Annotated in this window: 55 protein-coding genes and 1 tRNA gene (2 of these 56 running past the window's edge); 28 read left to right on the top strand and 28 right to left on the bottom strand. The window is 52.5% G+C overall.

Features of this window, described 5'->3' with window-relative positions:
* Positions 1 to 359, top strand: the 3' end of a protein-coding gene (locus PJE062_RS06740; RefSeq protein ID WP_008547974.1) for a LysR family transcriptional regulator. The gene continues 544 nt to the left of window position 1, outside the view; the window shows 359 of its 903 coding nt (coding positions 545–903); its start codon lies off the left edge, out of view; it ends in the stop codon at positions 357 to 359.
* A gap of 75 nt (positions 360 to 434) precedes the next feature.
* Here PJE062_RS06740 and PJE062_RS06745 read toward each other — a convergent pair whose 3' ends face one another.
* Positions 435 to 2213, bottom strand: coding sequence for an OFA family MFS transporter (locus PJE062_RS06745; RefSeq protein ID WP_008547834.1), 1779 nt, complete (start codon positions 2211 to 2213; stop codon positions 435 to 437).
* A 491-nt stretch (positions 2214 to 2704) separates the two neighbouring features.
* Positions 2705 to 4222 carry a DUF3360 family protein gene (locus tag PJE062_RS06750; protein ID WP_208982197.1) on the bottom strand — a complete coding sequence of 506 codons (1518 nt, stop codon included), beginning with the start codon at positions 4220 to 4222 and terminating at the stop codon, positions 2705 to 2707.
* A 1019-nt stretch (positions 4223 to 5241) separates the two neighbouring features.
* Here PJE062_RS06750 and PJE062_RS06755 point away from each other — a divergent pair.
* The 3 genes from PJE062_RS06755 (at position 5242) to sfsA (ending at position 9071) form a co-directional block, all read left to right on the top strand.
* A complete protein-coding gene (locus tag PJE062_RS06755) occupies positions 5242 to 6657 on the top strand; it encodes a TrkH family potassium uptake protein (protein ID WP_008547872.1) in 1416 nt (471 codons plus the stop codon).
* 234 nt (positions 6658 to 6891) lie between these two features.
* Positions 6892 to 8343, top strand: a complete 1452-nt coding sequence (locus PJE062_RS06760; RefSeq protein WP_008547878.1) for a TrkH family potassium uptake protein — start codon at positions 6892 to 6894, stop codon at positions 8341 to 8343.
* 23 nt (positions 8344 to 8366) lie between these two features.
* The gene (gene sfsA / locus PJE062_RS06765) at positions 8367 to 9071 is read left to right on the top strand and encodes a DNA/RNA nuclease SfsA (protein WP_008547958.1); all 705 of its coding nucleotides are present in this window, start codon (positions 8367 to 8369) and stop codon (positions 9069 to 9071) included.
* Between the two features lie 666 nt (positions 9072 to 9737).
* On the opposite strand, the gene gpt is transcribed toward sfsA, so the two are convergent.
* The 4 genes from gpt to PJE062_RS06785 all read right to left on the bottom strand — a co-directional run bounded on the left by gpt (position 9738) and on the right by PJE062_RS06785 (position 12666).
* Complete coding sequence (gene gpt / locus PJE062_RS06770; RefSeq protein WP_008547611.1) at positions 9738 to 10241, bottom strand: xanthine phosphoribosyltransferase; 504 nt, start codon at positions 10239 to 10241, stop codon at positions 9738 to 9740.
* 10 nt (positions 10242 to 10251) lie between these two features.
* Complete coding sequence (locus tag PJE062_RS06775) at positions 10252 to 10992, bottom strand: competence/damage-inducible protein A (protein WP_008547959.1); 741 nt, start codon at positions 10990 to 10992, stop codon at positions 10252 to 10254.
* Between the two features lie 133 nt (positions 10993 to 11125).
* On the bottom strand, positions 11126 to 12325 hold the full coding sequence (locus tag PJE062_RS06780; RefSeq protein WP_008547384.1) for an FAD-dependent oxidoreductase: 1200 nt from the start codon (positions 12323 to 12325) through the stop codon (positions 11126 to 11128).
* Between the two features lie 95 nt (positions 12326 to 12420).
* Complete coding sequence (locus PJE062_RS06785; protein ID WP_174519171.1) at positions 12421 to 12666, bottom strand: zinc-finger domain-containing protein; 246 nt, start codon at positions 12664 to 12666, stop codon at positions 12421 to 12423.
* 291 nt (positions 12667 to 12957) lie between these two features.
* On the opposite strand from PJE062_RS06785, the gene PJE062_RS06790 reads away from it, so the two are divergent.
* The 6 genes from PJE062_RS06790 (at position 12958) to PJE062_RS06815 (ending at position 17085) form a co-directional block, all read left to right on the top strand.
* On the top strand, positions 12958 to 13710 hold the full coding sequence (locus tag PJE062_RS06790; RefSeq protein ID WP_008547659.1) for an alpha/beta fold hydrolase: 753 nt from the start codon (positions 12958 to 12960) through the stop codon (positions 13708 to 13710).
* On the top strand, positions 13707 to 14579 hold the full coding sequence (locus PJE062_RS06795; RefSeq protein WP_008547349.1) for an alpha/beta fold hydrolase: 873 nt from the start codon (positions 13707 to 13709) through the stop codon (positions 14577 to 14579). Before PJE062_RS06790 ends, PJE062_RS06795 begins: the two co-directional genes overlap by 4 nt.
* A 205-nt stretch (positions 14580 to 14784) precedes the next feature.
* The gene (gene cysE, locus PJE062_RS06800; protein WP_008547507.1) at positions 14785 to 15633 is read left to right on the top strand and encodes a serine O-acetyltransferase; all 849 of its coding nucleotides are present in this window, start codon (positions 14785 to 14787) and stop codon (positions 15631 to 15633) included.
* Between the two features lie 82 nt (positions 15634 to 15715).
* Entirely contained in the window at positions 15716 to 15931 is a 216-nt protein-coding gene (locus PJE062_RS06805) for a DUF3126 family protein (protein WP_008547690.1), read from the top strand.
* Between the two features lie 256 nt (positions 15932 to 16187).
* Positions 16188 to 16502, top strand: coding sequence for a hypothetical protein (locus PJE062_RS06810; protein ID WP_008547397.1), 315 nt, complete (start codon positions 16188 to 16190; stop codon positions 16500 to 16502).
* Between the two features lie 55 nt (positions 16503 to 16557).
* Positions 16558 to 17085, top strand: coding sequence for a gamma carbonic anhydrase family protein (locus tag PJE062_RS06815; RefSeq protein WP_008547401.1), 528 nt, complete (start codon positions 16558 to 16560; stop codon positions 17083 to 17085).
* 77 nt (positions 17086 to 17162) lie between these two features.
* Here PJE062_RS06815 and PJE062_RS06820 read toward each other — a convergent pair whose 3' ends face one another.
* The 3 genes from PJE062_RS06820 to PJE062_RS06830 form a co-directional block, all read right to left on the bottom strand.
* Positions 17163 to 17783 (bottom strand): transglutaminase-like cysteine peptidase, encoded by a 621-nt coding sequence (locus tag PJE062_RS06820; protein WP_008548152.1) that lies wholly within the window; start codon positions 17781 to 17783, stop codon positions 17163 to 17165.
* Between the two features lie 369 nt (positions 17784 to 18152).
* Complete coding sequence (locus tag PJE062_RS06825) at positions 18153 to 18788, bottom strand: PilZ domain-containing protein (protein ID WP_008547755.1); 636 nt, start codon at positions 18786 to 18788, stop codon at positions 18153 to 18155.
* Positions 18789 to 18893: 105 nt separating this feature from the next.
* A complete protein-coding gene (locus tag PJE062_RS06830; RefSeq protein WP_008547925.1) occupies positions 18894 to 19583 on the bottom strand; it encodes a PAS domain-containing protein in 690 nt (229 codons plus the stop codon).
* A 468-nt stretch (positions 19584 to 20051) separates the two neighbouring features.
* Between PJE062_RS06830 and PJE062_RS06835 the strand changes: the two genes are divergently transcribed.
* Positions 20052 to 20828, top strand: coding sequence for a rhomboid family intramembrane serine protease (locus tag PJE062_RS06835; protein WP_037036208.1), 777 nt, complete (start codon positions 20052 to 20054; stop codon positions 20826 to 20828).
* Positions 20829 to 20986: 158 nt separating this feature from the next.
* Positions 20987 to 21418 carry a CBS domain-containing protein gene (locus PJE062_RS06840; RefSeq protein WP_008547558.1) on the top strand — a complete coding sequence of 144 codons (432 nt, stop codon included), beginning with the start codon at positions 20987 to 20989 and terminating at the stop codon, positions 21416 to 21418.
* A 97-nt stretch (positions 21419 to 21515) separates the two neighbouring features.
* Here the strand turns inward: PJE062_RS06840 and PJE062_RS06845 are convergent, their stop codons facing one another.
* The 3 genes from PJE062_RS06845 to folE form a co-directional block, all read right to left on the bottom strand.
* Positions 21516 to 22529: a patatin-like phospholipase family protein gene (locus PJE062_RS06845; protein ID WP_008547784.1), complete on the bottom strand. Its 1014-nt coding sequence runs from the start codon at positions 22527 to 22529 to the stop codon at positions 21516 to 21518.
* Between the two features lie 99 nt (positions 22530 to 22628).
* A complete protein-coding gene (gene hisI, locus PJE062_RS06850) occupies positions 22629 to 23099 on the bottom strand; it encodes a phosphoribosyl-AMP cyclohydrolase (RefSeq protein ID WP_008547829.1) in 471 nt (156 codons plus the stop codon).
* A 34-nt stretch (positions 23100 to 23133) separates the two neighbouring features.
* On the bottom strand, positions 23134 to 23766 hold the full coding sequence (gene folE / locus PJE062_RS06855) for a GTP cyclohydrolase I FolE (protein WP_008547794.1): 633 nt from the start codon (positions 23764 to 23766) through the stop codon (positions 23134 to 23136).
* A gap of 416 nt (positions 23767 to 24182) precedes the next feature.
* Here folE and PJE062_RS06860 point away from each other — a divergent pair, with 416 nt between their 5' ends.
* Entirely contained in the window at positions 24183 to 24617 is a 435-nt protein-coding gene (locus PJE062_RS06860) for an iron-sulfur cluster assembly scaffold protein (protein WP_008547566.1), read from the top strand.
* 11 nt (positions 24618 to 24628) lie between these two features.
* The gene (gene yidD, locus PJE062_RS06865; RefSeq protein WP_008547431.1) at positions 24629 to 24982 is read left to right on the top strand and encodes a membrane protein insertion efficiency factor YidD; all 354 of its coding nucleotides are present in this window, start codon (positions 24629 to 24631) and stop codon (positions 24980 to 24982) included.
* 13 nt (positions 24983 to 24995) lie between these two features.
* Here the strand turns inward: yidD and PJE062_RS06870 are convergent, their stop codons facing one another.
* Both PJE062_RS06870 and PJE062_RS06875 read right to left on the bottom strand, forming a co-directional pair.
* Complete coding sequence (locus tag PJE062_RS06870; protein WP_008548026.1) at positions 24996 to 25547, bottom strand: hypothetical protein; 552 nt, start codon at positions 25545 to 25547, stop codon at positions 24996 to 24998.
* Between the two features lie 45 nt (positions 25548 to 25592).
* Positions 25593 to 25874, bottom strand: a complete 282-nt coding sequence (locus tag PJE062_RS06875) for a hypothetical protein (protein ID WP_208982198.1) — start codon at positions 25872 to 25874, stop codon at positions 25593 to 25595.
* A gap of 350 nt (positions 25875 to 26224) precedes the next feature.
* Between PJE062_RS06875 and PJE062_RS06880 the strand changes: the two genes are divergently transcribed.
* A tRNA-Tyr gene (locus tag PJE062_RS06880) sits at positions 26225 to 26309 on the top strand.
* A 44-nt stretch (positions 26310 to 26353) separates the two neighbouring features.
* A complete protein-coding gene (locus tag PJE062_RS06885) occupies positions 26354 to 26782 on the top strand; it encodes an ASCH domain-containing protein (protein ID WP_008547781.1) in 429 nt (142 codons plus the stop codon).
* On the opposite strand, the gene PJE062_RS06890 is transcribed toward PJE062_RS06885, so the two are convergent.
* Positions 26779 to 28119 carry a glycosyltransferase family 1 protein gene (locus tag PJE062_RS06890; RefSeq protein WP_008547899.1) on the bottom strand — a complete coding sequence of 447 codons (1341 nt, stop codon included), beginning with the start codon at positions 28117 to 28119 and terminating at the stop codon, positions 26779 to 26781. The two genes, PJE062_RS06885 and PJE062_RS06890, sit on opposite strands and share 4 nt — an antisense overlap.
* A gap of 299 nt (positions 28120 to 28418) precedes the next feature.
* Between PJE062_RS06890 and thrS the strand changes: the two genes are divergently transcribed.
* Positions 28419 to 30365 carry a threonine--tRNA ligase gene (thrS, locus tag PJE062_RS06895; RefSeq protein ID WP_008547381.1) on the top strand — a complete coding sequence of 649 codons (1947 nt, stop codon included), beginning with the start codon at positions 28419 to 28421 and terminating at the stop codon, positions 30363 to 30365.
* 154 nt (positions 30366 to 30519) lie between these two features.
* On the top strand, positions 30520 to 31371 hold the full coding sequence (locus tag PJE062_RS06900) for a 1-acyl-sn-glycerol-3-phosphate acyltransferase (RefSeq protein WP_008548024.1): 852 nt from the start codon (positions 30520 to 30522) through the stop codon (positions 31369 to 31371).
* A 67-nt stretch (positions 31372 to 31438) separates the two neighbouring features.
* Here PJE062_RS06900 and PJE062_RS06905 read toward each other — a convergent pair whose 3' ends face one another.
* Entirely contained in the window at positions 31439 to 32524 is a 1086-nt protein-coding gene (locus tag PJE062_RS06905) for a hypothetical protein (protein ID WP_008548002.1), read from the bottom strand.
* Positions 32525 to 32783: 259 nt separating this feature from the next.
* Between PJE062_RS06905 and PJE062_RS06910 the strand changes: the two genes are divergently transcribed.
* Both PJE062_RS06910 and PJE062_RS06915 read left to right on the top strand, forming a co-directional pair.
* Positions 32784 to 33389 carry a nitroreductase gene (locus PJE062_RS06910; protein ID WP_014286370.1) on the top strand — a complete coding sequence of 202 codons (606 nt, stop codon included), beginning with the start codon at positions 32784 to 32786 and terminating at the stop codon, positions 33387 to 33389.
* 16 nt (positions 33390 to 33405) lie between these two features.
* Positions 33406 to 34017 carry a flavin reductase family protein gene (locus tag PJE062_RS06915; protein ID WP_008548043.1) on the top strand — a complete coding sequence of 204 codons (612 nt, stop codon included), beginning with the start codon at positions 33406 to 33408 and terminating at the stop codon, positions 34015 to 34017.
* A 25-nt stretch (positions 34018 to 34042) separates the two neighbouring features.
* On the opposite strand, the gene PJE062_RS06920 is transcribed toward PJE062_RS06915, so the two are convergent.
* Entirely contained in the window at positions 34043 to 34750 is a 708-nt protein-coding gene (locus PJE062_RS06920; protein WP_008547695.1) for a citrate lyase subunit beta, read from the bottom strand.
* Positions 34751 to 34934: 184 nt separating this feature from the next.
* Between PJE062_RS06920 and PJE062_RS06925 the strand changes: the two genes are divergently transcribed.
* Both PJE062_RS06925 and PJE062_RS06930 read left to right on the top strand, forming a co-directional pair.
* The gene (locus PJE062_RS06925) at positions 34935 to 35897 is read left to right on the top strand and encodes a transglycosylase SLT domain-containing protein (RefSeq protein ID WP_008547779.1); all 963 of its coding nucleotides are present in this window, start codon (positions 34935 to 34937) and stop codon (positions 35895 to 35897) included.
* Between the two features lie 146 nt (positions 35898 to 36043).
* The gene (locus PJE062_RS06930; protein WP_008547875.1) at positions 36044 to 37183 is read left to right on the top strand and encodes a DUF2336 domain-containing protein; all 1140 of its coding nucleotides are present in this window, start codon (positions 36044 to 36046) and stop codon (positions 37181 to 37183) included.
* 20 nt (positions 37184 to 37203) lie between these two features.
* Here PJE062_RS06930 and PJE062_RS06935 read toward each other — a convergent pair whose 3' ends face one another.
* The 3 genes from PJE062_RS06935 to PJE062_RS06945 form a co-directional block, all read right to left on the bottom strand.
* On the bottom strand, positions 37204 to 37719 hold the full coding sequence (locus tag PJE062_RS06935) for an Hpt domain-containing protein (RefSeq protein WP_008547517.1): 516 nt from the start codon (positions 37717 to 37719) through the stop codon (positions 37204 to 37206).
* A 147-nt stretch (positions 37720 to 37866) separates the two neighbouring features.
* The gene (locus tag PJE062_RS06940) at positions 37867 to 38643 is read right to left on the bottom strand and encodes an NAD kinase (protein ID WP_008547778.1); all 777 of its coding nucleotides are present in this window, start codon (positions 38641 to 38643) and stop codon (positions 37867 to 37869) included.
* 445 nt (positions 38644 to 39088) lie between these two features.
* Positions 39089 to 40231: an anhydro-N-acetylmuramic acid kinase gene (locus PJE062_RS06945; protein ID WP_008548011.1), complete on the bottom strand. Its 1143-nt coding sequence runs from the start codon at positions 40229 to 40231 to the stop codon at positions 39089 to 39091.
* Positions 40232 to 40698: 467 nt separating this feature from the next.
* Here PJE062_RS06945 and PJE062_RS06950 point away from each other — a divergent pair, with 467 nt between their 5' ends.
* Positions 40699 to 41391 carry an OmpW family protein gene (locus tag PJE062_RS06950; RefSeq protein WP_008547960.1) on the top strand — a complete coding sequence of 231 codons (693 nt, stop codon included), beginning with the start codon at positions 40699 to 40701 and terminating at the stop codon, positions 41389 to 41391.
* An 81-nt stretch (positions 41392 to 41472) separates the two neighbouring features.
* Here PJE062_RS06950 and PJE062_RS06955 read toward each other — a convergent pair whose 3' ends face one another.
* From PJE062_RS06955 to PJE062_RS06980, 6 genes are all read right to left on the bottom strand, one after another.
* On the bottom strand, positions 41473 to 42561 hold the full coding sequence (locus PJE062_RS06955) for an ABC transporter ATP-binding protein (protein ID WP_008547446.1): 1089 nt from the start codon (positions 42559 to 42561) through the stop codon (positions 41473 to 41475).
* 14 nt (positions 42562 to 42575) lie between these two features.
* On the bottom strand, positions 42576 to 43862 hold the full coding sequence (locus PJE062_RS06960) for a trehalase family glycosidase (protein ID WP_008548054.1): 1287 nt from the start codon (positions 43860 to 43862) through the stop codon (positions 42576 to 42578).
* Positions 43863 to 43901: 39 nt separating this feature from the next.
* A complete protein-coding gene (locus PJE062_RS06965; protein WP_008548134.1) occupies positions 43902 to 45131 on the bottom strand; it encodes a carbohydrate ABC transporter permease in 1230 nt (409 codons plus the stop codon).
* On the bottom strand, positions 45128 to 46459 hold the full coding sequence (locus PJE062_RS06970) for a carbohydrate ABC transporter permease (protein ID WP_008547584.1): 1332 nt from the start codon (positions 46457 to 46459) through the stop codon (positions 45128 to 45130). The genes PJE062_RS06965 and PJE062_RS06970 overlap by 4 nt, the downstream gene beginning before the upstream one ends.
* 91 nt (positions 46460 to 46550) lie before the next feature.
* A complete protein-coding gene (locus tag PJE062_RS06975) occupies positions 46551 to 47900 on the bottom strand; it encodes an ABC transporter substrate-binding protein (RefSeq protein WP_008547546.1) in 1350 nt (449 codons plus the stop codon).
* 11 nt (positions 47901 to 47911) lie between these two features.
* Positions 47912 to 49039 carry a substrate-binding domain-containing protein gene (locus tag PJE062_RS06980; protein WP_008547602.1) on the bottom strand — a complete coding sequence of 376 codons (1128 nt, stop codon included), beginning with the start codon at positions 49037 to 49039 and terminating at the stop codon, positions 47912 to 47914.
* Between the two features lie 372 nt (positions 49040 to 49411).
* Here PJE062_RS06980 and PJE062_RS06985 point away from each other — a divergent pair, with 372 nt between their 5' ends.
* The 5 genes from PJE062_RS06985 (at position 49412) to PJE062_RS07005 (ending at position 55149) form a co-directional block, all read left to right on the top strand.
* Positions 49412 to 49924 carry a helix-turn-helix domain-containing protein gene (locus PJE062_RS06985; protein WP_008548135.1) on the top strand — a complete coding sequence of 171 codons (513 nt, stop codon included), beginning with the start codon at positions 49412 to 49414 and terminating at the stop codon, positions 49922 to 49924.
* A 50-nt stretch (positions 49925 to 49974) separates the two neighbouring features.
* Positions 49975 to 50961: a nitronate monooxygenase family protein gene (locus tag PJE062_RS06990; RefSeq protein ID WP_037036302.1), complete on the top strand. Its 987-nt coding sequence runs from the start codon at positions 49975 to 49977 to the stop codon at positions 50959 to 50961.
* Positions 50962 to 51108: 147 nt separating this feature from the next.
* Positions 51109 to 51486, top strand: coding sequence for a hypothetical protein (locus tag PJE062_RS06995; RefSeq protein ID WP_008547972.1), 378 nt, complete (start codon positions 51109 to 51111; stop codon positions 51484 to 51486).
* Between the two features lie 266 nt (positions 51487 to 51752).
* A complete protein-coding gene (locus tag PJE062_RS07000) occupies positions 51753 to 53087 on the top strand; it encodes a sodium-dependent transporter (protein ID WP_008548067.1) in 1335 nt (444 codons plus the stop codon).
* A 727-nt stretch (positions 53088 to 53814) separates the two neighbouring features.
* A complete protein-coding gene (locus PJE062_RS07005; RefSeq protein ID WP_008548085.1) occupies positions 53815 to 55149 on the top strand; it encodes a sodium-dependent transporter in 1335 nt (444 codons plus the stop codon).
* A 101-nt stretch (positions 55150 to 55250) separates the two neighbouring features.
* Here the strand turns inward: PJE062_RS07005 and PJE062_RS07010 are convergent, their stop codons facing one another.
* Both PJE062_RS07010 and torA read right to left on the bottom strand, forming a co-directional pair.
* A complete protein-coding gene (locus tag PJE062_RS07010; protein WP_008547867.1) occupies positions 55251 to 55529 on the bottom strand; it encodes a hypothetical protein in 279 nt (92 codons plus the stop codon).
* A gap of 195 nt (positions 55530 to 55724) precedes the next feature.
* Positions 55725 to 56988, bottom strand: partial view of a trimethylamine-N-oxide reductase TorA gene (gene torA / locus PJE062_RS07015; RefSeq protein ID WP_008548116.1) — the 3' portion only. Its footprint extends 1172 nt past the window's final position; only the last 1264 of its 2436 coding nucleotides appear in the window; its start codon lies beyond the right edge, outside the window; its stop codon occupies positions 55725 to 55727.

The following is a 56988-nucleotide window of genomic DNA, read 5'->3' on the forward strand; positions in this document are numbered from 1 at the left end:
AGTGGGAAACGGCTGTGAATGCTGGTGGCATGGTTGCGCTTTCGCCTAACCTGCAGAACCGTATGATGGTGGACAGCACGCTCAGATTCCTCGGTGTCGAGCTTGATCCTGAGATTGAGGCAGAGACAATTCCGTCGCTAGGCGGTTTTATCCGCGCAGGTTACTGTGCGATCTTGCCAGAGTTTTCAGCTCTGTCGCTGGGAGCAGGGATTGTGTCTGTTCCTCTGATCAAGCCAGTTGTTTCTCACAGTATCGGCATGGTGATGACAAAGCGCGAGCTTGAGCCTGCGATTATCACCTCTCTGGCAGAGTGTGCGGCTCAGTATAAGAAGCCGGTTCTTCCTGTGTCTGCTGAGTAGAGCTTTCATTTTCTGATAATAAGATAAAAAAAAGCCCGCGAAGATCGCGGGCTTAGTTTGTTTGGGTTTGCTTTGTTATTCGGCAGGCATTGGCGCTGAGGTCCGTTTGCCAGTTTCTGCCGGTTTTGTTGTTGGTGCTTCTCCTTCACCCAGTGCGTCTTCTGCCATGTGGTACTTCGGATCGACTGGTTTCATGAGAAGGTTGGAGATAAGTGCTGCGACGAGCAAACCAGCCATCACATACATTGTTGTGTTGTAGAGGCTTGGGGTTGGATCAATCGTTCCTTCCGGAGCCACTTCCATCAATCTGGAAACAGAGATGGATTTTGCTGCGATGAGTTCAGCCAACTTCTCTTTGCCTTCGCCGAAGGTTTGGAGAAAGACAGTTGGATCAACTTTTTCTGCCAACTCATAGATCTTGGCGTTTACAGATCGTTCGCGCAGGAATGTGATAAGGAACGGACCGGCCACACCAGCTGCAGACCATGCGGTGAGTAGACGTCCATGGATACCACCGACGAACTTGGTGCCGAAGATATCTGCCAGATACGCAGGGATTGTTGCAAAGCCGCCGCCGTACATGGTGAAGATGGTCATGGTTGCTGCGTAGAACATCACCAGCCACATTACGGATGGGCTTGCGCCTGCTTCTGCTGCGATGAGCGGAATGGACAGGTATAGGAAAGAGCCCAATACGAAGAAGACGGTGTAGGTGTTCTTGCGGCCAATATAGTCAGAGAGAGTAGACCAGCCGAGGCGGCCCATGGCGTTGAAGACAGAGATCATCAAGACGTAGGTTGCGGTGAATGCGCCATCCACGATGGTTGGCATGCCGTTGCCGAAGATCTCGTAGATCATGGTTTTGGAGACAGAGATCACACCGATACCAGCTGTCACGTTGAAGCAGAGCACGATCCAGAGCTGATAGAACTGAGGAGTGCGCAGAGCTGTATCAATATGCACGTGGTTGCGGGTGATGAGGCCTTGTTTGGCAGGATCTTCCTGCGGAGGCTCCCAACCTTCAGGTTTCCAGCCAGGTGCCGGAATGCGATAGGCGAAGGATGCCAGGATCATCACGACGAAGTAGACAATACCCAGTGTGAGGAAGGTGGATGCTGCGCCGGTGTTCCCTGTGCCAGCAACATAGACGCCCGCTTTTGCACCTTCGAAAGCTGCTTCTGCCTGTGATGCGCTGACGACGATTGCTTCTACTTTTGCGCCAGCGACCTGTACGTAGCGGATGCCGTTTTCTACGGTTGTCTGCACGTCGGCAAGTGAACCGAGATAATCTGGTGCTTTGGCATAGAGGCCCAGAAGCCAGCTTTTCAGCGGAACAGCGATGATCGCGCCACCGCCAAAGCCCATGATGGCCATGCCAGTTGCAAGACCACGGCGGTCAGGGTACCAGCGGATCAGGGTGGAAACTGGAGAGACATATCCGAGGCCCAGACCACAGCCACCGATAACGCCATAGCCCAAGTACAGCAGCCATAACTGGTGTGTCATGATGCCGATTGAGCCAATGATATAGCCACCACCCCAGCAGAAGGCAGCTGTTGTGCCGACACAGCGTGGGCCGACTTTTTCAAGCCATTTACCAGCAACTGCTGCTGAAAGGCCAAGGAACAGGATCGCTACAGAGAAGATCCACACGACAGAGCTGAGTGACCAATCCTCAGCTGCTGGTGCGATGCCGCCAATTTCTCTGATGAGCGCCGGGTTGTAGATACTCCATGCATAGGCTGAGCCGATGCACAGGTGAATTGCAATGGAAGCCGGTGGAACGAGCCAACGATTGAAGCCCGGCTTGGCGACAATCGCGTCTTTCAGCATAAAGCTTGGTATTTTAAACATCAGCAAACCCCTAGAGCAATCAAAGCGGTTTGCATTCGCCTCGCTCGGCAAACCGCTTCAATCTTGTGTTGCGGCTACATCCTGTTTCCGAAAACCGAGCCCCATTCCGGGGATGTGCCTAGGAGGCAGGCGAGAGGGAGGAGGCCTGCATCCATACGTTGAGTTTGCATCTAACACATGGCTGGTTGAAATCGCCAGAGTCTATCACGTTATAGATGTAATCTATTACAGAGCTGGTTCGTGATGGGCAGAAGTGGGGAGTTGAGCAAGGATAGTGCGGTGAAAAATTTTACACGCTCTGATTTATTTTGAAATATCAGAGAAGTAGCTGCGCTTGCTGTCTTTGCTTATGCCAGAACGGAGGATGGTTGTCATCCGTACTGTGCGTTACTGACGTCAGGTTTTACTCAGGTGCGTATTGTCGCAGTGGTTGCGAATACAAAAAAGCGCACCGCTGGCGATGCGCTTTTTCTGATTTTGATTGCTCAGGATTACAGCAGTGCTGGAATACCTGGGAGCATGCCAACTGCGGCCATTGCCAGGGTACAGATGATCACTGCACCTGCTGGGATGACGATGCGGTCTGCAAAGCTCAGACGTTCTGCACGCTCTTTGTCACCAATCAGACCGTTGTTGTCGAGGAACATGGTGATTGCCCATGCCAGAACAGGGTTGGTGACGATTGCTGCGAAGATGCAGATACCAGCAGAGTTGGTGTCGTTGCTGGATTTCACCATCTGCAGGCCAGCTTCCAGAAGTGGAAGGAACACGCCGACGAGAAGAGCACAGGACATCACTGGCTGCCATACTGCTACGTCCATTGGGTAGCCGATGGTTGCGATGACGATGCAGAGGGTGCCGAGCAGGATTGCGCCAGCTGGGATTGGACGCTTTGCGATCGCAGCTGGGATCATGTAGGTGCCCCAGGAAGAGGTGATGTTACCACCGCCAAAGAATGTACCGGTGAACTGGCGCAGGGAGCAGCAGGTCATGGTGTCATCAACGTCCATCAGAACTTTATCGGTGTTTTTAGGGTAGTTGAGTTCCTGGAAGATACGGTGGCCAAGGAAGTCCGGGGACCACATTGCCACTGCCAGAATTGCCCAAGGCAGGGAAGCAACGAAATGGTTAAAGCCAGGAATGCCGAGCTGCCAGCCGGTTTCAGTGGAACCCCACCAGTACCATGGGTTCATGTTTGGCAGGCCAGGAGCGGTGGTGAACTGGAGGTCAACACCAGCGCCAAGAGCAAGAGCCAGAACAACTGCTACGACAGAGCAAGCCGGGATTGCGAGCCAGCGTTTGCCGACCTTTGCGAGGAAGGCATAAAGAACGATGTTGACTGCAAAGATTGCCAGAGCAACGTATGACAGGCTGTAAGCAAGATCATGCTTCGCCTGCAGGCCGCCGGCCCAGGTGAAGAGGGATGTGATCTGCCCCTTTGCCCCCATGAAGCCGAGGAACACGAGCAAGCCACCTGCAACGCCCTGACTGGTCAGGTTCACCAGACGGGAACCCCCTTTGAAGTAGCTGAGGAGCAAGCCGAAGAGACAGACGAGGGCTGCCAGTGCCAGTGGGTGTGCACCTGCAAGAGCGATGGAACCAATGAGAGGGATCATTGGACCGTGGTTACCTGCAAGGTTTGCACGTGGGTTCAGGAAGCCAGAACCGATGATGCAGAAGATCAGAGCAGGGATGAGCATCTCAACGCGAACCACCTCGATGATCCACTCAGCGCCCAGATTAACGTGAGGCCATTTTGCGGTGAGGCCGGTTGCCCATGCAGTCATAACCGCAGAGTACATCACGGAGATGCCGATGGTGCCTGCAATTGCCGGAACAAAGTCTTCCATTTCGAAGCGGAAGTCGCGGCCTGGGAGGTTGAGGCCCCAACGGCGTGGTTTCATGATCTGGAGTTCGTGGTCCAGATAATCGGACCGTTGCTCGAACTCGCTGGCAGGCTTGTGTGCCTCGCTATAGGATTCTTCGTGCTTGTCTGTCTGCTGAAGCATAACAGCCATTCTCCATAAAACTGACGGGGGAAAGGAGAGGCTGGCTTCATGACGCTTGCTTGCTGAGCGAAGCTGATGAAGGCATCTCGTTTCGTGGTCTTGATTTCTGGTTTGCGGGAGGAGCTGGAACCGTCAGGATTTCGGGTTTGAGCTACAGCTTTATGGGAGGTTTTAAAGTGCAGCTGCGTCAGCGGTTACAAACTCGCTTTGACTTTCCTTCCGGGTTCCCGGGTCGTTGAAACGGACCCTGCAAACCACAAATTCAGACCATGAGTACCCTTCCCCTGTTCTTCAGTACCGCAAGGCCCTACCTGAAATGACTTAGGGAAGCTTACGGTGTTCAGCGAGAACTTGCAGAAGGTTGCAGCTTAAATAAAATCGTATGAGTCTATCGTGTCATTGATGAAATCTATAAGGCAAAAAACTGCGACAATATGAGCTATCTAGTTGATTTTGTTGAATTGCCTTGTTTTTGAGTGTAGTGAAATTTCAGTCTTCAATATCTCATTTAAAACAATAGTATAATGAAATTAATTCAGTTGAAGCGCATGTTAAGGCTGATGGAAATTGTGATCTGAGGGTCACATCCTGTCGCGGTAGAATGACTTATAGGTAGTATTGTCGCAGTGCTGTGGGAATGTGCGGTGCACGTGTTTTTCCGAGTTTAAATCGTGCTCTGGTGACACTAAGTCGGCGTCACACACGGCAGAATTGCAGTTCTATTATGCTGCACACCTATGCCAAGGGGATATCCTGATCAGAAAAAACTTGGCGGCGTTCTACTTTTGGCGTAGATAAACGCTCCATGCTGCCGGACTGTTCTGGTCCGATTTGATCCTTCAGATTTTCACGGTCCAGTAACCTCAAACATCATCAGAGTGATTTACTGCGCCCTTCTGCTGAGAAGCTTAACCGGGATTCTGTAGGATTTGAGATTAAAGCTTGTTGGTGCAATTGCCTGAGGCTGCGCCCATCTTGAGATGAGAGATATAATGGCGACGGTGGGTCCCGTATTACGGGTGCTTGGATACTTTCTGGTTGGGCTGGCCATTTTGATGCTGGCGCCTGCATTGCTGGATATCTACTTCAGCAATCCCGACTGGATTGCGTTTGCACTTTCCTCTCTGTTTGTGGGCCTTCTGGGTCTTCTGCTTGCGGTTTCAACCGCCAACTACAAGCTTGAACATCTTACCATTCGTCAGGCGTTTTTGCTGACCACGACGTCGTGGTTCGTGATGCCGGTTTGTGGTGCGCTGCCGTTTCTTAGTCTTGGCATCGGGTTTGAGAATGCTTTTTTTGAGAGCGTTTCGGGGTTCACAACAACAGGGTCTACTGTTCTGATCGGGTTGGATGGGATGCCTCCGGGGTTGCTGTTCTGGCGATCTCTGACGCAGTGGATTGGTGGTGTTGGTATTATCGTGATGGCGATCCTGCTTATGCCGCTGCTGCGTATCGGTGGTATGCAGCTGTTCCGGACTGAAAGCTCTGATCGCGGTGAGAAGATCGTGGCGCGTGCTACTGATCTGACGCGTCTGATTGGCGGTGTCTACATCATGCTGACGCTGACCTGTGCGATCCTTTATGTGTTCTCCGGCATGTCTCTGTTCGACGCGGTGAACCATGCGATGACGACGCTGTCTTCCGGTGGTTTCTCGACACATGATGCCTCGTTTGCGTACTTTGAGAGTACGGCGGCAGAGTGGGTGGCTGTGGTCTTCATGCTGGCTTCCGGTCTTCCTTTTGTTGTTCTGATCAAATCCCTGACCAAGAACCCGATGGCGCTGCTGCAGGATCCGCAGGCGCGGGCGTTTATCTTTGTCATCATCATCCTTTCCAGCATGACCGCGCTGTACCTTGGCATTGAGAACAAGTTCACGTTTGGCCGCGCTGTGGTGGAAGCGCTGTTTGTAGTGATCTCCATCATCACCACCACTGGCTATGGTCTTGGTGATTACACGGCCTGGGGTCCACCGATGATGGGCTTCTTCCTGATGCTGACGTTTATTGGTGGCTGTACGGGTTCGACCAGTGGTGGCATCAAGATCTTTCGTTTCATCGTGTTCTTCGGCACCGTGCGGGCTTACATGAACAAGATGATCCGGCCTGATCAGGTGGTGCCGGTGCGCTATGGGGATACCAAAATTACGCCTGATCTTGCGTTTTCCGTTCTTGCGTTCCTTGTTGTTTACATGGCGACGGTTGGTCTGATCACGGTTATCCTTGGTGGTCTGGGCCTGGATCTGGTGACGGCTATGAGTGCGGCGACTACTGCGATTTCCAATGTGGGACCGGGCCTCGGCGATGTGGTTGGGCCGGTCGGAAACTTTGCCGACATTCCAAGCAGTGCGAAGATCGTCCTTTCTGCGGCCATGTTGCTGGGGAGATTGGAGCTCTTCACTGTGCTAGTACTGTTTAACCCTGAATTCTGGCGGTGACGCTACGTCCCTGAGAGATCTTGGTTTTTGTGTAGTGGGCATATCCGCGTGGACTGTGCCCATTCTATTGTGTGAATAGGTAGTTGCCCGATTAATTCAATTGCCAGATATCACTAAGTGGCCTAAAACCAATGCTTCATAAATGTTTGAGAGCATACCGTTCCAATCTCGTCCGTGAAGGGACAATATGTGACTAGCGGGCGGGCTAAATTGGATTTGATGTCGGCGGTATAGATGTTGGTTTCCATACGACCGGTTTTAAGTGTGCTTGGGTACCTTTATGTCGGCCTTGCTGCTGCCATGCTCATCCCGGCATTTGTGGATGTTGTGTCGCGTAACGCTGACTGGCAAGCCTTTATTATTTCAGCATTAATCACTGGTCTGGTAGGCATGTTGCTTATCGTTGCCATGGGTGGTGCTTTGCGTGATGGGCTTGATACTCGCCAGACATTTATTCTGACAACTTTGTGCTGGGTTTCGCTGCCTGCGTTTGGCGCTTTGCCTTTCCTTTGGCTAGGTATTGCATACGTGGATGCTGCGTTTGAGGCTGTTTCCGGGTTTACGACCACGGGCTCCACGGTGCTGACGGGGCTCGACTCACTTCCTCCGGGCTTGCTGGTGTGGCGCTCGCTGATGCAGTGGATGGGCGGTGTTGGTATCGTCGTTATGGCGATCGTTCTTTTGCCGTTCCTGCGCGTTGGTGGAATGCAGCTGTTCCAGACTGAAAGCTCTGACCAGAGTGAGAAGATTGTTAGTCGCTCCATCGAGCTGATCCGCCTGATCAGTATGACTTATCTGTTGCTGACCAGTCTTTGTATCGTGCTTTACTGGTTCTCCGGCATGACTATGTTTGATGCGTTCAACCATGGCCTGACGACGATTGCGACCGGTGGTTATTCCACGCATGATAACTCCTTCGGCTACTTCACCAACCCAGTGACCGGCTGGATTGCTGTGGTGTTTATGATTGTGGGCGCACTTCCGTTTGTGCTGATCATTCAGGCGCTGCGCGGTCAGCCGATGTTGCTTTGGCGTGATCCGCAGGTGCGGGCGTTCCTTTGGCTGGTGGGGCTTATCTCTCTTGCTCTGACGATTTATCTGGGTACCTCCGGCAATGCGGATAGTTTTGGCAGTGCGATCCTGCAGTCTGCGTTCAACGTGATTTCTGTGGTGACCGGTACGGGCTATGCCATGGGGGATTACACCTCCTGGGGCGCACCGGTGATTGGTCTTGCGTTCTTGCTCAAGTTTGTGGGCGGGTGTACCGGTTCTACGACGGGCGGTATCAAGGTCTTCCGTTTTCTCGTGTTCTTCGGCACCGTTATTGCGCATATGCGCCGGATGGTGCGTCCGAACCGTGTGATTTCCGTGAGCTACGGTAACACGCATCTGACCCCTGAACTGACGTTCTCCGTTCTTGCGTTCCTTGTGGTTTACATCGGTACCGTTGGTATTCTGACGCTGATCCTTTCTCTGTTCCATCTGGATCTGGTGACTGCCGTTTCTGCAGCAGCAACCTCCGTTGGTAACGTTGGTCCGGGTCTTGGCACCATGATTGGTCCGGCTGGCAACTTTGCGCCGCTGCCAGATCCAGTGAAATGGATTTTGTGTGCAGCGATGTTGCTGGGGCGTCTGGAACTGTTTACGGTTCTCATTCTTCTGGATCCTGATTTCTGGTCCAAATAATCTGAACAACTTGGAAGGTCGCGATGCGATTTGATGTGCCGCTGGTTACGGGCCGGCTGATTAAGCGTTACAAACGGTTTCTGGCTGATGTGACACTGGATGAGGGCGGAGCGGAAATCACTGCGCACTGCGCCAACTCCGGTTCTATGATGGGCTTGAAAGAGCCGGGCATCAAAGTCTGGCTGACGCCGAATGATGATCCTAAGCGCAAGCTGAAGTATTCCTGGGAAATGCTTGAGATTGATGGCGCGATGGTGGGGATTAACACCAGCCGTCCCAACGGTCTTGTAGAAGAGGCGATTGAGGCGGGACGTATCCCTGAGCTGACCGGTTACGACAAGCTGCGCCGTGAAGTGAAGTACGGTAAGAACTCCCGTATCGATATTCTGCTGGAAGGCGAGGGTGACAAGCGCATTTATGTTGAGGTGAAGAACGTGACGCTGGCTCGTGAAGATGGTGTTGCGGAGTTTCCAGATGCGGTGACTGCTCGCGGTGCCAAACATTTGGATGAGCTTTCTGATATGGTTCGCGAAGGTCACCGTGCTGCTATGGTGTTTCTGATCCAGCGTGATGACTGCGATGCGCTTGTTCTGGCCCGTGACATTGATAGGAAGTACGGCGAGGCCTTTGATGCGGCTGTGAAGGCAGGTGTTGAGGTCTATGCGATCGGCTGTCGTCTGACGGCTGATGAGATCATCGCTGATCGGGCTATTGAGGTGCGGTGCTAAGGCGGACGAGAGCCTAGTCGCCCTCTCAAAGGAGTGTGGTTTCCTGCACTGAAATCACCGCATGGCATCCCATGCAGTGTTGGACCAGATTTCCCGAAAGTCGGGATGAGCAAGGCGGCAGGCAATACCTGCGCATTGAGTTAGTAATAGAGTCTTCGGCATTGGCTACGCGCCTTGCCCGGGCATTTTGGTATGGCCAACATCGCCTCTTATCCTGAAAGACACGATAGCCGATTTCCCGGAAGGATAGTGGCTTTGCTCAGATAAGTTTCCGTATCCGAGCAGTTCCTCTACCCCTGATATGGTCCAGTCAGACTGATCCATATCGCTGCGTGATGCCCTTCAGGCTTGGGCCCTTCCTCTCAGACCATGCAGTCACGTCTGAAAATCGGTGCCACCGGACCACCAGAAGATGCGTTACCTCTCCTGACAGCCCCACCCAGCCCACGACACGCTGACGGACGGTCCGCCAGCTGCCCGTCACGTGGGCATGGGATTAGTATGAGGGTGTTTTCAAGCGAGGGGGATAAGTTTTCTCAGGCGTAGTTGCGCAGTCGTACTCCGTTTTTATCGGAGTAACCTTGATGGGCTGACACGCACATGAAAAAAAGCCCCGGCGCTGAGGCCGAGGCTTTGAAACTCTTATGCAGACTTCCGTCGGGTTGATTAACCTGCGGTATCTTTAGAGATTGGTGGCTGGAACTGCATGCCCAGATCCCATGGGAAGTACACCCAGGTGTCCTGAGAGACTTCAGTCACAATGGTATCAGCCAGATCGCGGCCCATTGGCTTGGCGTAAACGGTTGCAAAGTGTGCTTTTGGCAGCATTTCGCGAACAACTTTCGCAGTCTTACCGGTGTCGACCAGATCATCGATGATGAGGATGCCTTCGCCGCCTTCAGAGCCGATCACTTTTGGATCGATTGGCTTGATGACCTTCAACTCACCCTGATCGTCGTAGTCGTGGTAAGATGCAATGCAAACTGTCTCAATGGTGCGAACACCCAGTTCACGTGCAATAATGCCAGCTGGAACAAGACCACCACGTGTGATGGCTACAATCGCTGTAAATTCGCCTTTGTCGGCGAGGCGCCAAGAGAGGGCACGGCAATCGCGGTGGAATTGGTCCCAAGAGACCGGGAATGCTTTGGATTGCTGCTGATTTTCCATGTGTCTTCTTTCAAAGAAATTTTGTCTTTGCAGCTTCTACGGCTGCTCGGACGGCTTCACTGGCCTGTTCCAGTACATCATTTGACCTAGATCGCACAACAACCTGTGTGGAAAATACTCCATCTTTTGACTGCGGATACGAACCAATTGAGGTTTCCGGGAAGTTTTTCTGGATTTCCCCTAGGTCTTGCGCGATGCGACTCTCAGGAAGGGGGGCCTCAATTGTCACGGAAAGCATCTTTTGACTGGTTTCCAGAGTCGGTGCGATGGCGTCCACCATGGCCTGCATGATCGCAGGAACGCCGGCCATCACATGGACGTTCTCAATGCGGAAGCCCGGTGCGATGGAGACCTTGTTTTCAATCAGATCCGCGCCATCAGGAATACGGGCCATGCGCTGGCGGGCAGGGGTAAAGTTCTCTGCACCGTAGTGATCTTCCAGCAGCTTGTAAGCGCGTGGGTCAAGATCGATGGAAACGCCAAAGGCTTTGGCGATGGCATCAGCGGTGATGTCATCATGGGTTGGGCCAATGCCACCGGAGGTGAAGACATAGGTATACTCCGCGCGCAGGGCGTTGACCGCTTCGACGATCTTCTCCTCTGCGTCTGGCACAACACGCACTTCGCTCAGGTCGATGCCGATGTCGGTCAGGTAGGATGCCAGAAAGCCGATGTTCTTGTCTTTAGTGCGACCTGACAGGATTTCGTCGCCGATTACGACATAGCCGGCTGTGATGATTTTGTTGGTCATGGCTTTCTGTATTCCTTCGAAACTCAATATGCTTCGATAAAGCAGTTTGACATGATCCTTGATGGAGCAGACTGCTTTATCGTTCGCTTATGCAGATCTCCGAAAACTGGTATGCACTTTCCGGAGGTCCGCTTTAGATATCTTCGTCTTCTGGAGACCACTCGTAGATCCAGTTCAACCGGTCCAGAAGCTGGCTTGGTGAGCTGGAGCGCATGACGATGTCCCGTGGTATACGCAGCGGGAAGCCCATGTGGTAGACCCAGTCATTCCACTTTACGAGCTTGCTCATCTTTTGGATGCGTGGACGACGGGCAGCTTCATAGGCCTGAAGCGCCTGAGGTGTCGCGCCATGTTTGTCGACCATCTTGGAAAGCACCGCTGCATCCTCAATAGCCATGGCTGCGCCTTGTGCAGAAAATGGCAGGATGGCGTGGGCAGCATCACCGATGAGGGTGACCGGGCCTTGTGTCCAGGCCGGGCGGGTGTCGACCTCGCACAGGGACCAGCGTGTCCATGTTTCCGGCAGGTAGACCAGACGTAGTGCTTCCGGTGTCCAATTGCGAAAATGCTTGCGGACGTCATCACGACCGACAGGATGAGACCAGGTGTCTTCTTCCCAGCTTTCCTTGGTGATGGCGACGATGTTGAGCAGCTTGCCGTTTTTCACCGGGTATTGAACCAGATGCGCGTTGCGGGCGAGCCAGAGGCCAGACGTACTGAGCAGGTGTTCCAGATTGAACGGCGGTTCTGCTGTTGCGCGGTAGGCCACGAAGCCAGTGTGCTTTGCAGGTGCTCCGCCCAGAGTGTTCTGGCGAATGCTGGAGCGCACGCCATCTGCGCCAATGAGCAGATCAAACAGCTCCGGCACGCCATCTATGCCAGAGGCAAAGGCAGCACCGTTCAGCTTGACGGTGTCACCGCTGATCTCAGCGTTGTCGATCTTGGTGTCGAGGCGCAGGGTCACTTCCGGCGTGTTCTGAACAGCTTCGAGCAGGAGCTGCTGAAGATCTGCACGGTGGATCACATAATAAGGTGCGCCGTAGCGGTCTTCTGCGATCCGTCCCAGTGGAACTGTTGCCAGCTGAGAGCCATCCTGACCGGAGCGAATGTTGACGCTGGAAGGGGAAACGGCTCTTGCCATGAGGGCAGGGCCTAAGCCAAGGGCCTGCAGGCATCTCATCGCATTGGGAGACAACTGAATTCCCGCGCCGACCTCGGAAAGCTCTGGAGCAGCGTCGAACAGGAAAACACTGTGGCCCTTGCGGGCAAGATATAGCGCAGCTGTAAGGCCGGCGATCCCGGCTCCTGCGATAGCAATATTTCTTGGTATCATTGCGCAGCTTTCCTGCCGTGCTTTGCCTGAAACAGGGGACAGGCATTGCAGCGGGATTACTGATTATTCGTTTTATCGTCTAAGTGATACGGCTGTTAAGCCGCATCAGGTGTCCATACGCAATCAGCTGGATTGGATTCGTGGGAACCCAGGCTGGCGTCGTAATGGTACAGGGTAGAGCAGTAAGGGCAAACCGCGTTGTCATCAGCACCCATGTCGAGGAACACATGTGGGTGATCCAGTGGTGGCTTTGCGCCGATGCACATGAATTCTTTGGCGCCAATTTTGATGGCTTCTACACCGTTGCTGTTGTGGAAGTGTGGTACGACTTTATCGGCCATTTGTTTGCCAAGCTCCATGGAACATAAATTTTGCCGGTGACAATAAATTGGTTCTGCGTAAAAAAACAGGTTTTCTAGGAGATTGATTGCACTGCATCCTATGCGGTCCACAACTGTACTGCGTTTTTTCACCTAGCACTGAGGTTTTAAGGCAAAAACGGTTCTGTTTCGTTCTGTGTGTATAGTTAAGGGACTAATCCAAATTGATAGGTCTTTGGCCTTTTCTTTCTTGATACTTACATTTACCCTCCCTTGATCCCATAGTTTTCCTTTACGTAAACGTTAGGTAATATGCCAATATTCAACAATAACGATCGTCCTATCGCTTATCTTGATGAAGGAGAGGGCGACCCAATCCTGCTGATCCACGGATTCGCCTCCAACAAGTTCGTCAACTGGGTGTACCCTGGTTGGGTTGACTTGCTGGTGAAGGATGGTCGCCGTGTGATTGCGATTGATAACCGCGGTCACGGCGAGAGCTACAAGTACTACAATGGCGAAGACTACGGCGCACCTGTCATGGCAGAGGATGCGCTGAAGCTGCTTGATCATCTTTATATCGATAAAGCAGACCTGCTTGGTTATTCCATGGGAACCCGCATCTCAGCGTTCTGCGCTTTGCAGGCACCTGATCGTGTGCGTTCTCTGACCCTTGGCGGTATGGGATATGGCCTGATTTCCGGCGTTGGGAATCCTGAGCCTATTATTGAAGGCCTGCTGGCTGACAAAATCTCTGATGTGAAAGACCGGACGGGTCGTGCGTTCAGAGCGTTTGCTGAGCAGACCAAGTCTGACAGACGTGCATTGGCTGCTTGCATGCAGTCTGCCCGTAAACCGATTTCCGAGGACATGGTATCGACCATTACGGCGCCTACACTGGTGGCTGTCGGCACCAATGATGATGTGGCTGGTGATCCAAAAGCGCTTGCTGATCTGATGCCGAATGCCAGTTATCTGGAAATCACCAACCGGGACCACATGACGGCTGTCGGCGACAAGATTTTCAAAAAAGGCACATTAGAATTTTTGGAGCAGTTTTCATGAATAGAGGTACCCACGAATTTATCGGAGCCGATGGTAACCGTATTGTCGCTGACCGGTATGGCACAGAAGGCCAGACCGTGATGATGATGCATGGCGGCGGGCAGACGAGACATTCGTGGGGCAAGACTGCAGAGATGATCGCCAATGCAGGGATGCAGGCGTTTTGTCTTGATATGCGTGGCCATGGTGACAGTGCATGGGTGGATGGCGAGAAGTACTTCTTCTCCGATTTCGGTGCTGATGTTGCTGCGGCGGCGACGCAGATCCATGAGGAAACCGGTATCAAGCCAATTGCGATCGGTGCCTCGCTGGGTGGTCTTGCATCTATTCTGGCGGAAGGGGCGCTGCGCCCTGGTGCTCTTGCTGGTGTAATCCTTGTAGATGTGACGCCTCGCCTAGATGAGGGCGGGGTAAACAAGATCCTCTCTTTCATGGCGGAAAAGGTAGAGGACGGATTTGGCAGTGTTGAAGAAGCTGCTGATATGATCGCGTCCTATCTGCCACATCGCAAACGCCCTAAAACGCTGGATGGCCTTTCCAAAAACCTGCGGTTGCGGGAAGATGGCCGGTATCGCTGGCACTGGGATCCGCGCTTTATCACCCATCATGCGGACCGGGCTGATATGAAGGAGCAGGTGCAGAGCCAGTTGCTGGAAGCTGCGGCCAACCTGAAGGTGCCGAGCATGCTGGTGCGTGGTGCGGCTTCAGAGCTTGTGAAACAGAGCCACGTTGATGAATTTCTTGAACTGGTTCCGCATGCACAATTCACAGATGTGAAAGAAGCTGGTCATATGGTTGCAGGCGATGTGAATGATATTTTTACTGCCGCGATCATGCCATTTCTAAAAGAGTACCAAGCTGCCGCCTGAAATTAGAATGAAGTTCTGCGTTTCGTGAAAAATGTAGTTTCTCTTTCTCTTTGGTGTTGTGGGTTTGGTACGGGCTTTCTCTAATGGCAATACTGCGTGATGTACTATAGGCGGATAACTCAAAGCGACTAGGTGGGACTTGGATTGAAATGGTCTGCACCTATGTAAGGTTGAATAGGTCCTATCCATAAAGGAACATTCTTTCATGGTGCAAATTTCTTCAAGTAGCCCCAAGGAGCTGGCCTCTCATGATCCTGTTTGGGATCGCGTGAAAGCAGAAGCTCAAGCCATGGCCAGCTCTGAGCCAGCGCTTGCGTCTTTTGTGTATGAGACGGTGCTGAATCACTCTTCTTTGGAGGAAGCGATTGTTCATCGTGTGGCGGACCGTCTGGGCCACGTGGTTGTTTCTTCTTCTCTCATTCGTCAGACCTATCTGGATGCGCTGGATCAGGCGCCGGAGATCGCGCAGTCTTTCCGCGTTGATCTTTCAGCTGTTTTTGATCGCGATCCTGCCTGCGACCGTTTTCTTGAGCCACTCCTTTACTTCAAAGGCTTCCACGCGCTGCAAACCCATCGCCTGGCGAACTGGCTTTGGGCTCAGGGCCGCGAAGATTTTGCGCTTTATTTGCAGAGCCGTAGTTCTGAAGTGTTCCAGATGGACATTCATCCGCAGGTTCCAATCGGGCGCGGCGTGTTCTTCGATCACGGTACAGGCATTGTGGTTGGCGGTACTGCTGTTATTGAAGATGATGTTTCCATCCTTCAGGGTGTTACCCTTGGCGGGACAGGTAAGGTTTCCGGCGATCGTCATCCGAAGATCCGTCAGGGTGTTCTGATTGGTGCCGGTGCCAAAGTTCTTGGCAATCTGGAGATTGGCCATTGCTCACGTGTGGCGGCTGGTTCTGTTGTTCTGAAAGACGTTGAGCCATGCACCACAGTGGCGGGTGTTCCTGCAAAGGTTGTGGGCGAAGCTGGTTGCGACCAACCAGCCCGGGCCATGGATCAAATGTTGGGCCAAGGTCAAGGACTTTCCTCGCAAAACAAACAAGGATAAGCTAGTTTCCTAGGGTTGGCACGAGGATAAACTTGTATAGTTTGTGCCCCAAGTTTGAAGTGAAACTGGTAAGGAGACGGCTGTGAAGCCTGATGAAATTCGTAAGGTGCAAACCTACATGCGCAACACATTCAAGTCGCCAGAACTTGAAGTGCGCGCGCGTCCTCGTAAAGATGACTCTGCTGAAGTTTATATCAACGACGAGTTTCTCGGCGTGATCTTCCGCGATGAGGAAGATGGCGAACTGAGCTGGAATTTCCAGATGGCTATCCTCGATATTGACGTGGAAGGCCTCTAAGGCACCGCGCAAATCTGATAGGTTTGAAGGGCTCCGTTTCGGGGCCCTTTTTGCATCATAATGAGACGTGGAATGCGCTCTGCATCCTGAAATGAAACGTCTTTACCTCTCCGACTTAGCCTGAAATTTCCAGTGCCGTCCTATATGTAAATATTAACAAGAGGTTAACTGAGGATGGCATGCGGCATAGGATTTGCTTTCAACTGCACTGTATCGCGATTGAGCTGGGATGAACCAGCGAAGAGTGGGGGAGTGCATGCTGGGCGAATTATTGTTGGCCGCGTTTATAGCGGCTTCCGGGTTTGTGACCGCGGGTATTCTGGGTAGTTTTTATCAGTTGGTGACGGGAGAGCCGCCGAAGTTCTTTGCCGAAATGAAGGGGCCAGTCTCCTGGCTTATTGTCGTCGGCCTCTGGCTGGTTGCCGGGCCGTTTATATTCATGCGCAATGCGATCCAAGGATATTACTGGGAGAGCTTTAGTCCGGGCATGCTTGCTGCTGCTGGTGGTTTGACCGCTATGTGGAGCATTCTTTCCGGTACGTTTGTTTTGAGTTTTCTCTTGGCACTTTAAGCAGGGCCTATGCTAGATTGCGCGGGATTTGATTTGTGCAATCTAGGAGAACCTTGTGCCATTTTATAAGCTTGGAGACAGAAGCCCTAACGTTCCTGAAAACGGAAACTACTGGGTCGCGCCATGTGCAAGTCTGATTGGGCATGTGCAACTGGATGAGGAAGCGAATGTTTGGTTTGGCGCCGTATTGCGTGGCGACACTGAACTCATTCACGTTGGCGCGCGCTCTAACATTCAGGATGGTTCTGTACTTCACACGGACTTGGGGTATCCGCTTGTTATTGGTGCGAACTGCACCGTTGGGCATAAAGCTATACTGCACGGCTGTACAATCGGTGAGGGATCGCTGATCGGCATGGGGGCCACGATCCTGAACGGTGCCAAGATCGGCAAAGGCTGCATTGTTGGCGCGAATGCGCTGGTGCCAGAAGGGAAGGTTATTCCCGATGGTTCCCTCGTTGTCGGTATGCCGGGTAAAGTGGTTCGTGAGCTGGATGAAGACGCACAGGCAATGCTTATCCGTTCTGCTGATGGTTATGTGATGAATGCGCAGCGCTTTAAAGAGCAGCTTGTCGAACTCTGATTGTGCATTCGCATTTTAAAACAGAAAAGCCGCGGACAGGTTCCGCGGCATTTTTATTGCTTTGGGTAGCTTGTGCCTTACTCAGGGATGCTTGCCACGGTGGTGACGCGCTTATCGGAAATGGCGGACCATGCTGCTGCATGACGGGCGGATTGGCGTTTTACATAGCGGTATGGGGTTGAATACCAAGGCAAAATGGATGAGATCTGATTGTCGAGAATGAGATCTCCCTGATCCGTGCGCACGCTTAAGACAGCATGTCCACCATTGTTCAGGTCTTTCACAACGGTGATGAGCAGGGCGCTTGGCGGCCATCCCAGCGCAATCAACTGTCGTTGCTTTTCCAGAACATACTCTTCGCAATCACCGGCACCTTGCGGGTAGGTCCAGTACTCCGCCACGCCAAAGAGCTGCTCATCTGTAAGCGGGCGCACCTGAGTGTTGATGGAGGCGTTGACGTCCAGAAGCTCTTGCCAGCGCTCTTTGGTCAGGCGAACGACAAGAGGGGTGTTGGTGCCATAGCGGCATTGCTGAGGGTAGTTCTGGCAGAATTCGATATGACCAACAGGGGCACTTGCTTGTCCGATGACGGGCATGAAACGACCCGGAACCTGCTCGGCATTCGCCTGAGACAGACCCATAAATCCGCTCAACGCGATACCCAATACACTTTTCGCGAACAGCTTATACTCAAACACAAGTAGCGCCCTCCAATCATGGCTGGCTCTACTTTCATTCGGGCGCTTTTATTTGGTTATAACCTTTAAACTCAGTATTTAATCAAATTCGATTTGCATTTAACTCAAGTTTGCATCGTAATTAAATTAAATCAGATGAAAATAAGAGCTAAATTTAATTCAAATTGTAATGAATTAAAGAGTCCGCAGAAATCTCTAGTTTTTGAAGGCTACGCTGCGAGAGTTCGTCGGCATAAGTACGGTTAATTTAAAGATAATCGCGGAAAATTGTGCTTCTTGCATATAAAATTCACCGCAAATATTTTTTTATAAATTTATCGAAAAGCTGAAGCTTAACCGTTGAAAACGAGGAAACGCTGCGGTTGAGCCTTAGCGCTTTTCAGCGTTGGAGATGTGGTGTTCCAACAACTCCTTGTTCTGGACGGTCGCAAACTCGACTGCGATGCCCTCTTCGAAATGACGGACAATGCGTGCACGCATCTTGCCGAGCGTAATCGGTGTTCCAAGGGCTGGGCGCACATCTGTTTTGAGTGCGGCGCCAGAGAGGGACACGTCCACGATACGACAAGCGTACTCTCTGCCATCTGGCAGGATGATCTTGGTCATTGGGTTCTTTGGAACAAAGCGGTCGAACCTGCGATCTTCAGGCAGATTGAGTTCGTCTTTGTTCGCCAGCCATGTGAGGACGGATGCCAGCTTGTCGCGTTTGCGCGCGCTGGCATTCACTGTCATGGCAAAGCCGCCGTCGATTTCACGGACGATTTTACCTTCAACACGGCCAATGTGATCGAGATAGGCAACAACACGTTCGCCGATTTCGCCCATAACGGGGGAGATGAATGCGGCGCCGCCAGGGGACATGTTGACCACCTGACAAGGGTACTCGCGTCTATTTTCCAACATGAAGCGGCCAAGCACGTTGATTTCAACGCGGGAAAAACGGCGTCTGTCAGGTTCTTTTGCCGCGAGTGCAGCAATTCTGTTGGTCGCTGTGCGCCCTGCCATTTTCCTAGGAATCCCGAGTACGCGATTATTGTCTAATACGAAACTTGGGTCACACCCTAGGAAAACAAGGTTAACAGAATGGTAACTCAGGTGAGCCGTACAGGTTTATATTTTACCACCATCAACAACTCTAAGATGTCCTACCTGTCGGCTGTTTGGAATTTCAACGGCTTTTGGTGCGGCAGGGCGTGACAAGCGGCTACCACGACTTACCCTTGGTTCCATTGGGCCTACAGCACGGTGTGCTGGCGTTCCGAAATGTGGGACGCATTCATTTTCTTCGCTGAAGAGCGGTGCATCTTCGTCCGGCCAGATCAGGCGCAAGCTGTTTACTTTTTGCTTGGAGATGGCCTGAACGCCGAGCCAGAACGGACGCTTTAAAGGAGCCATGCAACCGAGGATGCGTGTGCAGCCTTCGCCCTGAACGCGTATTGGCAAGAGCAGGAGTTCCAGATCAACGGACTGGCCCATTTCTGTGGTGCCGGTGAAGCTGATGACTGCGGCTGCGCCGTCCTGCGTGATTGCGGAGAGCATGGCTGTGACGGCCTGCTGGTCTTTCTCGTCCCAACCGTCCAGGAAGCTGCGGCCTTTCAGCTCGCGGCAGAACAGGGAGCACAGGCGTGTACCTGCTAGGCGGAACCGGAAGTTGTTTTGCTTTGCCAGTTCCAGAATAAAGGTATCACCCAGAACACTTTTGATGGCGGAGGGTTGAATGTCGCCCCGTTCTGGTGCTGGACGTTCAGCCCGAATTTCGTCCCAGTATTCAAAGAGTATCCGTGATGCGCCGTGTTTCATATTCCTGCCTTCCCCAGTCCGCTTATTGGGTGTTCCCATTGGGGTCAGTGTCCTTTTTATGGACAACTTTAACTATCCGCTGGTCTATGGTGGGGAATAAGCAGGGAGCATGCCAAACTACAAATATCATAAAAATTTAATAAAATATTAACCTTAACAAAGGGTTTAAGTTGTGGTGTGCGGCAGTTTATATAATCTTGGCTGCAGTTGCCTCACCTGAACCCTTGAGGCCATAAGAATTGAGCTATTTTCGGCGGAAAACCTAGTTTTGCTGCGTTTTGTACGTAGCCAGAAAAATCGGGAAATCACACGCCAAACGGGGAGAAGCTCCGATAAACCGTCAGCGCTTGGGGGAGTGCTGGCGGTTTATTGTTTTTATTTGATCCTTACATTCTGTGCCAAACCTTGCGAACTGTGCCAAGTTACCCTAGTTCAAAATGGGACAGCAATTTTCGGGTCTGTAATGAAATGAACCAATCCAACGAAGAGCATCAGGGCCCGGACGGTCCGTATTTTCACCGCCCAGCACGGGAGCCGATGTTCAATCTGCCAACTGTGGTTGTTGGTCTCTCCCTTATCCTCATAGGGATCCATCTGGTTCGGGCTTACATTCTTTCTCCGAATGAAGAAGTGCAGACGCTACTTCTGTTTGCCTTCTGGCCAGTTCGTTATGTCAGCGGCTTTATGGCTCAATATTCCTGGCCGGGTGAAACGGCTTCTGCGGTCTGGAGCTTCCTGACCTATGGTTTCCTGCATGGCAGTGCTGAGCATATCGGCTTTAATGTGCTTTGGATGGCTGTGTTTGGCAGTGCGGTTGCTCGCCGGTTTGGCGCGACGCGGTTCCTGCTTCTTTCTGCGGTTTGTGCTGTTGCTGGCGCCGGTGCGCATTTGGCGACCAACTGGGGGGATCAGGTGCCCGTGATTGGTGCTTCTGCTGCGGTTTCTGGTCAGATGGCTGCTTCTTTGCGGTTTATCTTTGAAGCAGGCGGGCCGATGAGTTCTTTCCGTCGTCATGATACCCATGCATATGCTGTTCCTGCACGTTCTTTGAGAGAAGCGTTGAGTGATCGCCGTGTACTCACCTTTATCCTTGTCTGGTTCGGCCTCAACTTCCTGTTTGGAATCTGGTCAGCACCTATCGCAGGTGAGGGTGTAAGTATTGCGTGGCAAGCTCACGTAGGTGGATTTGTGGCTGGATTGATCCTCTTCCCACTCTTAGATCCGATTAAACGGCGTTGGTCCTGACCACTTAATAGTTAGCTAACTACATATGTTAACAGCACCTAAGTTGGTGGCTAGGCAAGTATTGTTTTTTTGTGCCATGATACCGTAGGGTTAGATTTGTTCTCTTCCTCTTTTTTCTCTGAGAAAGAAGGATGGCATAAACAAACGAGGAGGTCGCCATGACAGTTGCTGCCATATTGAACGGCAAAGGGCGGGACGTTTATACGGAAACGAGCACACGTAGTTTGAGCGAAATATGCGCGAGCCTTGGCGGACGCCGCATTGGTGCGATTGTGTTGTGTGACGAGCCGGGCGTGATTGTCGGTATCGTTTCAGAACGTGATGTGGTTCAGGCGATCGCCATGGAAGGTCCTGACGTTCTTGCTCAACCTGTTAGCGAGTACATGACCAAAGAGGTTGCTGTTTGTACGGAAGCAGACTCTGTGAACGGCGTTATGGCCCGTATGACCGAAGGCCGCTTCCGCCATATGCCTGTTGTGGAGGATGGCAAGCTGATTGGTCTTGTTTCTATCGGTGATATCGTGAAGTTCCGCATCGCTCAGGTGGAGCGTGAGGCGGACGACCTTCGCAATTACATTCAGGCAGTCTGATCTGCTGGTTCACTGCTGTGCTGTTCAGGCACAGCAGTCACTTCTTCCGAAATTTGTGAGTACACACCGGATCATTCGTGTGATGCGCATGTCGGTGTTAAGGCTGCATTTCTGCCAGCTGGTGGATCTCTGGCAAGGCCCGGCATGTGGTTTCATAGCCGACGCGGATAGCTTCTTCTCCGCGGTGGAAGTCGAACAAGCCAAGATGAGAAAGTCGCAGGGTGAGGATGGTGTCTGGTGGGTCTCCAGCCAGACGTGAGCGGCCAATCCTGTCCTGAATGATGTTGTAGCTGTCCATCATAACACCGGAAATGCCGGGCAATCCCTTTTGTTTTCCGCCAAAAATCTGGCGTCTCAGGACGCGTTTTATTGTGCCGCCGGGATCTTTGTTGAGTTTGCTGTCGATCTCCGGGATCATGTCCTTCGGGATTGGGGGCAGCTCGTGCACGACCGTGGAGCCGCGGCCAAATGTGTCTGAGTTCAGGTTGACAGCAATGACTGCTCTTGCGCCCATGGCACGGCAGACAGAGACGGGGATTGGGTTGACCAGTGCACCATCCACCAGCCAGCGACCACCGTACGCAACGGGTTCGAACACGCCGGGAAGGGACGTGGAGCAACGCATGGCTTGCGTGAGTGGGCCTTTCTTCAGCCAGATCTCATGACCGGTACCCAGTTCGGTAGCGACTGCTGCAAAGGGGCGGTCGAGGTCTTCGATCATAATGCCGCCGAAGTGGTCTTCGAACAGGGAGAGGACTTTTTTGCCAGAGATGAGGCCTGAGCCGCCGAAGGAGAGATCGACCATGCTGAAGACGCGGCGGCGGGAGAGGGAGACGACCCACTCCTCAAGCTGGTCCAGCTTACCGCAGAGATAGCAGCCGCCGACGACAGCGCCGATCGAGGTGCCTGCGATGAAGTCCAGTTGGATGCCTGCTTCTGAAAGAGCTTTGAGAACGCCGATGTGCGCCCAGCCGCGGGCTGCACCTCCGCCAAGTGCCAAGCCAATGCCGGGGGTGATCTCCGGCTCTGGAATGGTGGTGGGTGTTTCAGGCTCTTCTTCTACAGGCTGTTTGCTGTTGGGCCACAGAGGTAGATTTTGCAGCACTGCCATCTCCCCGACTGTCTTTACACTGGTTGAATAGTCAACGTTACCTTGGGGTAACTATGCTATTTAAACCTATAAAAAGACTGAATCGGGGCGCAGCGAAACCTACTGTTTTTTCCCGTAAACTTCTTGGGGGTCATATACCGGAGCAACTTCCGTCTTCTCCAGCCAGACATCGCCGGTTTCGTTTGAGTTTACTTTCCGGAAAAAGCAGGAGCGATAGCCGACGTGGCATGTGGCGCCGTTGCCATGGACTTTGACGCGAAGCCAGATTGCGTCCTGATCACAATCAGTACGGATTTCAATGACTTCCTGTACCTGACCAGAGGTGCCACCCTTTTTCCAGTACTCCTGGCGGGAGCGACTCCAATACCATGCCTCACCGGTTTCGATTGTACGGCGCAGGCTCTCGGAGTTCATGTAACCCACCATGAGAAGCTCACCGCTGTCGAAATCAGTGACTGCGGCAGCAATCAAACCATTTTCGTCAAATTTCGGGCAGAGTTCATCGCCCAGTTCAATTGCTTTTTTGTCAGCGCGCGGCGCGAAGCCGTCGGCTTTAATATTCGTCGACATGAAATGCTCGAATTTTCTGATGAATGGTCCGAGCTTACGAACGGACCATTGTCATAAAGCGTACCTGTTCAGAGGCATTGTCTTCAAAAACACCGGAGAACCGGTTGGTGAGTGTAGAGACACCCTGCTTTTGAATACCACGCATGGACATGCACTGGTGTTCGGCCTCAATCATGACAGCTACGCCACGAGGAGCCAGATATTCTTCCAGTGCTGTTGCGATCTGAACGGTCAGATGTTCCTGTGTCTGAAGGCGACGTGCGTAAATTTCTACAACACGTGCGATCTTGGAAAGGCCCACGACAGCATGGTTTGGATAATACGCGATATGCGCTTTGCCAGTGAATGGCAGCACATGGTGCTCGCAGAAGGAGGTGAAGGTGATGTCTTTCAACAGCACGATATCGTTGTATCCACCGACCTCTTCGAAGGTACGTTCCAGATGCTCGCGAGGATCTTCCTTGTAACCGGAGAAAAGATCTTCGTAGGCTTTGACCACGCGCTTTGGTGTATCCAGCAATCCTTCACGCTCCGGATCGTCTCCGATCCATTGAAGAAGTACGCGCGCAGCGGCCTCAGCTTCAGCCCGGCTAGGGCGGTTGGGGAGCTTGTTGTCTTCTGTAGCCGTGGGATCGGTTTCCGTAACCGGTCTCAAAACAGCGTCCATATTATGTCTCCAACAATACGCAGGCGATGAGTGTAATTTAAGACATACTTCTCTTAAAAAAACACTGAACCCGCCGTAGGTTCCTGCGCAACAACTATTTTCGTCGGCCTGTTTTCAGTTCAGGCTCTTCCCATTGTCATACGCAAATCTACAGCTTACCTAAGGAGATGTGAGTATGGCGCAGGGTATAATCTGCGACAACCCGTTTAGACCGCCAATAAATTGGCACCTATGGTTTCTTCTAGGTAATGTGTGCTAGATTGCGATATTCCGCTTTTGACCTCTAGCAAGGTCTCGGCAGCACCACCTATATAAGATAGATGTCTTGGTTAGGAAAGGGTCTTCCCTTATTAGTGAGTGATCCAAGCTCGCTTTAGGTTATAAAGCGGGCGTGAGAAGAGTAGCCAGAGTTTTGCATGTTGGACGACATTTACAATACTAAGATCCTTGAGTTTGCAGGGAATATTCCTCTGCTGGGGCATATTGATAACCCGCAGGCTCAGGCAAAAGCACACTCGCGGCTCTGTGGTTCGACGGTGAGTGTTGAGGTTTGTGTAGCCAATGGTCTAATAACCTCATTCGCGCAGGACGTGAAAGCGTGTGCTCTGGGACAGGCTTCAGCCTCCATTCTGGGCCAGCATGTTATTGGGGCGACACCAGCAGACGTGCGGGAGGCTTATGCGCAGCTGCACGCGATGCTGAAGGATAACGGCCCTGTGCCGACCGGTCGCTTTGCTGACCTTTCTTTCCTTGAGCCAGTGCGTGACTATAAAGCGCGCCATGCATCCACTATGCTTGCGTTTGAGGCGTTGGTGAAAGCGCTTGATGATGTTGAAGCTGCTGTTGCCTAAGGCATTTTGTTATGTGTAAGCCCGATCCGCTCCCCAAAGAGAGGCCTGCCAGCCTGATGGCGCGGTTTGGGATTGGGCTTATCTGGATTTATCAGCACAGCCTGTCACTGATTTTGGGACGGGCCTGCCGTTATCAGCCTTCCTGCTCTCATTATACAGCGGAAGCCATGACACGGTTTGGTTTTTGGCGCGGCGGCTGGATTGGGTTGTCGCGGATTATCCGCTGCAATCCATATGGTGCGAGCGGATATGACCCGGTTCCGCTCAGCTTACCCAAGACATCAAGATGGTATCTGCCATGGCGGTATGGCCATTGGAACGGTGATCATATTGATCCTAAGACACGTTTTGATCTGAAGGATTGAGACCGCCTGATTTTTAAGGGCAGCTGAACTCGGTTTTTTCTTCGGCTGTTGGTACCGGAAGAACGGCGAATTCTCCTTCAATTGCAAGGTTTTCGTAGGGCTGTGAGTTGACGACCACGCCATAAGCCTTGCCGCTGGCTTCATCGAGTGTCCACACCCATCCCAGATTGGACTCCTGCGGATTATCTTTCCATGAGATCTGAGTGATGTCTGGTGTGATCTGCTGTACGGTGTAGGTTGCGGTGCCCTTACTTTTGCCGAATTGTGAGGTGGTGTTCCAGGCCAGAGCTTTCGCATTGCAGATGAAGGCGGTGAACTTTTCTTCGATGGCCTCAGCTCCATCCTTGGTGATGCTCCATGCAAAATTAAGGGACTTACCGAGCCATTGTTCTGCAGTTTTGACAGCAGACGTATTGCTGCCGGTTTCAGCAAGCGTATGAATTTCGTTCTGAAGGCTTTTGCTCGTGGGTACGGGCGGTCCGTCACCTGGGACTTGGGCTGTGGTTAAGCTGGCTGATTGAACAAGGAAAAACGCAGTGGCGCTCAGGAGGGCTGGGGTTCTCATTGTATTCTCCTGTTTCAATTCTGTTATCTGGCCATTTAAAGAAGATCAGCGTTTGTCGTCGTCTTCCTGATCTTGCTGGGTTGCCTCATTATCAGGTTTCTGTGTGGTGACAGGTGGAGCAGGCATCATGGATTGGTTGCTCATCGGATAGTCAGGCATGCCGGACATCATTGAAGGATCGTCCTGAGCTGTGCTGTCTTCTTCCTCAACACTTCCTGAGGTTCCCAGAGATGGTTCATTGAACATCTGCGCGGGAGAAGGGAAGGACCATGCTGAGATGGATAGTCCCAGAACGATGATATGAGTTGGAAGCCAATGCCTGCTCATTTGGACGCCTTTGATGATCTTCGGGATGTGCACTCCACTACAGAAACTCATAATTTCGTTTGAAGATAATGGCTTAATGTAGAAAGGCGTCCAGCAACCAGCAGTGGTTCCCCGTCCTTGGCTTAACAAAGCGCTACTTGCAGACGTGGGAATTCGTGAAATTTTCGCGATGGTGACTACGTAAATACCCCTAGTTAAATCTGCTGGAGTGGGGTGTTGTTCACAGATTGCCGGCTAAAAACGTTTTTTCCGATGTTTTCCCAACTCAAATTTCAAAGGGGCGTTGACAAGAGGGCCTCAAATGAAGATAACCCGTCCTCACACGGCGCGGCCAACTTGGCCAATGCGACGGAGGAGTGCCCGAGTGGCTAAAGGGGGCGGACTGTAAATCCGCTGGCTATGCCTACGTTGGTTCGAATCCAACCTCCTCCACCACCTTTCTTTCTTTTCATGAAATCAAACAGTTACGGTGGAAGCGCATGTCTTCTGAAGAATTCGATCATCTACCTAGTTTTGCATTTGGTGACAGCCCTGAGCTGGCTGACAGTTTGCTTGAGCTTGTTCTGAATGGAACAAAGACAGCAACCTGCGGTGACCTGCATTCCTATGAAAAGGATGGAGAGCCACTTCCGCAGCCGGGCGATCAGTACGTTATTCTGGATGGTAAAGGGCAGGCAGCCTGTGTCATCGAGATGGTGACTGTTGATGTGCGTCAGTTTAACGAGATTGATGAAGTCTGGGCTGTGTTGGAAGGTGAAGGCGACCTGAGCCTTGAATACTGGCAGGAAGGTCATCGCGAGTTCTTTGAACGCAACGGCGTTTATGCTCCTGATATGAAGCTCGTTTGTGAGTACTTCCAGCTGGTGAAGATCTTCAAGCGCGATCACGCCAAACCAAAGCCGAATTAAGTTTCTTCCAGTCTATGCTGTTTGCTCTCAGCGCCGGATGAGCGTTTGTCCGGTGGTGTGCTGTTGTTTGCAATAATCTTCCAGATATCCTGTTGCACATTCTGCCATTGACGAAGTTCGTCTCTCGCTGGCAGTTCTGCGCGTAAAGCCTCTTTTGACTGGATCGTCGACTGGATCAAAGTGGCCAGCTCTTCTGCGTTGTGCGGATCAAAGTATTGGCAATGATCTCCGCCAACTTCCGGAATTGAGGTTGCGTTTGAGGCCAGTACGGGTGTGCCCATCCAGAGTGCTTCGCCGACTGGTAGGCCATACCCTTCAAACAAGCTTGGGTAAACCAGTGCGATTGCTTCTTTATATAGTGCTGTCAGCTCTGCGTTTGTTGGTGACTGGACAATCGTCACGAACTTGCCGATAGGGGTGTATTTCTGATCCTTGTTGAGGCTGGCAAATGCGCCGTTGGGGATTGCTCCTGCACATATGAGTTGAGGCAGTTGTGCGTTCTCGTCTTGCTCCACGATATGCAGATATGCGTCAAAGACCAGCTTTGCGTTCTTTCGGTAGCGAATGTCACCAAGCAACAAGAAGAAACCGTGCTCGGGTCGTTGGCGCAGAGGATAGATTGGCTCTGCCTCCTGAAATTCGTGGGCCAGATGCGCAACACTGGTGCTTTGCGGAGAAGGGAGCTTTTGCTCTGCGAGGAACTTCAGAAGGTCATTGCGCGTATATTCGGAGTTGGCGATTACGTGTGGCCTTGTGGTGACTGTTCGTCTCAGATGCTCCAGCCAGAGCTTTGCACCGAGATCCTCCTCAGGATCGTTGAGGCGTAACGGAGAGATGTCGTGGATCATGACATAGACGGGCACATAGGGTGCGCGGCTCTTCACATATTCTGTCAGTCGCCGTGCTTCTTCCAGGTTTCCCAGTGAGAGGAACGGGGCGTCGATATCTGTGAGGGGTTCTTGCAGTGCTTCGCCATCATAAGCGCCGGTGGTCTCATTGGCGCGTGCGCGGAGTGTGTGCCTGAGCTTGTGAAACAGGCCTTTGAGTTTGCGGTTTCTGTATTTTTCAGAACGGAATGCTTTGACGGGAGCGCCCAGCAAATCAGGTAGGCATGCGGGGTTCAGGTCATCTGATGCGAACAATGGATCAGCTTGCACGCTCACATATTCGTTTTTGCGGGCGTCATGACAGATGAAGGTGACTTCGATGTCGTCTTTATAGAACCGCTTTGCTGTCTCGTAGAGCGTTCTGGTGACGCCGTTGGCCTGTAGTGAGGTGGATCTGTTCTGCCTCAATGTGGTCAAGTCAAAGTAGAGCTTTGGCTTTGGCGTGGTCATGCTCAGCTCCTGACAGCTGGTAGAGTGTGCGTCATGCATTCCTTGTGATGGAGTTTGCGAATCCTGTTCTGGTCAGCAGTATGAGGAGGTGGAGCGGGTAAGGCCAGCTAAACCCTTGCTAGCCCGTAATAATTCATGGTGTGTAACCTGTCGATTACGTGTCAGTGCCCGCGGAAAACAGAGTTGAACTGCCCCAGATTCATCTGGACGCGTCCTTTAGAATTGGTTATTCAGGCAACCCATGATTAACACCAAACCGCTTACCTGCCTTGTTTGCAGGAGTGAGCTGGAGAATTGATATGCTTCAATTGACTTTCCCTGACAATTCCGTTCGCGAATATGACGCTGGTTCCACCGGCGCTGATGTTGCAGGGAGCATTTCCAAATCTCTCTTGAAAAAAGCTGTTGCCGTCGCAATTGATGGTGAACTGCGCGATCTTTCTGATCCTATTGAAACGAATGCTGCGATTGAAATCGTAACCCGTGATGACCCACGTGCGCTGGAGCTGATCCGCCACGATGCGGCGCACGTGATGGCGGAAGCTGTGCAGGAACTGTGGCCTGAGACGCAGGTTACAATTGGTCCTGTTATCGAGAACGGCTTCTACTACGACTTCAAGCGCGATACGCCATTTACCACTGAAGACCTGCCGAAAATCGAAAAGAAGATGCAGCAGATCATTCAGCGGAATGCGAAGTTCACCAAAGAGATCTGGAGCCGCAACGAAGCAAAAGATTACTTTGCTGCCAAAGGGGAAGACTACAAGGTTGAGCTTGTTGATGCGATCCCTGAGGATGAAACCGTCAAGATCTACAAGCAGGGTGAATGGCTTGACCTTTGCCGTGGTCCGCACATGGCGTCCACTGGTCAGATCGGTCAGGCTTTCAAGCTGATGAAGGTTGCTGGTGCATACTGGCGCGGTGATGCAAACAACGAGATGCTGACCCGCATCTACGGCACTGCATGGTCTAGCGATAAAGATCTGAAGGCTTACCTCCATATGCTTGAGGAAGCTGAGAAGCGCGACCACCGCAAGCTGGGCCGTGAGATGGATCTCTATCACTTCCAGGAGGAAGGTCCGGGCGTTGTCTTCTGGCATCACAAAGGTTGGCAGCTGTTCCAGAACCTGACCAACTACATGCGCCGTCGTCTGGAAGATGACTATCAGGAAGTGAATGCGCCGCAGATCCTGGATAAGGCTCTTTGGGAAACTTCCGGTCACTGGGAGTGGTACCGCGAGAACATGTTCGCGACTGAGACCGAAGATCACCGTGTCTTCGCGATCAAGCCGATGAACTGTCCTGGTCACGTGCAGATCTTCAAGCATGGCCTGAAGTCCTATCGTGATCTGCCACTGCGTATGGCTGAGTTTGGCGCGGTTTCCCGTTATGAGCCATCTGGTGCGCTGCATGGCCTGATGCGTGTTCGTGCGTTTACGCAGGATGATGCGCATGTGTTCTGTACTGAAGAGCAGATGGCTGCAGAATGTCACAAGATCAACGACCTGATCATGTCCGTTTACAAGGACTTCGGGTTTGAAGAGATCGTTGTGAAGCTCTCCACACGTCCTGAAAAGCGTGTTGGTTCTGACGAAGTCTGGGATCACGCTGAAGCTGTGATGGGTGAAGTGCTGAAGGAGATCGAAGCGAACTCTGGCGGTAAGATCAAGACCGGCATTCTGGAAGGTGAGGGCGCGTTCTACGGTCCTAAGTTCGAATACACCCTGCGTGATGCGATTGGCCGTGAATGGCAGTGTGGCACCACTCAGGTGGACTTCAACCTGCCAGAGCGTTTCGGTGCGTTCTACGTGGACAGTGATGGTGAGAAGAAGCAGCCGGTGATGATCCACCGTGCGATCTGTGGTTCTCTGGAGCGCTTCCTTGGCATCCTTATCGAGAACTTTGCAGGTCACTTCCCGCTGTGGCTGGCACCTCAGCACTTTGTTGTTGCGGCGATTACTTCTGACGCTGATGACTACGCGAAGGAAGTGCATGCTGCGCTGAAAAAGGCTGGTCTGCGTGGTGAGCTGGATCTTCGTAACGAGAAGATCAACTACAAGGTTCGCGAGCACTCACATGCTAAGATCCCAGTGATTATCGCTGTTGGTAAGCGTGAAGCGGAAGAGAAGACTGTAAGCATCCGTCGTCTTGGTTCGCGCAATCAGACTGCTATGACTCTGGATGAGGCTGTTGCAAGCTTGCGTGACGAGGCTACGGCACCTGACCTTAAAGAGCAGGCTTCCTGATCTTTAGAGGAACACTGATTTGAAAGGCTGGCAGCGTGTTTGCGTTGCCAGCCTTTTCTTTTTTGGCCTCACTGTCGCCTAATGTTCACGTAAGTTTGCGAAAGCTTACAAAGCCAGCTCACAGAAAAGCTGGGCGAGTGAAGTGAGGTTAGCGGTGAACCACGCGGATTTAAGCTATGCCAATGATGGCCATCCTCTATTGAAGCGATGGCTAATCCGAAGCATTGAAGGGCTCTGCGGTCGCAAGAGGCTGCTGGATCTTTATGAGGTCTGGCGGGGTGACTGCTCTGTTTCGGACCAAGCCCTCTGGCGGGACTTGCTGGATCTGATTGATCTGCGTGTTGACTGCACCGGTCATTGCTGGCCGCCTTCTGATTTGGACGGTAAGCCGCTGGTGCTGATTGCGAACCATCCCTATGGCATTGCTGATGGAATTGCGATCCTTTCGCTTGCCGAGCAGTTGAACCGTCCTTACCGCGTGCTCATCAATAATGAACTGCTGAAGGTGCCTGAGGTAAGGCCTTTTGCATTGCCGGTTGATTTTGAAGAAACAGAAGACGCTCTGCGAACCAATCTGAAGACACGGCAAGAGGCGTTGAGGCTGCTACAGGAAGGGGTGACGATTGTTATCTTTCCTGGTGGTGGTGTTGCGACTGCTGTGAAGCCCTTTGGTCGTGCGGAAGAGCTGCCGTGGAAGACGTTCAGTGCAAAGCTTATCAGGAGTGCCCGGGCGACGGTATTGCCGGTTTATTTTGAGGGGCAGAACTCACCGCTGTTCCATCTGGTCAGCCGCTTTTCACTGAGCTTGCGCTTGTCTCTGTTGATCCGCGAGTTCAAGAGCATTCTGGGGGAGACAATTTTGGCGCGGATTGGAGATCCGATCCCCTATGAGGCTTTGGAGACATGTGAGAGCCAGCGGCAAATGATGGATCAGTTGCAGGCGGCTGTTCTGGATTTGCGCCAAGAGGCAGAGACTACAAAGTCTGAGACTTTTTATCTGCCTTAGGGCGTTAGCAGGCCAACAAAAAAGGCGCCGTGTCTGGCGCCTTGGTCATTATTGCTGCGGTCTTGTCTTACATCGGGTTCTCTGCAAGTACTTCCACTTCTACGTTGTTCACGCTTGGGTTCACGGTGAACTCATCGCGGTACATCTCGCCATTGTTGCGTGCCATGACGGTGTAGGTGCCAGCCGCGAGTGTCAGATCGAGGAATGCGCCGTTGCCGCTTGCAACCGTGTCGCCACCTGGTGACAGGATGGTCCAGGAGGTGTTGGCCAGAGACGTTTTGTTCTTGGCGCTCACCAGCTTCAACGTGATGTTGCCTGCCTGGTGGTAGAGAGTGGCTTCCGTCAACTTGCCAGCCTGCACGTGAATGTCAGCCCGCACAACAGCATTGATGTCGCCGTAGCGGCTTTCGACGTGGTAGGTGCCTGCGCTCACAGGGACAAGTTCGCCCGGCTTGATGCCTGATGCGATGAGGCCACGGTCGCCTGTTGCGTCGTAAGTCATGTCATAGATATTGAAGCGCACATCTTCACGCGGCATCTTCTGATCATTGCCAAGGGCTGCATCCAGACGAATGCCACCTGCGTTCAGAATGATGGTGCCGGTCTTCACGCCGCTCTTGAGTTCATAGCGTGTTGTTGCTGTGACTTTGCCAAAAGAGGTGTGAACCAGATAGGTGCCCGGATCGAGACGGAACTCTGCATCCTGATCCTGTGAGGATGCGACCATGTTTAGGGAGCCGTCGGCATTTTCTTTTGAAGAGTATACGCGCCACTTCAAACCACGTGTGAGGTTTGGTGTTCCCTCAGCCAGCTTGGCAACCAGATAGAGCACAGGCTGTGCACCGATTGGTGCCTGTTCAGCGCTGACTGCTGGTGGTGCGTATGGCAGGAAGCTCGTGCCCAGTGTTGGTGCAAGAGACTGGCCCTGATATCCGCTGAGTGGGTCATAGCTGATTGGAGGTGCAATGGTCTTTTCTGGCTTGGCGGCCAGATCCAGCACTTCCTTAGAGAACGGCAAAGCGGGTTTGGAAACAGGAATAGGTCCTGCAGCCTGAGCGGCGTTTCCAAGCAATGCCAACCCAGCACAAAATGCTGTGGCGGCGGCTGCGCGTTGTAGCGCTTTGTTGAACGTCGATATCCGCTCTAACTTCACGTGTGCTCTCGCTACTACTTCAGAAAGTGTTACCCATGTGCGACAGTAAATACAAAACCGTCACCAGCCCGAGTGAAATCAGATTACAGTGACAAACTGTGTTTTGGAAGTGTTTTATAAATTTTTACTCAGTGGGTTGGGGATTGGTAGGCAATGTGGCAAGAATGGGGCAAGACCATCCTTTAATTGACACAGTTGATATTCTGTATAGGACTATTGCGTAGCTTTAATCCTTGAAATCCTGAAAAGAATCGAGACCGTGGAAATCAAAGACCTTCCAGAACTGAAGAGTTTTCTGAAAACTCGTCGCTCTCATCTCGCTGCAACACTCCTACATCCTGGCCCTGATCAAGCACAAATTTCTGAGCTGCTTGAGATGGCATGTCGTGTGCCGGATCATGGGAAAATTTCTCCTTGGCGGTTTGTTATCTATGACAATTCACAGGCGGACTCTATTGGTGAGAAGCTTGCTGAAATTGCTGAGAAGCGTCAGGGGCCGCTTGGAGAGAACACAAAGGCGATGGAGCTGGAGCGTTTCAAGCGTGCGCCGCTGGTTATTGGCGTTCTTTCTTCTCCAAACCGTGAGCATAAAGTGCCGGTCTGGGAGCAGGAGCTGGCAGTTGGTGCCGTTTGTGTGTCTCTGCTTAATGCTTGTTTCTCAATGGGATTTGCTGGTCAGTGGCTGACAGAGTGGTATGCTTTTGATGATGAAGCTGCTGCACATCTGGGTGCTCGTGAGGGTGAGCGGTTTGCAGGCTTCATTCATATTGGAAGCCCGAGTGTCGTTCCAAATGAACGTCCACGGCCTGATGTAGCCCAATTGACCGAATATTTTCAGAGCGCTCCATCCGGTGTTGATGCGTAGGAACTGAGATAAGTCTATGTTTTATGAAGCAAATAAGCCGCATGGGTTGCCGCACAATCCATTCAAGGCCATCGTTGCGCCGCGTCCGATTGGTTGGGTTTCAACTGTCTCCAAAGACGGTGTGAAAAATCTGGCACCTTACAGCTTCTTCAACGCTGTCTGCGATACGCCTCCGATGGTGGTGATCGGTTCCAGCGGCTACAAGGATTCTATTCGCAACATTGAAGAGACGGGTGAGTTTGTTTGTAACCAGGCAACGCTGGATCTGGCAGATGCGATGAACCAGTCCTCTGCGATGGTGGGTTCTGACGTCGATGAGTTCGAACTTTCCGGCCTGACTGCAGAGGCGTCAAAACTGGTTGCTGCGCCGCGTGTTTTGGAAGCGAAAACTGCGTTGGAATGTAAGCTGGTCAATGTGCAGCGCCTGATCGATATTGACGGAAATGAGACCAGCAGCTGGCTTATACTGGGTCAGGTTGTTGGTGTGCATATCGACGAGAGTGTGCTGGAAAACGGCATGCTCAATGTGGCGAAAATGAAGCCATTGGCGCGGTTGGGCTATATGGATTATTCGGTGGTTGATTCAGTGTTTCAGATGGATCGACCGGCGCTTCCGGAAAAAGTCTGAGAGTAGGGCGCTTCGGCGCCCTTTTTCATTGGGCCGCAAAAACTTGTTGTATCAGGTGTGCTTCTTCCGTTGAGTTTGCTGTTTTGCCAGCAAAGCCTTGTGTGGCGACCAGCTCAATCAACTCCAGCATTTTGGCTCTTGGTAGATGAGATGGCACTGCGGTGTCTAGCGGGAGCAGGTGGGCTGCTCTTGCGGTAAAGAGGCATTGCGTGCGAGCGTGCTCGAATGGTGGGAAGAGCTGGCCTTGCTCATCCCGTGAGTGTTTTGCCGCCAGTGCGATTTTCAGCACCTCTTCATTCCAGCAAAGTGCGGAGAGGCGCGGGCTTATGCCATTCAGGTTTGCAAGGGCCGTGAATGCGGACGGGAATCTGCCAAGCTCTGGAATTATTTTGAGCGATCCATCCTGAAGCCCGTGTTCCGCTTCATAAACCGACAGGATTGCGTGCAGGCGCTCAATGTCTGCTGCTGATTTGACGAAGGTCGGGATCACACCATTCTGTTTTACATCAGTGTATGGTTTGAGTGTCGACAGGATGGTGTTTTCTGACGGATCATTGAGCACGAAGTAGAGGTGGTTCTGCTTGCTGAGCTGCGCCAATGCGTCAGGTGAGCCATAAGGGTCGACTTCTCTGGCTGGCTTTTCTGGCAAAATGGCATAGGCCAGCTCTGCGTGCGCCGTGAAGTCCTTGCTTTGAGCGATTGCCGATGCCGTGGTTTTGAGCAGACAGTTCATTGGCTTTCTCCGAATCCAATCAGAAATTGAATTGTAAAGCATAATTGGCAGCGATCGTGATATGCGAAAACTCTATTTTAGCTCAAATAACTCAGTGATTTCAGTAGGGCATATTTAAAAGTTAACTATTTGTTAACTAATATTAAGAGATATTAACTAATGGTATTATAGGGGGCAGATTCTAGTGAAGGTTGCAGGCGATCCTTCCATAGCTGGGCGTATTGAGTTGGCTTTTCAAAAGGCCAGTTCCAAAACGGGTACGTCCTTTGATTTCCTGCTGCAAGCTGCTGCCCGTGAATCCTCCTTTGATCCCAATGCCAAAGCCAAGACGTCTTCTGCGTCCGGCCTTTTTCAGTTTATCGAGTCGACCTGGCTTGAAACTCTCAAGAAAAATGGTGAGGAACTGGGACTTGGAGACTATGCCCAGCACATTCGCGTGGATGGTAGCGGCAAGTACCGGGTGGATAACAAACACCTGAAGCAACAGCTGTTGGACCTTCGTCATGATCCGGAGATTTCATCTCTGGTTGCTGGTGCGTTGGCGAAAGATAATGCATCCGGGCTTTCTTCAAATCTTGGGCGTGATCCATCGGCTGGTGAGTTGTATCTGGCGCACTTCCTAGGTGTGAACGGCAGTTTGCGTTTGCTGAATGCGGTAGAGGATCGTCCTCAGCATCCAGCGGCTGATCTGTTTCCCTTGCAGGCTCGGGCCAACAAAGCAGTCTTTTACAGCAGGGACGGGCAACCTCGTTCGGTGAGTGACGTTCATGATCGGTTGGTCGGTCAGTTTAACGAGACCATCGCCGGCGCTGAACGTCCTGCTGTTGGTCTGCGCAAAGGGCCGATTACCAAGCCTATTGATAGCCACCGCGTTGAAAGCCGTATTCTGACGGCGTGGCGGGCGACGACTGTCGACAAAAATGAAGCACCATTCCAGTCCTTGTTCCGGACTGATGAAGCAGCTGCTGTGACGGCCTCTAAAGCTGTCAGTGAGACGAAGCGGTCTGGTGTGGAAGTGCAAGAATCCATCAGCCAGCAGTTTGTCGCACCTAAACCTGTTGCGCGTCCTTCCGGGTCTCCTCTGGACCTGACGAAATTTCTCGCTCCAGCGCAAACCAGCGGAAAGTCCTTAAGTAAGAAGGTCTAGCCTCCTGTGATTTACAGGTGTGTCTTGGTGCTCTGATCTCTCAAAAAGCACGTTTTGCGAGAAACTGCAGGTGCGGTGAACGAAGCCTTAAGAATTATGATTAATTATTTCTACCCATAGTTGGTGGATACAGGTTTCCGAGTACCATGATTATCAAGAGTTTCCTGAATTGGGTGCAGTATGCGCCAAGTGGTAGTCGCGCACAGGCGGCTGGTGCTTTGGCACGTGCGTTCTTGTACTCTGACCTTGAAGGCTCTGAACACAGTGAAGCAGAAGCGGCTTTGACCTTCCTGCTTGATGATCGTGATGTTGCCGTTCGGGTCGCCCTTGCAGAAGCGTTTGGCGCTGCGAAGGTTGTGCCTGCACACATCATTTCTGCTTTGCTGGTGGATGAGGATGAAGTTGCTCTACCGTTACTTTCTGGTGCAACGGAAATTCCGGAGGGAGAGCTGGTTGATCTGGTTGCGACAGGGTCTGCAAGGCGCTGTGTGGCTGTGGCCAGTCGTCCTGATATCTCGGTAGGCTTGTCTGCTGCCATCTGTGAGGTTGCTTGTGAAGAGGCCTGTGCGGCTTTGTTGAGCAATGAGAAAGCTGAGCTGACTGCCAGCAGTATGGAGCGTATCGTTGCGCGGTTTGGTGAAAGCCGTGACGTTAAAGATGCTTTGATGTCGCGTGATGATGTTCCGCTGCAGATCCGCCATATGATGCTGCGTCGTTATACTGAAAGCCTTGGTGATCACCCACAGGTGCTGGGCGCGCGGAATATGCGTGCGCCTGAGCAGTTGGTTGCTGATGCACAGGACCGTTCGACGATTTCACTGGCCTGGAGCGCTTCTGACAAGGAGCTTCAGGGATTGGTAGAGCATTTGGTGGTGTCTGCTCAGATGACGAGCGTTCTGCTGCTGCGTGCTGCTGTAACTGGTTGTTTTAACTTGCTCACCAACTCTCTGTCGCGTCTGTCTGAGTATGATGAAGATCAGGTTTTCGATGCTCTGGCGACACCGTTCAGTCCTGCTCTGCGCCGGGTGCTTTCAGCAGCTGGTTTGCCGGATCGGACACATGCACTGTTTCAGGAGTGTATTGCCAGTTGGCAGCGGGTTGAGAACATGCAGATCGATCACTGGTCCAAGTCCCGTATCGTAGCGGGGGATCTGATTGCATTGGAAGATGAGCTGGGTATTGAGGATCTGGGTGATCTTCAGGATCTGCTGCATCGTCTTTCCAACGAGGCTGCTCGTGAAAGTGCGCGAACTCGTGTTGCTGAAATGCTGAGTGACGTTGCTTAAGCCACTCAGTTCGTTTCCGATTAGCTATCGATGAGCTGAGTGAGTGGTTCGCTGGCTTCTTCCAGACGTGAGACAAGCGCTACGCCGAGCTTGTTGGTATCATCGCGGGCGTCTTCTGAAATCATTGCATTGATCGCACTGACGTGTTGGGCGATGAGCTCTTTCGGGTAGGTGTCTTGCGCTTTGGCTGCGACGAGCAGGAGTGTCAGGTTGTTTGCGACGCGGCCGACTAGCGGAAAGCCCAGAGTTTCGGCCTGGCCTTTGATGTCGTGAGCGCAGCGGAACAGGCTGTCGTAGGTTTCTTCAGTAAAATCAGCATCTTGTGCTGCCTGGTTGGCTTCCTTCAGGCAGTCGACTTCTGAGCCCATCCAGCTTTCAAATTTATCTGAGAGCTTTTCAATCGCTTCTTCAGCTGCTTTGACCGGATCAAACTTGGCTGCTTCGATGGTCGACATCTTCCGGACTTTTTTGGAAAGGTCGTTGGGAACGCGGATGTGTTCCTGAGAAGATTTATCTGAACCAGTTGTAGAAGCCATTGTCCTGCGCAATTCCTGAGCCTGCATTGCTGTAGGCGCGATTATATTTCGAATTCGTAATAATATCTAACGGTTTTATGGGCAATCCCAACCCGACGTTGTCTCTAATAACATATTTGGCATGGGACTGCCATAAACGGGTGTGGTTCAGTACTTAAACATCTCTGAGAGGATACGTTCGTCCCAGCTGTGTTCATGATCGAACATTATGCAGCTTTCAGCGGTTGCGTCCTGATAGATGGTGGTGCTGATAACATTGCGGAACTCGCGGTGATCAGCTGCCGCGTTGACTGGGCGCTTATCCGCCTCAAGTGCCTCAATCTTCACGGTGTTCTGCGTAGAGAGCAGGGCGCCGCGCCAGCGTCTTGGGCGGAACGCGCTGATGGGTGTAAGTGCCATTAACGGCGAGTCAATCGGCAGGATCGGTCCATGGGCGGATAGGTTATAAGCCGTGCTGCCCTGGGGAGTAGAAATAATAATGCCATCGCAGGCCAGCTCTTCCATGCGCACGCGTCCATCAACGGAGACGCGCAGTTTGGCGGCCTGATGTGATTTGCGCAGGAAGGATACTTCATTGATTGCGCGAGCGGTGAACTCGTTGCCGTCTTTGTCGATCGCCTCGATGTTCAGAGGATGCAGAGGCGTTATCTCTGCTTTTTCAAGGCGTTCGACGAGATTTTCGGTGCGGTATTCGTTCATGAGGAAGCCGACTGAACCGCGATTCATGCCGTAGATAGGCATGCCGGTGTTCATAAACTTATGTAGACAAGAGAGCATAACTCCGTCGCCACCAAGCGCGACAATGACGTCTGCTTCATCTTGTGAGGCAGATCCATACATCTTTTCAAGAGCTTGGCGTGCAGCAAGTGCTTCTGGCGTGTCACTGGAAACAAAAGCGATGCGGTTGATAGTTCTTCTCTTCAAAGACGGCTCCTCCCTTGAAAAGGAGGTAGCATGACTTTCTGAAAATTCAAACTGCCTTTATGTCGCTTCTCGTCGGTTTGCCAAGGGATTAGGCGTTGCTGGCGTGATTTGCGCTGTCAAAAATACATAGATACTATAAGTATTGTGTTGTGTATTTGTGCAATACTACTTGTTTGTGTTCGAATAAACATCAAGGTACTGATTTGCAACAGTCTGTTTTTCAGTTGATCGGAGGGGTTTTTGTTAAAATAACTTTCGAGTATGTTGAATGTGTTGCAGATGGTTGAAATTCTCTCAAGATATCAATTATCTACAATGTTGCGACCAGAATATACTGCTTACCTTTTCTTATAGCTATTTGTAGCAGAGACCTTTTGAGCCTTAAGCAAGAGGTCGGTGGGAGCTTTTGCGCGGCGGCAGGAGCTCCCATCTTTTTATGTTCTGGTCACTTGGTTGTCTGGTGCGGTAGCGCTTTGGTACCGCCGGACATGGCGGTTGGAACGCCTGTGGTTCCCGGAAAACTGATCGGTAAATTGCGGTCGCATCTGGCGGCGAGGAAGGCGAAGCATTCTGCTTCCACGGCATCTCCTCGCCAGCCAAGTTCTTCTGCCTGCACGATTTTTACGTTCGCACGCGCTTCGATTTCCTTCAGAAGCTGTGGGTTTTTGCGTCCGCCGCCACAGGCGACCAAGCGAGCAGGGTGTTTTGGTAGCATGTCCAACCCTTTACCGACTGCACTTGCTGAGAAGGCGGTGAGTGTTGCTGCGCCGTCTTCCAGAGAGAGGCCGGTTGCCATGTCTTTGGTGAAGCTGTTGCGGTCGAGGGATTTGGGGAAGGCTTCTGTGAGATAGGGGTGTTTGAGGAGTGACTGGAGGCGGGTCTCGTCCACTTGTCCGCTGGCGGCGATGAGGCCGTCGCGGTCCATGTCACCGCGATTGTGTGAGCTGATCCAGTCGTTTATGGGGGCGTTGGCTGGGCCTGTGTCGAAAGCGATCAGGGTGTTATGCCCGTCCCACCAGGAGATGTTGCCAACGCCGCCGAGGTTCAGGATGGCCGTATCCGTTGGATCGTCCGAAAGGCCGGCGCTGCGCAGGAGGGCCTGATGGTAGATGGCGGCGAGGGGCGCGCCTTGACCACCGGCTTCGATATCCTGCGTTCTGAAGTCGTAAATGACTGGAATGCCGAGGCTATCGGCGATGATTTGCCCGTCGCCAAGCTGGCGTGTTGCGCCTTTCTGGCCATCTTTAGGACCGCGGTGCAGGACGGTTTGGCCGTGAAAACCGATTAACGCAATATTTTGCGTTGAAATGGAGTTTTTTGAAAGGAAATGTGAAATCGCGTGGGCCTGACCTTCACTCAGAGCCTTTTCCGCTCGTGAAAAAATTTCAGGTTCTTCGGCTGCGAAGTTCCAGTCCTGAGCTGCGGCCATGGCTTCGGCGATCAGCTGATTGGTTTCGGGGGGATAACTTGCCAGAGTATAGGGGCCGAACTCCTCGATGGTTTCGCCATCGGTTTTCAGCATGGCGATGTCGACGTTGCCGTCCATCACTGTTCCGGTCATGAGACCGATGCACCATTGCGCCGCCATTTATTCCCCCACTTCCCCACTCTGGTAGACTTAAATCAGTTCGCAGTTTGTGTTTTGCAGCAAGGAGGCAGGCCTTGCAATAGAACACGTGCGAAGCCTTCACTTCATAGCGGGTTCCGGTGTTCCTGACAAACTTGGAACACCGCAAAGTTGCAGGCTTCGGTTGAATGGAGGCGGTTGTCGATGGGGTTGTTTGGTAGTCTCGGTGCGCATTATACATCAATCATGGTGATTGGTTGTGGCTGGTTATTCACTACGCGTACTTGTTGGTGCTATTGAATTATGTTAAGTTTTATGACGAAAATGTCTATTTGAAATCTACTTTTCTGGGTTATTTATCCGTCAAAATTACTATTATAAATAGTACTTATATTATCAATGTTAGTTTGATGCATCTCAATGCTGCTCTGATCCACTCTCAATAATTGGAATAAGTGTAAAACTAACTTATGCAACTGGAGGTGGAGATGAGTTTGAAGAGGGTGATGGGCCTGATGGGGAGCGCAGCGCTTATGGCGTCTGCTGGTCAGGCTCTGGCAGCGGATATGCCTGTGCCACAGGAAGATATCGCTGCTGCGGCTGCATCGGAAAAAAGCCCTTGGCAGATCCGTGTGCGTGCTCTGGGTGTTGTTCCGATGGATGAAGGACATGTCAACGGGGTTGCAGGTTCTGATCTGTCATATTCGAGTACAGTGGTTCCGGAACTGGATATTACCTATTACTTCACTGACAACATTGCGGCTGAGTTGATTTTGGGGACTACTTGGTCAGATGTTGACGGTGACGGTAGCCTTCCAGGCATAGGTGTTAGTGATGTCGGGGAAACCTGGATCTTACCGCCAACACTTACTTTGCAGTACCACTTCACCAATTTTGGTAGTTTTAAGCCGTACATTGGCGCAGGTATCAACTACACAATTTTCTATAGTCAAGATGATGGAAAAGATTCCAAGAAGCTTGATATCGAAAATACATTCGGTGCAGCTCTTCAGGTTGGTTTCGACTATATGGTCGACGACCATTGGGGCGTAAACTTCGACGTCAAAAAACTGTTCCTTGAAGCAGATTACGATGTGACGTTGAACGATGATTCCAAAGTTTCAGGCACTGCTGAGCTTAATCCTTGGCTGATTGGTGCTGGTGTTACCTATCGCTTCTAAGGCTGTTTTAGCTGTTTAGAAAAAGTAAGGCTTGGATGTGTGAGCACCCAAGCCTTTTGTCTATCAGAACTGACTGTTGTTTCAGGCAGGTTCTGCTGCCTTCTCGCTGTTCACCCGCACAGCTTTGCCATCTGCGTCGAAGAAGTGGGTGAGAGCAGGGGCGAAGGAAAGACCGACCGTGTCGCCTGCGCTGTAGTGCTCCAGACCGGATAGTCTTACCAGAATGGTGCCGAGCCCTTTGGCGGCGACATAGATGAACAGATCTGCTCCCAGATATTCGACATGCTCCACCGTACCCGACACAGCGGCTTCTGCTGGTGGAACAACGCTGATGTGCTCCGGGCGGATGCCGAGTTTGACTGGTGTACCTTCGTTATCTCTGAAAGGTGAAGGCTGCTCGGAGAAGCCAGCAAGCGTGAAGGTATCGCTGCTGAACTCAACGGGCATGATGTTCATCTTTGGTGAGCCGATGAACTGCGCAACAAACAGGTTGTCCGGGTGCTCATAGAGCTCACGGGGAGAGCCGACCTGTTCGATACGGCCAGATTGCAGGACCACGATCTTGTCCGCCAGTGTCATCGCTTCCACCTGATCGTGGGTCACGTAGATCATGGTGGCATCCAGATTGCGGTGCAGTTTTGCAATCTCGAAACGCATTTCAACGCGCAGGGCTGCATCCAGATTGGAGAGCGGCTCATCAAACAGGAAGGCGGCTGGATCGCGGACAATGGACCGGCCAATGGCAACGCGCTGGCGCTGACCACCCGAGAGTGCCTTTGGACGGCGGTCCAGATACTCCTCCAGCTGAAGCACTTCAGCGGCCTTGTTGACCTTGGCTTCAATCTCAGCTTTTGGAGCGCCTGCTGTTTTCAGAGCAAAGCCCATGTTTTCGCGCACGCTCATGTGTGGGTAGAGCGCGTAGCTTTGGAACACCATGGAGAGCCCACGCCCGGACGGTGGCAGGGCGGTGACGTCCTTGCCATCAATGTGCACGCTGCCCCGGCTGGCTTCTTCCAGACCGGAGATCACGCGCAGAAGTGTGGACTTGCCACAGCCAGAGGGCCCAACAAAGATGACGAACTCACCGGGATTGATCTCAAGATCAATCCCTTTGATGACCTGAAGGTCACCAAACCATTTTTCGACACCCTCAAGGCGAATAGCTCCCATTATTCCGTTCCTCCTCAGGCTGCTTTAGCGGTCAGGCTTGGTGTGGCCCATGTGAGCCAGATGGCGGATGTCCAGGAGAAGGAGTTACCGCCAGCGCCTTCGCCGCTGATTGGATCAAAGTATTCTGCAAAATCGCTCTTTTCGATCAGCGCAACGGTGTCTGTGCGCAGACGTTCCGCGCGGGCGGTGTCGCCCAGTTCTGCAAAGCCGGTTGCGATCAGGTAGTTGATGATGCCCCAGACAGGACCACGCCAGTAGCGCATGCTTTCAAACAGCGGGTGATCTGGGTCGTAGCTTGGCATGGTGTAGTTGACCTTTGCCGCGATCCGGTCGAAATGCTCGCGTGTTGGGTTGATGTACTTCTCTTCGCGAATGCCTGCATATGGAGCAAGGAAAGATGCGCTGGAAATGCCATCGCCCAATACATCATTGCGCAGATCGTATGTGCAGAAGGCCTGCTTTTCTTCGTTCCAGAGTTTGGCGATGCCTTTTTCTGTGAGGGCAATCCAACCCTTCAGCTCTTCAGCTGCTTCGGTTTCGCCCAGTGCTTCAGCCATGGCCAGCAGGTCGCGGTCTGCACGCAGCAGGATAAAGGTGTTGCCTGGGTCAGCGACGAAGAACGGGCACTGTTCTGCGACGATCTTTGGGTCCCAGTTGTTGTCACGGCCAAATTTCACGATTGCCAGATAGCGGTCGTAGTCGATCTTCTTCGGGCGCATCTCCGGATTGACGTGGGATGTGTCTTTGCGGGTGTACTCACCAATCTCAGAGATATCGACGTGGCTTGCTGCGTTGTCCCAGTCTGGCAGGTTGTCACGACCAGATTCCCATGGGTGCATGATGGCGATGACGCCGTGGCCTTCCGGGTCACGATAGGTGTGGTACCAGCGGTGCCATGCCAGCAGTTTCGGGAAGAGGGACTTGATCTTCTCTTTACCGGCTGCGGATGTGTCCTGCTCAAACAAGCGGCGAACCACGGTTGCTGCCACTGGTGGCTGGGAGTGGCCGGAGGTTGGGATCTTCGGGTTTGTGGTGCCCCAGACGGATGGGCCGGGGAAGTAGCTTGGGTCATCCTTGCGGAAGATGATGTGCGGTACCATGCCGTCATCCCACTGGCCTTCGAAGAGAAGTTCAATCTCTTCCCATGCGCGGTTCATGTTGAACGTTGCAAAGCCGAGGGCGACGAATGCGCTGTCCCAGTTCCACTGGTAAGGGTAGAGACCTTTGGTCGGGATGGTATAGCCGCCAAGATCATTTTCCTTAAGGATGGAAATGGCCTGATTATCGAGTTGTGCGGACATGTTAGATACTCCGATGTTTTTTCTTTTTGACAGTGCCACTTAGCCTTTGACGCTACCTGCTGTGAGGCCTTGAACGAGGAACCGTTCGAACCACAGGAAGATACAAAGCACAGGGACTGTTGCGATGACCGCACCGGCCATCAAATGTTGACGTGGGACTTCTGAAGAGTTGAGGGACACAACACCGCGGGAGAGGGTGAAGATGTCCGGATCGTCCAGGAACATGAAGGCAAATAGGAACTCGTTCCACGCGATCATGAAGACGTAAAGAGAGACGGAGGCCAGCGCTGGCAGGGACAGCGGCAGGGTGATTTTGAGGATCACGCCCAGACGACTGAGACCATCCATGAGACCCGCTTCTTCCAGCTCTGCCGGCAGGCCTTTGAAGTAGCCTTGCAGCATATACAGGGCGACTGGAATGGTGGTTGCCGGATAGACGATGAGCAGACCCGTCAATGAGTTGCGCAAGCCCAGCTGAGAGAAGACAGCATAGAGAGGGATCACCAGAACAATCGCAGGCACCATGTAGATGAGCAGCACAGAGCGGGACATCCAGGAGCGACCCGGGAAGTTCAGGCGGGAGACGGCATAGGCGCCCGGAACTGAGAACAACAGGGTCAGGATGACGGTTGCCACTGAAACGATGGCAGAGACTGTCAGATAGGTGCCGAAGTTGAACTGGGTGAACAGCTCAATGTAAGAGCGGAACATTCCAGAGAGGCCGCCGGACAGGTCGATGGACAGATCCAGCGGATTGCCGAGCAGTTGCTGCTGGCTCTTCAGGCTGGTCATGACCATGACGTAGAACGGCAGAGCAACCATGACGGTGAAGATGACAAAGCCAAAGCCTTTTGCGACGCGCAGGAAGATGACTTCCTTCTCATATCGGGTGAGGCTGCCTTTTGGAGTGCCGGCCATGGTTTGGCGGTTTGCCCAGAAGGTGACGGCCACAAAGGAAACCAGTGCGATGAGTTGCCAGAGCGGCTCTACGGAGAGCGGCAGAGCGAAAGGTGCGCCGAAGGTTGCGGCCAGCAGGGTCAGCAGGATGATGGCAGCTGGGGCGTATTTCTGTCCGATGCTGGCGGTCTTACCTTCCCACAGATGGGTAAAGAGTGCGCCCAGCGCGGCGGCGAGGGTGGCGGCGCCCACTTGTGGGATGGCCAGCTCGCCGGTGATGAGTGTCAGGGTGACACCAATCACGATCATGGACAAAAAGCCCCAGACGGCTCCGCTTACAGCAGAAAGAACGTAGCTGTTCAGCAATCTCATAGTCCTTCCTCCTTGGTTGAGAAGCGGATGAACAAGGTGGCGAAGGTGACAAGAACAACAAAGACCACCACAGCAACAGCTGCACCGGCGCCCAGATTGGAGAGGGCAAAGCCTTGCTCATACACATCCACGGTCAGGGTGCGGGTTCCGGCATTGCCGCCTGTGAGCAGGAAGATGTCGTCGAACTTGTTGAAGGTCCAAATGAAGCGCAGCAGGAAGAGGACTGACAGGATGCCCATGAGCTGTGGCAGGGAAATGTACCAGAACTGCTGCAGTGGGGTTGCGCCATCCATTTCTGCGGCCTCATAAATGTCGGTTGAGACGGACTGCATGCGGGCCAGAATGAACAGGAAGGACAGCGGGAAGTACCGCCATGCTTCAAAGGCGATGACTGTTGAGAGCGCCAGTGGGAACTCGAAGGATGTTCCGAACAGATGCAGGTCGACTGCGCGCTGACCGAAGAAGTTCACCGGCTCTGCGAAGACACCCATCTTGGTGAGCAGGGCGTTCAAGGTTCCGGAGAAGGGATCCAGCAGCACGACCCAGGTGAAGGCGACGGCGATGACTGGAGACACATAAGGGAACAGGAAGAGCCCGCGCAGGATGCCTCTGCCTTTGAAGGAGGTGTTGAGGAGCTGTGCTGCAAATAGACCGAGGACCAGTGCGCCCACTGTGCCGAAGATGGTGTAGTAGAACGTGACACGCAGAACGCTCCAGAACTCATCGCTGTCAAACACACGGCGGAAATTGTCGAGCGTGAAGGTGCTGTTGGTGAGCACACTGTCAGCATTGCCGAATACAGCTGGTTTGCTGGCTTTTTCCGGCTTCTTCAGCGCAAGGTATTCATCGGAAACGGTGCCTGCGATGACGAGTTTTTCGCGGGCTTTGCCTTCAAGCATGCCGATGTTGCAGGTCAGGTTGATCCCAGTCAGAGAGCAGGCATCCGGCAGTTTTTGCGCGGTGAAACCGGGTGGGAGGATATCGGTAAAACCAGCGTCTGCGATGGAGTTTTTCTGGGAGGAGTTGCGGACACGGTACTCCAGCGTTGCCGGATCGCCTGCCTGTTGAGGCTTGCCTTTGACACGTTCGTTGATGAGAACTTTGGGGGCACGTAAGTCGCCCAGCTCCACGGGTTTGAAACTGATCCAGAAGTTGGCGACCAACGGTCCAAGAACAATTGCGAGGATGATCAGAAACGTGGGCGCCAGCATGGTGTAGGCGAGGCGGGCCTCCCGCTTTTGCATGGGGCCTGCGCCTTTGGGCGGCTGGCTTACGCTTTCACCTGCTGTGCTAACAGTTTTTCCGGCCTGATCGGCTATGGCGCTCATTGCGCTGTGCTCCTGATATCACTGTGGTTTTGGTGGTTTAAGGGCCCGCAGACCAATGGCCTGCGGGCTGGGATCACGGCGGCGTCAGGCCTTACTTGATCTTGGCAAGTTCCTGGTTGATCCGGGCGACCGCTTCTTCCGCAGAGAGTTCGTCATCAATGAACTCGCGGGTGTAGCGGTTGATAGCCATGGAGTTCAGGATCTTGGATGCAAGACTGAGCTGGCCTTCCTTCACCCCCCAACGGCTAGCCGTGTCCAAACCTTCAACAATCTGAGAGATTGTTTCTGCCGGATAGAGCTCTGTGAGCGGTGCTTTGCGGTCCACACCAACTGGCAGGGTTGCCCAGCCTTTGATGAAGGCTTCTTTGTCTTCCGCATTACCGCGGCGAACAGGGAACTTGCCTTCCGGTGCGATGGACAGGGTCGCCATGTAGCCTTCGTTCATGGAGTATTCCACGAACTGCTGTGCAGCTTCTGTGTCAGCATCGTTGGTGATGGAGAAGTAGCGAATGTCGCCCCATGCTGCGCCGGTCTTGTTGGATGGACCGGACAGAGTGGTTACAACGCCGGTTTTACCTGCCAGTTCCTTGGAGGTTGGGTCGTCGTTGATGGTTGGCGGTGCGCTGTCACGCAGACCAGCCAGCTCGTCCAGAATGAACGGAGACCAGATGATCATAGCTGCTTTGCCAGCGAAGTAGAGTTCGCGTGACTGTTTCCAGTAGAGGTCGCCTGGAGGAGATGCCTTTGCCAGTGCTTTATAGAAAGTCAGTGCTTCCGCAAGTTTCTTCTCGTCAAAGCCTTTGAAACCGTCTTTATCGACTGGGGTAGCACCGTTTGCCAGAAGCACATGTTCCAGAAGCTGGCTCATGAAGCTTTCGTCGATCTTTGTTGCAGCCACAAAGCCGAACTGCTCAGGCGGGTTGTGCAGCTTTTCGATGGCAGCAAGGATGGATGCGTAGGTGTTTGGAGCTTCCAGACCAGCAGCGTCAAACAGATCCTTGCGGTAGACGATCATCTGGGTCCAGCCATCAACCGGAACAGCTGCGTAGCCATCTGGCAGAGCGGCCATGTTCAGAGCGCCGGAAGCGAAGGTGCTTTCTTCCAGATCTTCGATGACTTCGGTTGCTGCATCTGTGTCGATGATGCCAGCTTCTGCCCATGGCAGAACGTGGATCAACGGATGATAGATCACGTCTGGCAGGTCGCCTGCTGCATAAGCGGCCGTTGCACGGGTGCCCATGTCTTTTTCAGTTACCGGAATAACGTTGACTTCAATGCCCGTTTTCTCGATAAACGCCTTCGCCATTGCCTCCTGCTTGGCGAGACGTGCAGGCTGTTCTTCTGTGGTCCAGAAGCGCAGTGCTTCAGCCTGTGCAGCGCTCATTGCAAATGCAAGCGTGCCGACGAGGGCTGTTGTCCTTAGAATGTTCCTCCCGAACATAATTTCCTCCATTATGCGGTTGCGAAGTATGTGCTGAGGTGAGCTTTCAGCTCCTCAGGTGTTTTGCGCGGCGGACCATCAGAGCCACGCTGAATGAGTTTTGCTTCAGCCAGTACTTGCAGCTCGCGTGCTGGCTGACCGCTGATTGCTTTTGTGAGAAGTTCTGCCAGTGTGCTGCCTGCGAGAACCGGTTCTTGGGCAAAGCTGGTGAGCGGTGGATCGAAGTGCTCGCAAACAGGCAGGCCGTCGTAGCCGATGACGGTGATGTCTTCGCCGACGGTCAATCCATGACGGCGGATGATTTTGGTAACGCCGATGGCGATGGCGTCTGTCATGCAGATGATGGCTGTCGGCGGGCGGTTCTGACGGAGCAGCTGAAGGGCTGCCTGCTCACCGCCCGGTTCGTCCAGTGTTGCTTCTGCTATCAGCTGATCTTCGAAAGCTAGGCCAGCATCTTCCAGCCCTTGCTGGAAGCCTTCGATACGCAGGCGACTGAAATTCATCTGCGGATTGGACATCACCAGCGAGATGCGGCGATGCCCCTGTGCGATGACCTTTTGCGCAGCAGCGTAGAAGGCGGCGTGGTTGTCGATGTCAAACCAGGGATGTTCACTCTCACGGGCTGTGCGGCCATGGCTGACAAACGGAAAGCCGCGATCCAGAAGATAATCGACTCGTGGATCATTGGTTGCTGTTCTGGTGAGAACGAAGCCATCGACCTTTTGTGAGGAGATGAGGCGGCGGATTGCCAGCACTGCATCATCCATGGAACTTGCTGTTGTGACCAGCAGATCTTTGTCGACTGCGTTGAGCGCTCGTGTCATGCCATCCAGAAACTCGGCAAGAAACGGATCGGCGCCTTTGCCGGGCATGAGTGGCAGGACGATGCCGAATGTATCGACACGGCCTCGTTTGAGGTTGCGTGCTGTAGAGGAGGGGCGGTAGCCCAGCTCTTCGACTGCTTTGAGCACGCGCTCACGTGTGTTTTTGGAAATGTCCGTGTAGTTGTTCAAGACGCGGGACACGGTGCCCTTTGCTACGCCCACATGGCGTGCCACGTCTCCAATGGTCACAGATTTTCTCTGCTGCACATTCTGGTCAGTGATGCTCACAGAATTCCCACCCAAATACTTTGTCACCAGATCGCTCCCATGCATGATCTGATTTCATCGATGATGCTTACAAAACCGATTTTGGAAGTCAACAAAATCGGTTTTGAAGACTCCGAAATCGGTTTTGGAAACCGAAACACAAGGTTTTTCCGAAAGAGGGTTTCGGGTGGTTTCGGTGAGCGAAACTAAGCTTGAAAAAAGTTCTGCAGGGGCTGGGGACAACTTGGTTTCGATGGCTCTGACGTGGCGAGAAGGGGTGTTTGAGGCTCTGAAACCGGTCTTGCAAAAGGACTCAGAGCCTTCATTTGCGACTAGGCCAAAGGGCTAGGTTGCCCATTAGGTCAACTGGAAATAGCTTCTTTAAACGAAGTTAAATTCTAAAAGGTGCCGGAGCCGGGAATGAGTGGAGCGCGACGAAGCTTTGCAGGTGTTGACTGCGCAGTTGCCCAAGCCATCGAGCAGATGGGGGATCCCTGGATCTTGCTTATTCTGCGATGTCAGTTTCAGGGCATTAAGCGCTTTGATGACTTTCAGGGACATTTGCAGATCTCAACCAGCGTGCTGACGGATCGGTTGAGGCGGCTTGTTCAGGCCGGGATGTTGCGCAAGGAGCAAGACCAGCATGACAAGCGCGGCACGGTTTATCTGCTGACCGAGAAGGGAATGGATTTCTATCCGGTCATGATTGCGCTGCATCAGTGGAGTGAACGCTGGGAGGCCCGTGAAGATGGGCCACGGCTGGAGCTGCTGGACAGGCAGAGCGGAGAGCCGGTGCGTGAGGTGCGCGTGCTCTCGCAGGATTACAGAGAATTAGGTGCCCGGGATGTTCAGGCTCTGGTTGATGACCGGAGCGGCGAGATGATGCAGGACATTCAAGATCGGTTGAAACGTCGGAAAGGGGATGCTGCCTGAGCCTTCTAGAGGCAGGCAGATTGTCGGATTTGTAAGGGAGTATGTTTGAAATGGCTTTGCCAGATATTTTGAAGACTAAACTTCGCCTGCCAGTTGTTGGCAGCCCATTGTTCATCATCAGTAATCCAGACCTTGTGATTGCACAGTGTAAGGCGGGGATCGTTGGATCTTTCCCTGCGCTTAACGCGCGCCCAAAGGAAAAGCTGGAAGAGTGGCTGATCCAGATTACGGAAGAGCTGGCAGCTTATGATGCAGCCAATCCGGATAAGCCGTCTGCACCGTTCGCTGTGAACCAGATTGTGCATCGATCCAATGATCGTCTGGAACATGATGTGGAGCTTTGCGTGAAGTACAAAGTGCCGATCGTGATCACTTCTCTGGGTGCGCGACCAGAGGTGTTTGATGCGGTCCACTCTTATGGTGGCATCGTGCTGCATGACATCATCACCAACACACATGCGCATAAAGCGATCGAGAAGGGGGCTGATGGCCTGATCGCTGTTGCAGCAGGTGCAGGTGGTCATGCGGGGACGACCTCTCCGTTTGCGCTTATTCAGGAGATCCGTGAGTGGTTTGATGGTCCTTTGCTGCTGTCTGGTAGCATCAGCACTGGCCAGTCCATCCTTGCTTCTCAGGTGATGGGGGCTGATCTGGCTTACATCGGCTCTGCGTTTATTGCGACTGAGGAAGCGAATGCGGAGCAGGGCTATAAGCAGATGATCGTTGAGAGTGGGGCAGAGGACATTGTCTACTCCAATCTGTTTACGGGCGTTCACGGCAACTATCTGAAGCCTTCCATCGAGAATGCCGGTATGGACCCGAACAACCTGCCTGAAGGCGATTTGAAAACCATGAACTTTAACAGTGGGTCCGGTAAGCCGAAGAGCTGGAAAGAGATCTGGGGTTGCGGTCAGGGCATTGGTGCGGTGAAGACCATCGGCACTGCTGGTGATCTGGTTACCCGCCTATCCGAAGAGTATGCCGCTGCGCAGAAAGCAGTTGCTGCAAAGATGCCTGCAATGGAAGCAGCTGAGTAACCAAAGCACTGATAATGCTGGTTTGAATAAGAGGCTGCCGGCTTCCATGCCCGGTGGCCTTTTTCTTCACAAAAGTGCGCATGCTTCGTCTTTATGATTGTCCTGCCATGATTTCGTAGGAGGTGGGACCAACGAGAAGGAAGAAAAATGCGTATTTTTTGGTGTCTCGGCCTTCTGCTGGCCGGTACTTTTATGGTCGCCTCTGAAAGCTATGCTCAGGGCAGCGACACACAAGTCACTCCTCCCATGACCCAGTATTGTAACCGCGGTACAGCGCTCTATGCGGATGGAAGCAGTGCGGGTGGCCCAATGCCAATGATCAAGTGTGGTCAGAACACGCTGGTTTATCAGCGCACCAATATGAGCTTCCCGCTCTCTGTGGTGGCCAATGGCAAGCTGTCTGTTAGCAACGCAAATGGTGCCTGTCAGAGCGCGAAGGCAGCTGGTGCTGATGCGATTGTCAGCAATATTCAGTCCCTTTGTAACACGACTCTTTGGCCGAACTCTTGTTCTCAGTGTAATTGAGTATAAGATATATCACTGGTAGTATTGATTGCTGTAAAGCTAAAGTAATCAATACTACTTATCTTGTTGAGTTAATCTCACCATATGCCGCGTAGTAATCAGTATTACTTTTTTATGGGCATCGTGACACCCAATAGTCATATATGAGAAACTCTGTTGCATAAATGGGGTGTATCTCTGGCGATATATTGCTAGAATCGGGCAACTTGTGAAAGTTGATTTCAAAATACACTTAAGCAAAATCAAAAAAGAATGGCTTAGGTCACATGCAACGAGAGCATTGGGGAAGTCGTATCGGCTTCATTCTGGCTGCTGCAGGTTCAGCGGTTGGATTAGGTAATATCTGGAAATTTCCGTATTTGGTTGGCGCAGAAGGCGGCGGGGCATTCCTCGTGGTCTATATTGCGTTTTTGATCGCGATTGGTTTGTGTGTGATGATCGCGGAGATTGCGCTGGGCCGTCAGGCTCAAGCCAACCCATTCAGCGCTTTCAAGCGTGTCGGCGGCGCAGGCTGGTCGATTTTTGGTCTCATGGCGGTTTTGACCGCGTTTCTTATTCTCTCATTCTATTCCGTTGTCGGCGGCTGGACCATCGCTTACGTGGTTAAGACGTTAACCGGCGGCTTTGCTGGTTATTCCGGTGCAGAGTTTGAGGGACACTTCGGTGCATTGGTGACAGATGCAGTTGAGCCGATCATTTATCACGGTGCCTTCATGGCAATTGGTGTGCTGATCGTGATCAACGGTATTTCCGGTGGCATCGAGAAGGCATCCAAGATCATGATGCCGCTTCTGTTCATTCTGCTGGCACTGCTGGTGGTTCGTTCTCTGACCCTTGAAGGGGCCTGGGCAGGTGTTGAGTACTTCCTCGTTCCTGACTGGTCACATCTGAATCCGGATATGGTTGCCGCAGCTCTGGGGCAGGCGTTCTTTACGCTGTCACTGGGTATGGGTGCCTTGATCACCTATGGTTCTTATCTGGGTAACAAAGAGAGCATTCCAAACGCAGCTGTTTGGGTTGTTGGTCTCGATCTCTTGGTCGCAATTCTGGCTGGCTTCCTTATTCTGCCAGCTGTGTTTGCGTTCAACATGGATCCGGCTGCAGGCCCAGGCCTGACCTTTATCACCTTGCCGGCGATCTTTGCTGAGCTGCCATTTGGCACCTTCATTCAGCTTTGCTTCTTCCTGCTGCTGTTTGTAGCCGCGATCACCTCAGCAATTTCCTTGCTGCAGGTTGTGGTTGCTTTCATCTGTGAGGAGTTCAACGTGGGCCGTAAGGCAGCGACCGTCTGGGTTGGTATCGTGATCTTCCTGTTTGGTGTTCCAAGCTCTCTGGCGCTGGGCGTCTGGGGTGATGTCACGTTCTTCGAGTTGAACTTCTTCGACTTCCTTGGCTATCTCACTGACAACTACTTCCTGCCACTGGGCGCGATTGCGACCTGTCTGGTTGCTGGTTGGGTGAGCTACGACAAGTTTGCTGCGGAAGTGACCAACGAAGGCGAGCGTCCGTTTGCTTACCTGATCGCATGGAAGTGGATGTGCCGTGTGTTTGCGCCAATCGCAATCATCTACGTGATGGCTCACTCCATCTTCGGCGTATAAAGCTTCGCTCAAAAACAATGAAAAGGCCGCCAGTTTTGGTGGCCTTTTTTAATGCTGTTCTGAGGTCATGCGTAGTTTGACTTAATCTGGGCCGGATGAGGGAGGAAGATGTGCTTGTTGGGCATGGTCCCTTCACCCGAGATGGTCTTGATAAGGAACTGGGTTATGTTGAGGCAGCTAAAGCGCTACTGGGTGCATTCCATGAATGCCAGATTGCCGCGTGAGATGGCATGTCTGGACGAGGAAAAGCAGGCCAGGTATCGCAGTGTAAGGGGACGCTGGCCTCAAGCATAAGGCCTGATGATCGTCCCAACGAGAAAAAGAAGCACCGTTCTGGCGGTGCTTTTTTGTGTCTGAATTGTGGTTTTGGGGCGCTGCGGCAGGGCATGCGACGAAAAAACCTGTGGGCCGCATATGAGGACAGGAAATTGCGCTCATATATCGTGGTTAATTCAATAATTGAATGAGCCTGCTAATAATTTGCGTTTCTTGGGTGTAGTATGCCTATTTATCGGAAAATATGAGTTCATGTGGCCAGTTTTTGATCTCACCCAATAATTGCACCCGCAGAAAACGCTTATTTTTTCGGGTACGTAGTTTTGCCTGCGACAATCTGTCAGGTCAACAAGGCTAAAAATTTCATCAAAAGAGCTGGAACAACGAATTCATTTCAAGCTTTTGCGCTTGATTGAAACAAACCATCACATGTTGATTGGCAACAATAAGAATGAAACGTGAGCAATGGGGAAGCCGCTTCGGCTTCATTATGGCTGCTGCAGGGTCTGCAGTCGGTCTCGGTAATATCTGGAAATTTCCATATCTGGCAGGTACCCAGGGCGGCGGCGCTTTTCTGGCGGTTTATCTGATCATCATGGCGACCATCGGCGCCGCGCTGATCATGGCGGAAATCGCTATTGGTCGTTCAGCGAAGAAGAACCCTGTGGGTGCGTTCCGTGCACTGGGTGGCAGCCTCTGGTCCACAACAGGTGTGATTGGGGTGGTCACTGGCTTCATGATCCTGTCGTTCTACTCCGTCGTTGGCGGCTGGACGATTGCGTATCTGGTGAAGAGTGTTGCAGGCACCATTGAATCTGCTCAACCTGAGTTGCTGGAAGCGCAGTTCGGCGGGCTGGTTTCCGCAGTTTGGGAACCGATCTTCTATCATGGTGTGTTCATGGTTCTGACCATGGGTATCGTGATTGCAGGTGTGGCGCAGGGTATTGAGCGCTCTGTTAAAGTTCTGATGCCTCTGCTGTTCATCCTCCTGATGGTTCTGGTGGTTCGCAGTGTGACCCTGTCAGGTGCATGGGAAGGTATTGAGTTCTTCCTCGTACCAGACTGGTCTCAGGTGAATGGTGAGATGCTGCGTGCAGCTCTGGGTCAGGCGTTCTTCAGCTTGTCTCTGGGTATGGGTGCGATGATCACCTATGGTTCTTACTTGGACAAAGACGCGGACATCCCGAATGCTTCCTGCTGGGTGGTGTTCCTTGCGGCGCTTGTTGGCGTGCTGGGTGGCCTGCTGGTTCTGCCAGCTGTGTTTGCCTTCGGCATGGACCCAGGTGCAGGTCCGGGCCTGACCTTCATCACTCTGCCAGCTGTGTTTGGTGAGATGATTGGCGGCTACGTGTTCCAGATCATCTTCTTCGCGATGCTGCTGATCGCAGCGCTGACCTCTTCTATCTCTCTGCTGGCTATTCCGGTCGCATACTTTGCAGAAGAGTACGGCATAGAGCGCAAGTGGTCTGCGATCGTGGTTGGTATCCTGATCTTCCTGATCGGCGTACCTTGTTCCCTCGCACTTGGTGTATGGGGTGAATACAAGCTGTTCGGCATGAACTTCTTCGATCTGATGGTTTATGCAGTCGACAACTACACACTGCCAATCGGTGGCATTCTGACTTCTCTGTTTGCAGGTTGGATTGTGCTTGAGAAGATGGGCAAAGAGCTGAGCAATGATGGTTCTTTGAACTTCAAGTGGATGGCAGCATTCACCTGGATCATGCGGATCGTCGCTCCGCTGGCAGTTGTCTGGGTGATGTTGAGCGGTCTGCTCGGCAGCTAATCGCATCTCACATTAGAAACTAAAAACACCCCGGTCAGAAATGGCCGGGGTGTTTTTGTGAGAGTAGGAGAACACACAGAGGGCACTTGGTAAGTGCCAGATCAGTGGATGTCTTTCTTGTGGTGCTCTCTGGTGTGTTCTTTGTGGTCATGCATCTTGGTGCGGTGGTGGCCGTTGTCTGAATGGCCTTTTCCGGCGCGGTTTTTATGCGGGTGTTTGTGGCCTTCCGGATCGCCGCCATGCTGAGTGGCCGGATGGCTCTTGCGACCGCGCTCGTACTCCAAATGATCTTTGTTGTGCTTATGCTCCCGACCGTCGTCATAGCGACGGGCCATCTTTTCCTGAGTGTGGGCTGATGTGTTTTGCTGTTTTTCTGTCATCGCTTCCCCGCAGAACTATTGCAGCTTCTGTTCTACCATACTGGCTATAGCTGGTTTTGATGCGGTGTGATGACAGTTATCGAAAACTGAGAGATTGACCTAAATCTCGACTTAAATGCACTGCGAGAACATCGAGCAGGCAAGAAAAAAGGGCTGCGTGGGGCAGCCCTTTTTGGTGTTGATTTGGTTCCTGATTTATCCGTTCGTTGGAGCTGTGAAGACTTTGACGTCTGGCAGTTCGCCTTCGAATTTTTCGAAGTCTGCGATGACGGTGTGGCCACAGTTGCCCTGTGCCAGCTTGGAGGTGCCAAGGTCTGGGGTAAGGGTGTTGACGTCACCGTATGCGCAGAGGCTGCCGATTTTTCCGCCTTCGACCGGGTCATACCAACCACCTTCGTAAAGGCGGATGACGTTTGGCATGATGTCTTCGCTGACGATCGCGCCTGCCAGTGTCTGGCCGCGGTCGTTGAAGATGCGGATGACGTCGCCAGACTTGATGCCCCGAGCTTCTGCATCTTTTGGATTGATCATGCATGGTTCGCGGTCTGCAACAGCGTATCCTTCGCGAAGGATTGTACCGTTGAGCTGCGAGTGCAGACGATCGTTCGGATGGCCGGTGTTGACGTGGATCGGGAACTTGGCATCTGGACCATCGAGGCGTTCGAGTGGTTCCATCCACCTTGGGTGCGGAGGACAGTCGTCGTAGCCCATTTTCTCGATGTTCTTGGAGTAGATCTCGATCTTACCGGTTGGTGTGCCCAGTGGTTCCAGAAGAGGATCTTCGCGGAAGTCAGCGTAGCGGACGTACTCCTTCGCAGCCTGTGAGACTGGATGGACGACGATGCCGTCTTCCCAGAACTTCTCGAACTCAGGCATTTCAAGGTTCTTGCTTGCAGCCTGTTTTTGAGCTTGCTCGTAGTAGTGACGGATCCAGTCCATTTCGTCACGACCATCGGTGTAGGCTTCCTTGTTGCCAAGGCGGTCTGCCAGATCAACGAAGATGTCATACTCACTGCGAGCTTCGAAGACAGGATCAACGATCTTCTTCATCGCTACAGTTGCTTTGTTGGAGTAAGAGCCCATGGCTTCGATGTCATTGCGTTCATAAGCAGAAGCTGCTGGAAGAACGATGTCAGCAAAGCGTGCTGTTGCGGTCCACTGGTAGTCCTGAACGATCACTGTTTCCAGTTTCTGCCAGGCCTTGATCATGCGGTTGCGATCCTGATGGTGGTGGAACGGGTTGCCGCCAGCCCAATACGCAATTTTGATGTCAGGGAAGGTGTAGCGGGTGCCGTTGAAGTCATACTCTTCGCCTGGACGTTCCAGCATCTCAACAACACGAGCCACTGGAATGGACACTGATCCTTCCATTGCGCCGCCGTCGTTCATGCCGGAAAGGGCGGGGCCGTCGGAGGTTGGGGTGCCGCCGTTGGAGTAATGATAGGAAAGACCGAAACCA

Origin of the sequence: Pseudovibrio sp. JE062, assembly GCF_000156235.1 — a bacterium.
Classification (GTDB): Bacteria; Pseudomonadota; Alphaproteobacteria; order Rhizobiales; family Stappiaceae; genus Pseudovibrio.

Bases quoted from the DNA above. Each gene is read 5' to 3' on its own strand.
- PJE062_RS06745 (WP_008547834.1), bottom strand. From the start codon at position 2,213: ATGTTTAAAATACCAAGCTTTATGCTGAAAGACGCGATTGTCGCCAAG.
- PJE062_RS06750 (WP_208982197.1), bottom strand. From the start codon at position 4,222: ATGCTTCAGCAGACAGACAAGCACGAAGAATCCTATAGCGAGGCACAC.
- PJE062_RS06760 (WP_008547878.1), top strand. From the start codon at position 6,892: ATGTTGGTTTCCATACGACCGGTTTTAAGTGTGCTTGGGTACCTTTAT.
- sfsA (WP_008547958.1), top strand. From the start codon at position 8,367: ATGCGATTTGATGTGCCGCTGGTTACGGGCCGGCTGATTAAGCGTTAC.
- gpt (WP_008547611.1), bottom strand. From the start codon at position 10,241: ATGGAAAATCAGCAGCAATCCAAAGCATTCCCGGTCTCTTGGGACCAA.
- PJE062_RS06775 (WP_008547959.1), bottom strand. From the start codon at position 10,992: ATGACCAACAAAATCATCACAGCCGGCTATGTCGTAATCGGCGACGAA.
- PJE062_RS06780 (WP_008547384.1), bottom strand. From the start codon at position 12,325: ATGATACCAAGAAATATTGCTATCGCAGGAGCCGGGATCGCCGGCCTT.
- PJE062_RS06785 (WP_174519171.1), bottom strand. From the start codon at position 12,666: ATGGCCGATAAAGTCGTACCACACTTCCACAACAGCAACGGTGTAGAA.
- PJE062_RS06790 (WP_008547659.1), top strand. From the start codon at position 12,958: ATGCCAATATTCAACAATAACGATCGTCCTATCGCTTATCTTGATGAA.
- PJE062_RS06795 (WP_008547349.1), top strand. From the start codon at position 13,707: ATGAATAGAGGTACCCACGAATTTATCGGAGCCGATGGTAACCGTATT.
- cysE (WP_008547507.1), top strand. From the start codon at position 14,785: ATGGTGCAAATTTCTTCAAGTAGCCCCAAGGAGCTGGCCTCTCATGAT.
- PJE062_RS06810 (WP_008547397.1), top strand. From the start codon at position 16,188: ATGCTGGGCGAATTATTGTTGGCCGCGTTTATAGCGGCTTCCGGGTTT.
- PJE062_RS06825 (WP_008547755.1), bottom strand. From the start codon at position 18,788: ATGGCAGGGCGCACAGCGACCAACAGAATTGCTGCACTCGCGGCAAAA.
- PJE062_RS06830 (WP_008547925.1), bottom strand. From the start codon at position 19,583: ATGAAACACGGCGCATCACGGATACTCTTTGAATACTGGGACGAAATT.
- PJE062_RS06835 (WP_037036208.1), top strand. From the start codon at position 20,052: ATGAACCAATCCAACGAAGAGCATCAGGGCCCGGACGGTCCGTATTTT.
- PJE062_RS06840 (WP_008547558.1), top strand. From the start codon at position 20,987: ATGACAGTTGCTGCCATATTGAACGGCAAAGGGCGGGACGTTTATACG.
- PJE062_RS06845 (WP_008547784.1), bottom strand. From the start codon at position 22,529: ATGGCAGTGCTGCAAAATCTACCTCTGTGGCCCAACAGCAAACAGCCT.
- hisI (WP_008547829.1), bottom strand. From the start codon at position 23,099: ATGTCGACGAATATTAAAGCCGACGGCTTCGCGCCGCGCGCTGACAAA.
- folE (WP_008547794.1), bottom strand. From the start codon at position 23,766: ATGGACGCTGTTTTGAGACCGGTTACGGAAACCGATCCCACGGCTACA.
- PJE062_RS06860 (WP_008547566.1), top strand. From the start codon at position 24,183: ATGTTGGACGACATTTACAATACTAAGATCCTTGAGTTTGCAGGGAAT.
- yidD (WP_008547431.1), top strand. From the start codon at position 24,629: ATGTGTAAGCCCGATCCGCTCCCCAAAGAGAGGCCTGCCAGCCTGATG.
- PJE062_RS06870 (WP_008548026.1), bottom strand. From the start codon at position 25,547: ATGAGAACCCCAGCCCTCCTGAGCGCCACTGCGTTTTTCCTTGTTCAA.
- PJE062_RS06875 (WP_208982198.1), bottom strand. From the start codon at position 25,874: ATGAGCAGGCATTGGCTTCCAACTCATATCATCGTTCTGGGACTATCC.
- PJE062_RS06885 (WP_008547781.1), top strand. From the start codon at position 26,354: ATGTCTTCTGAAGAATTCGATCATCTACCTAGTTTTGCATTTGGTGAC.
- PJE062_RS06890 (WP_008547899.1), bottom strand. From the start codon at position 28,119: ATGACCACGCCAAAGCCAAAGCTCTACTTTGACTTGACCACATTGAGG.
- thrS (WP_008547381.1), top strand. From the start codon at position 28,419: ATGCTTCAATTGACTTTCCCTGACAATTCCGTTCGCGAATATGACGCT.
- PJE062_RS06915 (WP_008548043.1), top strand. From the start codon at position 33,406: ATGTTTTATGAAGCAAATAAGCCGCATGGGTTGCCGCACAATCCATTC.
- PJE062_RS06920 (WP_008547695.1), bottom strand. From the start codon at position 34,750: ATGAACTGTCTGCTCAAAACCACGGCATCGGCAATCGCTCAAAGCAAG.
- PJE062_RS06930 (WP_008547875.1), top strand. From the start codon at position 36,044: ATGATTATCAAGAGTTTCCTGAATTGGGTGCAGTATGCGCCAAGTGGT.
- PJE062_RS06935 (WP_008547517.1), bottom strand. From the start codon at position 37,719: ATGGCTTCTACAACTGGTTCAGATAAATCTTCTCAGGAACACATCCGC.
- PJE062_RS06945 (WP_008548011.1), bottom strand. From the start codon at position 40,231: ATGGCGGCGCAATGGTGCATCGGTCTCATGACCGGAACAGTGATGGAC.
- PJE062_RS06950 (WP_008547960.1), top strand. From the start codon at position 40,699: ATGAGTTTGAAGAGGGTGATGGGCCTGATGGGGAGCGCAGCGCTTATG.
- PJE062_RS06955 (WP_008547446.1), bottom strand. From the start codon at position 42,561: ATGGGAGCTATTCGCCTTGAGGGTGTCGAAAAATGGTTTGGTGACCTT.
- PJE062_RS06960 (WP_008548054.1), bottom strand. From the start codon at position 43,862: ATGTCCGCACAACTCGATAATCAGGCCATTTCCATCCTTAAGGAAAAT.
- PJE062_RS06965 (WP_008548134.1), bottom strand. From the start codon at position 45,131: ATGAGATTGCTGAACAGCTACGTTCTTTCTGCTGTAAGCGGAGCCGTC.
- PJE062_RS06970 (WP_008547584.1), bottom strand. From the start codon at position 46,459: ATGAGCGCCATAGCCGATCAGGCCGGAAAAACTGTTAGCACAGCAGGT.
- PJE062_RS06975 (WP_008547546.1), bottom strand. From the start codon at position 47,900: ATGTTCGGGAGGAACATTCTAAGGACAACAGCCCTCGTCGGCACGCTT.
- PJE062_RS06985 (WP_008548135.1), top strand. From the start codon at position 49,412: ATGAGTGGAGCGCGACGAAGCTTTGCAGGTGTTGACTGCGCAGTTGCC.
- PJE062_RS06990 (WP_037036302.1), top strand. From the start codon at position 49,975: ATGGCTTTGCCAGATATTTTGAAGACTAAACTTCGCCTGCCAGTTGTT.
- PJE062_RS06995 (WP_008547972.1), top strand. From the start codon at position 51,109: ATGCGTATTTTTTGGTGTCTCGGCCTTCTGCTGGCCGGTACTTTTATG.
- PJE062_RS07000 (WP_008548067.1), top strand. From the start codon at position 51,753: ATGCAACGAGAGCATTGGGGAAGTCGTATCGGCTTCATTCTGGCTGCT.
- PJE062_RS07005 (WP_008548085.1), top strand. From the start codon at position 53,815: ATGAAACGTGAGCAATGGGGAAGCCGCTTCGGCTTCATTATGGCTGCT.
- PJE062_RS07010 (WP_008547867.1), bottom strand. From the start codon at position 55,529: ATGACAGAAAAACAGCAAAACACATCAGCCCACACTCAGGAAAAGATG.